Genomic DNA, 56,574 nt, shown 5'->3' with positions numbered 1-56,574 from the left:
CGGTGCTGATCCTGGTGTTCGGCTTCCTGTTTGCCACCGTCTCGTCGCGCCTGACCGGCGAGATCGGCTCGTCGTCGAACCCGATCTCGGGCATGGCCGTGGCGACCCTGCTGTTCACCTGCCTGATCTTCCTGGTGATGGGCTGGACCGGCGGCCAGTACTACGTGACCGCGCTGTCGGTCGGCGCCATCGTCTGCATCGCCGCCAGCAATGCCGGCACCACCTCGCAAGACCTCAAGACCGGCTACCTGGTCGGCTCCACGCCGCGCATGCAGCAGTATGCGATCCTGTGCGGCGCCTTCGCCTCGGCGCTGATCCTGGGACCGATCCTGCTCAAGCTGAACGAAGCCGGCACCGTCTACGTGCCGGCGGCGCAGGTGGCGCCCGGCCTCGCGGTCGACGCCTCCAAACTGACCGACACCGCGCAGCTGCAGGGCCCGCAGGCCAAGGACGACCCGAACACCTATAAGGTCTGGCACAAGACGGACACCGTGGGCGGCCCGGCCGGAAAGTACTTCGTCGACGCCGCGGGCAAGGTGGTGTACCTGGTCGACCCGGGCATCAACGGCCACCACAGCACGCGTCCGGACGGCACCGAGGTGAAGAAGTACGATGCGCCGAAGGCGGTCTTGATGTCCTACATCATCAAGGGCATCCTGGACCAGGAACTGCCGTGGACCCTCGTGCTGTTCGGCGTGATGATCGCGATCGTGCTGGAAATGGCGGGCATCGCCTCGCTGGCGTTCTCGGTCGGCGTCTACCTGCCGCTGGTGGCGACCCTGCCGATCGCGATCGGCGGCACCGTGCGCTGGCTGGCCGATCGCCGCAACAACAAGCTGCCGCACAACGCGCATCTCAATGAGGAAGAGCGCCAGGCCGCGGGCGACCGCAGCGCGGGCGTGCTGCTGGCCTCGGGCTATATCGCCGGCGGCGCGCTGGCGGGCATCATCATCGCCATCACGGCCGGCGTGTTCACCGACTTCGACGCCGCGATCGGCGCCTGGGCCCAGGCCTCGAACCCGTTCTTCGCCGGAGAGAGCGCGAACTGGCTCAGCATGATTCCGTATGGCGCCATCGTGCTGCTGCTGTGGTGGGTGGCGCGCGAGAAGGCGAAGAAGGCCTGAACCCGAAACGACAACGCCGGCTTCGCGCCGGCGTTGTGTTGGGTGGTCAGTCGATCAGACGTAGGCCAGGTCGTGTTGGCGGATCGCGCTGTCGATCCAGTCGTCGGCATGGCTGAAGCGGTAGCCGAGTTCTGTTGCGCGGCCGGTGTCGAGCGTCAGCGGCGTGAGCAGGTCGAACGGCGACGGACTGCCCGCGGCGACCTTGCGTGTGCGCGCCGCGACGCCCAGCGCCGCCGCCACGCGGCCATGCAGCTCGTAGGCCGAGAATGCGCCGTCGGACGCCGCGTTTACCGGCCCCGTGAAGTCCTGGGCGCCGGCCCAGACCAGGAAGTCGGCCGCCTCGCGCGCCTCCAGGAAGGAGGTGCGCGCCCTGGCGCTGGTGTACTGCAGCACGGCGCCCTGGCGCACCAGGTCGACATAATGGGCCAGGCGGCCGGTGAAATCGTCCGGTCCTCCCAGCACGTGGCCGAGGCGCGCGCTCACCACCGGCATGCTGCCGGCGCGGTACAGATAAGCCTCGGCCTGCACCTTGCCGGCGACATAGCTGCCCGTCGCGTGCGTCGGATCGTGCCATGGATAGGCGGTATCGATCCGCTGGGCGTCGACATGCAGCGATTCCTCGTCGAAGGCCTGCGACTGCGGTTCCAGCGCGCGGTAGACGTCGATGGTCGAGGTCATGACGTAGCGCCCGACGTTGCCGCCGAAGACGCGGCTCGAGATCGCCGCGTCGAGCGGCGAATAGCACATCTGGTCATAGACGATGTCGAACTTCACGCCGCCAAAGGCGGCGCGCATGGCGTGTTCGTTGCGGCGGTCGACCCGGACGCGCGTGATGCGCGCGCCGAAGGGATCCGGCGCGTAGCCGCGGGTGGCGATGGTGACGTGGTGGCCGGCCCGGACCAGGCGCTGCACCAGCAGCTTGCCGAAAAACCGGGTTCCACCGATCACGAGAATATTCTTGGGCATGGCGCTTCCTTGTGTGATCACCACTATTTTCCTAGCGGCAGTACAATTCATCAAACGAGAAAAAGACAGGTCAATGAATAAGAAAAACTTAGTCATGGAAGCCAAATGAAGGCCTTACGCAGTCTTTCCGGCCTGATCGACTTCGAATGCGCCGCGCGCTGGGGCAGTTTCAAGCTGGCCGCGCACGAGTTGCACAAGACGCCGGCCGCGGTCAGCCTCCAGGTCAAGCAGCTGGAGGAGAGCATCGGCTTCGCGCTGTTCGTGCGGCATCCGCGCCACATCGCGCTCACCGAAAAAGGGCAGGAACTGGCGATCGCCACCGCCCGCATGCTGGGCGAGCTGCGCGCCAAGGTCACCGCCTTGCAGAGCGGCGACGAAGAGGCGGTGCTGCGCATCGCCACCACCCATTCGTTCGCGATCAAGTGGCTGGTGCCGCGCATGCACCGTTTCACGAAACTGTATCCGGAGCTCGACATCCGGCTCGATTCGAACGACGCCCCGGTCGACCTGCAGGCCGACAGCACCGACGTCGCGATCCGCTACGGACCCGTGACCGACGGCGATCCGACGGTGCTGTTCCGCGAGCGGCTGGTGCCGGCCTACAGCCCGGAGCTGCTGGCGCCCGGCCAGGCGGCGCTGACCTTGGCCGACCTCACCGAGCATCGCCTGTTGATCGTGCACTCGCCCGAAGCCTGGCTGCAGCTGCTCAACGAGAACCGGGCGCTCAAGGGGGACTACGATTTCTCGCGCGCCTACAGCCACTGGGGCGTGCTGGTGCAGGCCGCGGTGGCCGGGCAGGGCGTGGCCCTGGTGCCGTACGGGATCGCGTTCCAGGACATCGCTTCCGGCGCGCTGCGCCTGATCCCCTGCCGCAGCGTGCCGTTCGCGAACGGCTACCGCTTTCTCGCCAATCCGCACAAGGAGCACATGCTCAAGGTGCGGCGTTTCCGCGAGTGGATGGTGGCCGAGATGGCGGCCATGAGTGCGCATCTCGACTATCGCTGATCCGAGGCACGCTAAAACTTTCCCGGGCGCAATATGAATTGTAGAGCCTTATTAGGGGATGGACGTTGCGGGGAGGAACATTGGGGAAGGTGATGGACTTTTGTCTCCCTCCAGGAAGACAAACCCGAGCTTTTGGTAAAAAGCCAGGGTGCGTGGATCCGGATCAGCGTCCAGGTACATGCCAAAACTCCCGACGAGCCTGGCTGCCTGTTTCGTCGCGACGAACGCTTCCCTCATGAGTTGCTTGCCATACCCTTTGCCGCTATAGGCCGAGTCGACACCGAACATTACGAGCCGTGTGCATGGAATATGGCGAGGCAAGGAGCCGAGTTGCAAGGACGAGAGTGCGGATACATTGATGGAGTGTTGTACTAACGTTAAAAAACCGACAAATTTTTCCTGGTTGGACTTGTCGGTCAACACGTAAGCAACACTCAGCCCTCTGCTAACCTGGCTCTTTAATGATCCATGTACGAACTTATTAATTGTCGCATTACCGCAATCGAACTTTTTCTGTTCGTGATAAGTTCTATTGGGATCGTACGTTGAAATTGCGATTGTCATTCACGCGCCAAGGCAGGCATGTTCATCAAATCACGCATTGCATCAGTCGGCGAGGCCGGCTGACGAAGTACGGTTGCCAATTTTGCCTGGCCTTGCAAGGTCAGCTCGATATTTGCATGTTCAGAAATGACTCTTCGAGCTTTTTCCATCGCCGGGCCCAGCACGAAGGATGTGAGATCAGTACCGTCCAGCGAAGCTGCAAAGGTCAGCAATTCCTTGGCGCTATCGGTGGTTTTGAGCTCCATGCGAGCACTTTTCAATTGAGCGAAAGCCATTTCACCCTCCTTGGTGTAAGCGAGTGTCTAGCATACGGCTAATAGCCGTACCATGTCAATGCGTTCTTCGGCTCGAAACTTGACCGCGCATGAACCCGCGTACTTTCAGGTATCCCGTGCTCGTACGTGGGAAGGGCGGTCAGCACGCTGTCCGCCCCTATCCCGATTGAAGCAGGACGTTCTTACTTCACGCCGTGCATCAGTTTCTGGATCACCGGCGCCAGCAGCAGCAGCAGCACGCCGCCGCCCAGCAGCGACCAGAAGCCGAAGCTGTAGCCGCCCAGTGCCGACGCGACCGACATGCCGGATTCGCCCGAGACGTGCGAGGCGAAGATGCCCGACAGGTTGTTGCCGATGCCGGTCGACAGGAACCAGCCGCCCATGCCGAGGCCCACCAGGCGGGTCGGGGCCAGCTTGGTCACCATCGACAGGCCGATCGGCGACAGGCACAGCTCACCGATCGACTGGATCACGTAGACCGCGAACAGGGTCCAGAACGGGATCTTGCCGTTGTCGTTGATCAGCTGCGACAGCGCGTACATCAGGAGGCCGAAGGCCAGCGCGTTGAACACCAGGCCGAGACCGAACTTGCGCGGAATCGACGGGTTCGCGTTGCGCTTGCCCAGCATCACCCAGATCGCGGCGATGATCGGCGCGAACACGATGATGGCGACCGAGTTCACCGACTGGAACCAGGCGACCGGGAAGATCCAGCCACCGAAGTCGCGGTCGACGATGTTATCGGCCAGGAAGGTGAACGAGCTGCCGGCCTGCTCGAAGAAGCACCAGAACAGGATGTTGAAGAAGAAGATGATCATCATGGCCCAGGTCTTGTCGCGCGCGACCTTGCCTTCGCGGATGCCTTCCATGACCAGCATCGCGGCCAGGCCGACGAACAGGACGGTCAGGAGGATCTGCAGGTTGTTGGCGCCGGCCTGCAGCAGCAGGTACATGACCGGGATGACGACCAGCGCGCCGACGACCGTGAAGATCAGGCGCTTCGGATTGGCCAGGTCGCCGATCGGCGCGCCGATGCCCTTCAGGGACTTGCGGCCGATGTAGAACCAGACCAGCGAGATCAGCATGCCGATGCCCGAGGCCAGGAACACGATCTTGTACGACGGCATGGCCTGGGTGCCGAACACCTTCTCGGCCAGGATCTGGGTCAGGATCGGCGCGAAGAAGGCGCCGACGTTGATGCCCATGTAGAAGATGGTGAAGCCCGAATCGCGGCGGGTGTCGTTCAGCGCATACAGCTGGCCGACCATGGTCGAGATGTTCGGCTTGAACAGGCCGTTGCCGACGATGATGGTCGCCAGGCCCAGCTTGAAGACGTCATGGTTCGGGATCGAAATCATGAACAGGCCGGCCGCCATGAAGATGGCGCCGACCAGGATCGAACGCTGGTAGCCGATGATGCGGTCGGCGACATAGCCGCCGAAGACGGCGCCGGCATACACCAGCGCGAGGTAGGAACCGTAGGTCAGGTTGGCGTCGGCCTGGCCGGCCGCGTCGCCGCCGTAGAACTGGGCGACGATGTAAAGGACGAGTGCCCAACGAATGCCGTAGAAAGCGAAGCGCTCCCAGAATTCGGTCATGAACAGCATCCACAGCGGTGCTGGATGGCCCATGATCTGCTTGAATTCTGGAAGAGGTCGGCTGGCGGGTGTAGTAGCTGCACCGCTCATGCGGTTCCTCCCGAAAATGTAATGACTGAGTAATAGTTATATGGAGCGATTCGAAGGTCGAACATTCCAATAGGCACGCATTCTAGTGCATATTCTTCATCACAAGAAAACTTTTTCCAGATGTGTTAATACGGTTCGAAGATGGTGCACCGCACTGGGCACGCCTCACGATTTTGGGGCGTGCAGCGAGCACGAATCGCGGCGGTTTGGCGTATATTGCTGTAAAGGCCGTAACGTTTCTAAGAAGAGAAGAGGAAAACCCGACCATGACCCACGACGTAGTCGATACACTCGTTTCACCCGAAAGCCTGCAACTGGTCGATACCCTGATTTCGCCGCAGGGACGGCTGGAAGTCCTGTCGAAGGCCGAAGTGGCCAAGCTGCTCGAGACCGGCAAGGCCGGCCTGTACGATGTCTTCCGCAAATGCGCGCTGGCGGTGCTCAATACCGGCAGCGACATCGACGACGGCAAGGAGCTGCTGGAGCGCTACGCCTCCTTCGACATCAGCATCCTGCAGCGCGAGCGCGGCATCAAGCTCGACATCCGCAACGCGCCGGGCAATGCCTTCGTCGACGGCAAGATGATCCGCGGCATCCACGAGCACCTGTTCTCGGTGCTGCGCGACATCGTGTTCGTCAATTTCGACGTCACCGACAATCCCAAATTCGACCTGACCCGCAGCGAGGGCATCACCGACGCCGTCTTCCACATCCTGCGCAACGCCAACGTGCTGCAGCCGCAGCGCAATCCCAACCTGGTGGTGTGCTGGGGCGGCCACTCGATCAGCCGCATCGAGTACAACTACACCAAGAAGGTCGGCTATGCGCTCGGCCTGCGCGAGATGGACATCTGCACCGGCTGCGGACCGGGCGCCATGAAAGGCCCGATGAAGGGCGCCACCATCGGCCACTCCAAGCAGCGCCTTGGCAGCGGGCGTTACCTGGGCATCTCGGAGCCGGGCATCATCGCGGCCGAGTCGCCGAACCCGATCGTCAACGACCTGGTGATCATGCCGGACATCGAGAAGCGCCTCGAGGCCTTCGTGCGCACCGGCCACGGCATCGTCGTGTTCCCGGGCGGGGCCGGCACCGCCGAAGAGATCCTGTACATCCTGGGCATCCTGCTCCATCCGGACAATGCCGAGATCCCATTCCCGCTGGTGTTCACGGGGCCGGCGTCCGCGCGCGATTACTTCACCCAGATCGATCAATTCATCGGCGTGACCCTGGGCGAACAGGCGCAGCGGCGCTACCAGATCATCATCGACGACCCGGATGCGGTGGCGCGCGCGATGCAGGCCGGCGTGCAAGAGGTGCGCGCCTTCCGCAAGGCGCATAGCGACGCCTATTACTACAATTGGCGGCTCAAGATCGACCACGAGTTCCAGAAACCGTTCAAGCCGACGCACGAGAACATGCGCAACCTCGACCTGCACCGCGGCATCCCGACGCACCTGCTGGCGGCCAATCTGCGCCGCGCCTTCTCGGGCGTGGTGGCGGGGAACGTGAAGGAAGAGGGGATTCGCGCGATCGAGCAGTACGGCAAGTACGAGATTCAAGGAGAGGCCGAGATCATGGGGCCGATGGATGCGCTGCTTGCGTCATTCGTCGAGCAGAGCCGCATGAAATTGCCGGGCAAGGCGTATACGCCTTGCTATACGATCGTGCAGTAACGGTGGCATATCCGTGGGGTGGACGGCTTGCCGTCCACGCGTTCAACCGGCGTCGATTGACCGAGCATCCTTCAAACGATGTTTGAACGCGTGGACGGGAGACCCGTCCACCCCACGACATCGCCACAAACAAAAAAGCCGCCTTTCGGCGGCTTTCATCCATCAGTCTTCCTTGCGCAAGTGCGGGAACAGCAGCACGTCGCGGATATTCGGCGAGTCGGTGATCAGCATCATCAGGCGGTCGATGCCGATGCCGCAGCCGCCGGCCGGCGGCATGCCGTATTCCAGCGCGCGGATGTAGTCGGCGTCGTAGAACATCGCCTCGTCGTCGCCCGCATCCTTGGCGGCCACCTGGGCCAGGAAGCGCGCGGCCTGGTCTTCCGGATCGTTCAGCTCCGAGAAGCCGTTGGCGATCTCGCGGCCCACCATGAACAGCTCGAAACGCTCGGTCACGCCTTCGCGGGTGTCCGAAGCGCGCGCCAGCGGCGAGACTTCGGCCGGATAGTCGACGATGAAGGTCGGCTCCCACAGCAGCGCTTCGGCGGTCTCTTCGAACAGCGCCAGCTGCAGCGCGCCCAGGCCGGCGGTGGCGAACGGCTTGACGCCGAATTTGGTCTTCAGTTCAGTCTTGATGAACTCGGCGTCGTTCAGCTGTTCCGGCGTATAGCCCGGCGCGTACTTGTCGATCGCCTCGACGATGGTCAGGCGCTGGAACGGCTTCGACAGGTCGAGCTCGCGGCCGCCGTAGCTCAGCACCGCGCTGCCCTGGGCATCGATCGCGGCCTGGCGGATCACCTGTTCGGTGAAGTCCATGATCCACTTGTAGTCGGTATAGGCCGCGTAGAATTCCATCATCGTGAATTCCGGGTTGTGACGGACCGACACGCCTTCGTTGCGGAAGTTGCGGTTGATCTCGAACACGCGGTCGAAGCCGCCCACGACCAGGCGCTTCAAGTACAGTTCCGGCGCGATGCGCAGGTACATTTCCATGTCCAGCGCATTGTGGTGGGTGATGAAGGGCTTGGCCGCGGCGCCGCCCGGGATCGGGTGCAGCATCGGGGTCTCGACTTCCATGAAGCCGTTCTTTTCCATGAAGCGGCGCATCGACGACATCGCGGCGGTGCGCGCCTTGAAGGTGCGGCGCGTCTCTTCGTTCATGATCAGGTCGACGTAGCGCTGGCGGTACTTGGTCTCCTGGTCGGCCAGGCCGTGGAATTTGTCCGGCAGCGGGCGGATCGCCTTGGTGATCAGGCGCAGCGCGGTCACCTTGACGGTCAGCTCGTCGGTCTTGGTCTTGAACAGCGTGCCTTCGACGCCCAGGATGTCGCCCAGGTCGTAGCTGCGCAGCGCTTCCATGGCTTCCTCGCCGGCGTTGTCGAGGGCGATGTACACCTGGATGCGGCCCGATGCCGCCGGGCCGGAACTATCCTGCAGGGTGGCGAAGGCGGCTTTCTTGCCCGCTTCGCGGCGCAGCATCATGCGGCCGGCCAGCACGACGGCGACCGGTTCGGCTTCCAGCTCTTCGCGGGTCTTGCCGCCATAGATTTCGACCAGGTCGGCCGCCTTGTGCTGCGGGACGAAATCGTTGGGGAAGGCGACGCCTTTCTCGCGGATCGCACCCAGCTTGGCGCGGCGCTCGGCCATGATCTTGTTTTCGTCGGCCGCCAGCAGTGGAGCCTGTTCTTGGTTTTCGGTGTTCATGTAATTTGATTCTAGTTTTGGTTGGTTCAGGCCAGCAGCGTCTCAACGTCCAGCTGCGTGAAATCGTTGACGACGGCGATCACGTTGTCGAACTCGGCGAAGGCCTGGGCCGGCAGGGTGGTGGTGAGCACCACCGCGCGCATGCCGGCGCGGCGCGCCGCTTCCACGCCCAGCGGCGCGTCCTCGAACACGATGCACCCGGCCGGCATCGTCTCGCAGCGGTCGGCCGCCTTCAGGAAGACGTCCGGATGCGGCTTGCCGCGCGGGACGTCGACCGTGCCGACGACCACCGCGTCGAAGCGGGGGCGCAAGTCCATCTCGTCGAGGATGAAGCGCGCGCTGCCCGGCGAAGCCGAGGTGGCCACCGCCAGTTTCCAGCCGCGGGCGCGGCCGGCCTCGATGAAGGCATCGAAGCCGGGGAGGGTCGCGCGGTGCGGGCCGTACAGCTCGCGGTACAGATCTTCCTTCTCGTGGTTCAGCGTCGCCAGCTCGTCGTCGGTGAGGTCTTCGCGGATGTAGTGGCGCAGGATTTCCTTGCCCTGGCGGCCGGCCGTGTCGCGAAAGAAGGCATCGGGCTCGATGACTTTCCCGCGCCGCGCGAAGAAGGTGATCCACGCCTTGGTGTGGAAGTCCATATTGTCGACGATGGTGCCATCCATGTCGAAGATCAGCGCGCGGGCGGGAGTGGTCATCGGGGCTCTACCTTATTAAACGTTCTGCTTGAGGGATGCGGAGATGAAATCGTCCAGATCGCCGTCGAGCACGTTCTTGGTATTGCCCGTCTCGAAGCCGGTACGCAGGTCCTTGATGCGCGACTGGTCGAGCACATAGGAGCGGATCTGGTGGCCCCAGCCGACGTCGGTCTTGGAGTCTTCCAGTTTCTGCTGCTCGCTCATGCGGTTACGCAGTTCGAGCTCGTACAGCTTCGCACGCAGCATGTCCCAGGCCTCGGCCTTGTTGCGGTGCTGCGAACGGTCATTCTGGCACTGGACCACGATACCCGATGGGGCGTGCGTCAGGCGCACCGCAGAATCGGTCTTGTTGATGTGCTGACCGCCGGCGCCCGATGCGCGGTAGGTGTCGATGCGCACGTCGGCCGGGTTGATCTCGATCTCGATCGAGTCATCCACTTCCGGATACACGAACAGCGAGGTAAACGAGGTATGGCGGCCGTTGGCCGAGTCGAACGGCGACTTGCGCACCAGGCGGTGCACGCCGGTCTCGGTGCGCAGGTGGCCATAGGCATACTCGCCGTCGACCTTGATGGTGGCGGTCTTGATGCCCGCGACCTCGCCCTCGGACTGTTCGAGGATCTCGGCCTTGAAGCCCTTGCGTTCGCAGTAGCGCAGGTATTGACGCAGCAGCATGGAGGCCCAGTCCTGGGCTTCGGTGCCGCCGGCGCCGGCCTGGATGTCGATGAAGCAGTTCGCATGGTCCATCGGATTGCTGAACATGCGGCGGAATTCCATCGCCTCGATGACTTTCTGCACTTCATCGAGGTCGCCCGACACCGCTTCGATGGTGTCGTCGTCGCCTTCTTCGCGCGCCATGTCGAACAGGTCGCGAGCGTCGGCCAGGTCGCCCTTGGCCTTTTCGAGGACGAGGACGACGCCTTCCAGCGCCTTCTTCTCTTTGCCCATTTCCTGGGCTTTCTTCGGGTCGTTCCAGATCGATGGGTCTTCCATCTCCTGGTTGACCTGTTCTAGTTTCTCCGACTTCTTATCGAAGTCAAAGATACCTCCGAAGTTCGGCCTCACGACCGGTCAGGTCGTTCAGCAGGGCGGAAATGGCGTTGATGCGTTCGGCTTCCATGGTCTCGGCAGTCTCATTGGTTGGTTGAATCGAACCGGGGATTATACCTGACGTGGCCGTATGGATTGCCATGGGAGTCGCCGCTGCCGTATCATCGGCCCCGTCTAGTTTCCCGGATTCCCCATGAACCGCATTTTGCGTTACCAGATTGGCATGGCCTTCGCGCCGCTGCTGCTCATCCTTCCCGTCCACGCCACCCAGGCTCCGAGCGGTGCGACCGCCGTGCTGGCCGTGCTCGAGACGTCCGACCTGCATTCGAACGTGGTCGGCTACGATTACTACAAGCTGGCGCCGGACGCCTCCATCGGCTTCGATCGCACCGCCACGCTGATCCGGCAGGCGCGCAAGGAATTCGCCAACACGCTGTTGCTCGACAATGGCGACACGATCCAGGGCACGGCTTTCGCCGACTACCAGGCGCTGGTCAAGCCGCCGGCCTGCGACCAGGTGCTGGGCATCTATAAAATCATGAACGCGCTCGGCTACGAGGGCGGTACCGTGGGTAACCATGAGTTCAACTATGGCCTGCCATTCCTGAACCAGGTCACGGGCAGCAGCTTCCAGGTCAAGGACGTCGCGCCGCAGGCCAAGCCCTGCGCCGGCCCGAACTTCCCGATCGTGCTGGCCAACATCCACAGCCTGCAGACCGACCAGCCGCTGTTCGCGCCCTACAAGATCATCGACAAGAAGATCGTCGCGACCGGCAAGGACGGCAAGCAGGTCGAGAGCACCGTCAAGGTGGGCATCATCGGCTTCACGCCGCCCGAGATCATGGCCTGGGACAAGCGCTGGCTCGAGGGCCGCGTCAAGCCGGTCGACGTCAAGGCCAGCGCCGAGCGCTACATCCCCGAGATGCGCAACAAGGGCGCGGAACTGGTGGTGGTGCTGGGCCATTCGGGCCTCGACGACGCGGCCTATTCGCCGAAGATGGAACACACCAACTGGCACCTGGCCAAGGTGCCGGGCGTCGACGTGGTGCTGATGGGCCACTCGCACCAGCTGTTCCCGAACAAGGACAGCAGCGTGCCCCAGTTCAACCTGCCAGGCGTGGACAAGGCGCGCGGCCTGGTGCACGGTGTGCCCGCCGTGATGCCGAGCCAGTGGGGCAAGCATCTGGGCGTGGTCCAGCTGCACCTGAAGTCGGACGGCAAGCACTGGACGGTCGAGAAGGACAAGACCGTGGTCGAGGCGCGTTCGACCCAGACCGCGCCGAAGACCTTCGTCGCGCCGGACCCTGAAGTGACGGCGCTGGTGCGCGCCGAGCACGAGGCGACCATCGCCTACGTCAAGACGCCGGTCGGCAGGTCGGCGTTTCGCATGACGACCTATTTCGCCGACGTCGGCGATCCATCGGCGCTGGAAGTGGTCAACCGCGCCCAGGCCGAGTATGTCCGCAAGTACGTCCAGGCCAACCTGCCGCAGTACGCGAAGCTGCCGGTGCTGTCGGTGACGGCGCCATTCAAGGCGGGCTTTCCGACCGTGGCCGATTACACCGACGTGCCGGCCGGCGACCTGGCCCTGAACAACGCGGCCGACCTGTACCTGTTCCCGAACTCGCTGTATGCGGTGAAGGTCGACGGCGCGGGCCTGAAAGCGTGGCTGGAAACGGCGGCGGGGCGTTTCAATACCATCGATCCTGCGCAGCGAGAGGCGCAGGAGCTGGTCAACAGCCGCTTCCCGAGCTTCAATTTCGACACCATCACCTCGCCCGACGTGAGCTACGAGATCGACGTGACGCGCGCGCCGGGTGAGCGCATCCGCAAACTGTCTTACCAGGGCAATCCGGTCGAGGCCAATCAGGAATTCCTGGTGGCGACCAATAACTACCGCGCCAGCGGCGGCGGCGATTTCCCGGGCCTGGATGGCAGCAATGTGGTGCTGGCTTCGCCCGACAATAACCGCGACATCCTGATCGACTACATCCGTAATGCCAGGGAACTGAGCCGCAAGGCGCAGGGCGCGGCGCGCAGCTGGCGCTTTGCCCAGGTGAAGACCGCCGGGCCGGTGGTGTTCCATTCGGCGCCGGAGCTGGTCGCGCTGGCGCGGGAGGCGGGAATCGACAACGTCAGCCAGTTGAAGGCCGACGATGGCAGCGGCAAGGGCACGGCCTTGTACGCGGTGGACCTGTCGAAGTAAGCGAAGCAACAACGTGAAGCAAAAACGCCGGCGACTGCCGGCGTTTTTTTTAATGCAGCTGCTTTTTCTCGGGCTGCACCAGCACGAACGGGCTCACCACCGACGCCCACAAGACCTCGTCGGCCTCCGACCAGCCCTGCGCCTGCGCATCGCTGACCTTGGCCACACTGCCTTCGTTCATCCAGCGCGTCACGCTGTCGCGGTCGTCGTGGGCGATGCGCAGGGCGACGTTGATCAGGTCCAGCGCTTCGCTGACCCAGATCACCGAGCCGCTGGCGAAGTGGCGCTGCAACTCGCTCCACTTGATGCGGCCGGTCTCGCGGTTGATCTTGTCGTGCAGTTCGGTGTCGTTCTCGGGTTTGGTTTTCATCGTGAATCTGTTCAAAGAATCTCGACCGCAGGATGCGGCGAACCCGCCCATGTTAACCGATAGGTCTGCGCCTTGCGCACATTGCCGACCAGCGCCGGCCGGAAGCAGGCCAGGCAGGTGCCGCCCGGGTGCCGCACGCTGGGGTAGATGACGCCCATCGATCCGCCGTCGAGGAGTTCGTTGGCCAGCGCCTGCGAAGCGACGTAGCTGCCCGGGTCGAGACAGTCCTCGTAGGCGGCGATGCCGCGCACGTCATGGAAGCTGGCGCTGAAATCGGCCAGCAGGCACTGGTAGGTGACGCTGTCGTCGAAGCGGTCGATCTCGGCGTATTCCACCGTCTTGTGGAAGATCACCTCGGCCAGCGACGTCTCGGCATCGAAGCCGCAATACCAGGCGCCACGGTCGCCGTCATTGAAGCGGCTGCCCTCGGGCCGCGCATAGGTAAAGGCGGCATTGATGATGCGGAAGTTCGGCACGCCGAACACCAGCTCGTCCATGCCGATGCCCGGCAACAGCCCGGACTCGCCGCGCAGGCGGTCGTTGGTGGCGTTATCGAGGTCGAACAGGTCGCGCAGCACGTCGTCGCCGTCGGCCAGCGGCGCCAGCACCGACTCTTCCATGTCGGCGAAGCGCGAGGGGATCAGGCGGCAGGTATCGTTCTGGCGGAGCAGGGTCAGGCGCGGCCGTAGATTGCCCATCGTTTACAGGCCGCCGCGGCGGGCGTCGAGCAGGCGGCGCACGCTCTGCATCGCGAGCAGGCCGCCGCCGAGCATGAAGGCGAGCGGCGTGCGGCCGGCGAAGATGGGGTTGGTGTTGGGCAGCTGGACCCATTCGTCGGCCAGCTTGTCGCTGTACAGGATGTGCAGGCTTTTATAGATGCCGAGCAGGTAAGAAATGCGGGTGATGCGGTCGACTTCGAGCACCCGGTCGGGGTTCTTCTTCCAGTCGTAGAACGCCGAGGACGACAGGCCGCCGAGCAGTTCGCGCGCATCGTCGTCGCGCAGGTTCCAGGCCGTCGCCAGCCGGAAGAAACCCTTCAGCGCCGACTGCGACAAGCGCTCGCGCTCGGCCCGCGAGTGGAGGTCGACCAGGGTTGCCGGCTCGAAGCGGCTCTTGGGGTAGGCGTAGGCTAGGCTCATGATTCCTCCGATCGTGGAGTGTTTATACTCCGTTTCAGGATAGCGTGCAAGGAGCGGTTGTCAAGCGGGCCGCCCCGTGACAGAATCGCTCAATTGCCAAATAGCAAAGTTTCGACCTCGCGGAATGCGCCTCAGCTCGCTATCATTGATCGTCGTCTGCCTGGTGGCCGCCATCGCCGCCGGCCGTGCGCGTGTTTCGCACGACGATTTGCGCAACCAGGTGATGGCGCACGAGCGCGCCTTCGCTGCCACCATGGCGGGGCGCGACTTCGAGGGCTTCGGCCGTTACCTGTCGCGCGAGGCGGTGTTCATGACGGGCAGCGACGCCAAGCGCGGCAAGGACGCGGTGCTGAAAGCCTGGCGCCGCTACTACGACGGCCAGCAGCCGCCGTTCTCGTGGGAACCCGAGCAGGTGGAAGTGGTCGAGTCGGGCACGCTGGCCTACAGCAGCGGTCCGATCCGCGATGCGGCCGGCCGCCGCATCGGCAGCTTCAACACGGTGTGGCGGCTGGAAGCGCCGGGGAGATGGGCGGTCGTGTTCGACCGCGGGTGCGACTGCAGGAAGTAGTCGTGAGGATAAGTTGGGGCGACGCGTGCGCCGCCCCGTTGACGCTTTAGTCTGCGCCCAGGCCCGTGGCGATGGCCGCATCGGCGCCGGCGCCGGCGCTGAGCATCCAGCCGGTCATCAGGAGATAGAACATCAGCAGCGTGAACAGCACCGACACGCGGCGCGCGTTGATGCCTTCGAACAGCGGTTTCTTGCCATAGGCGACGCCGACGAAATAGGCGCCGAACACGGTGGCCATGTAATGCACCGCGCCGAAGGTCTCGCCCAGCTCGCCCTTGCGTGGATGGTCGACCAGCAGGTGCGACAGGATCACCAGGATCAGGTACGGCACCGACGCGGCCAGCGGCGGCAGGTACAGGCCGAAGCGCTCGACGAAGGCGCGGATCGCCGGACGCTTGAGCGCCAGCAGCGGCAGGAACAGGTTGTGGATCAGGCCGGTGATGACGATGACCTTCAGCAGCACGGCCTTGTGCAGGCTTTCCTTGCCAAAGCCCAGGTTGTGCAGATTGGTCTCGGCCTGGCGGTTATTTTGCAGGAACCATTCCGGCGACTGGATCTGCAGGATGCGCTGGAACCAGCTGATTTCTTCCAGCGCGGCCAGGGCGACCAGGCCGGTCAGGCCGGCCAGCACCAGCACGCCGAGATTGAAGCCCTCGGTCTTCCAGCGGTCGATCGCGACATAGCCGAGCAGGCCGGAGGTCAGCGAAAATGCCAGGAACTGCATCCATTCGACGATGCCGTCTTCCACCAGCAGGCGCGACAGCTCATGCGGGTTGTTGGCCCAGATCAGGGCCAGCAGCAGGCAGAACGCGTTGATGATGCTGGCCGAGATGATCACCGGATGCTTGTACCATTTGTTATGTACCACTAAATTACTCCTTCAAAGACGAAAAATGTTCGGCCGCCAGCGGCCGCAGTCCTGGCGCCGGGACCGGATCGGGCTCGGGTTCCGCCAGGCGGTCGGAAGCGCGGCGTCCGGTGCGGCGCAGCGCGGCGGCCAGCAGGACGGCCACGGCCCAGGCCCACAGCAGCGGGTCGATCAGGGCATCCCACAGGTTGCCGGTCGGCAGGCGCAGCAGGGCGAAGAGGGCGAGCGCGCCGAGCAGGCTCGCCGCCGGCCCGCGCGCATGGCCACGCATGATGGCCACGACACAGACGATGGCGGCGGCGATGCCGAGCAGCGGCGCGGCGGCCTGGCCGAAGCCGGCATAATAAAAACCGCGCGCCAGGAAGCCGACGGCGTCGAGATACAGCAGGGCGCCGCTGACGACCAGCACGCCGGCCAGCGCCTGCGGCATCACCTGGCTGCGGCGGATGCCATGCCAGCGCTCGGCCAGGCGCAGCAGGCAGCAGCCGACCAGCAAGCCGCTCGGATACTGGAAGGCCAGGCCCAGCCACCAGGCCGGCGACAGTTCGCCCGGCAGGGCCATCGCCGCCAGCGCGAGCGCCAGCACCGCGGCCAGCGCCACGCGCGACATCGGCGCCGAGCGGCGCCACAGCGCGCACGCCAGGGTGGCGAGGACGATCGCCCAGCCGAGGCGGCCGTACAGCATTTGCAGCGAGAGATCCGGCAGGTTCATCAAATCAGTCCTCCGGCGTTGATGCGATAGCGGTGGTGGGCGATCGCCTGGCGCTGCCAGGTGTAGGTCACATGCAGTTCGTCGCCGACCTGCTGCAGGGTCGGATACGAGAATTCGTCGCCGGCCTTGCCCTTGGCGATGTCGGCCACCGTGCGCCAGGTGCGCATATCGTCGGAAATCGACAGGCGCAACCTGCTCCGCGCCGAGGCGTCGTCGGCGGCGTGGTTGTGCAGCATCAGGAACTGGCCGCTGGACAGGCGAATGGCCGCCATCGAGGTATTGTGGTTGGGCAGGTCGAGCGCCGGCAGGTCTTGCCAGCTGGCGCCGCCGTCGAGGCTGGCCGCGTGCTGCATGCGGCGCGCGTCGCTGTCGTCGCGCAGCAGGGCGCGCACCTCGGTCTTCGACACCGCCACGATCGCCGGTTGCAGGGTCGAGGTGCTTTGGCCGATGCGCGCCAGCGAGGTCGGGTTGCCCTGGGCGTCGAACGCCATCAGCATCGGATACTTGTTGCCGATCTCAAAATAGACGGGCAGCCACCAGCCGCCATCGCTGAGCGCCAGCGGCGAGGTGCGCACCAGCGCGCTGGTGTTGAACAGCGGCGAGGTCGGCAGCACGCGGCGCACGCGGAAGCTGGCGCCCTGGTCGTTCGACACGATGTGGGCGATGCGCGACGCCGCCCAGCCGCCCAGGCCGGTGGCGACGACGTACAGGTGGATCTTGCCGTCGCGGTCGGTCCAGGCGACCGGATTGCCGATGCGGCGCACCCCGAAACCGAGCGCGGCGCCGAGCGACTCGCGGCTGGCGACCATCCACGGCGCGCTCCAGGCGCCATTGGCCCAGGTCGAGGCATACACCTTGACGTCGGGACCGCTCTCGCGGCTGCCGGCCCACCAGAAGGCCAGCATGCGGTTGCCCGGCAGCGGCGTCATCGAGCTGGCGTGGGCCGACGGCATGCCCTGCGGCGCGGGAATATGGGTGCTCGACAGTTCGGTGAGCGTGACCGGGCCGCCGCGCATGGCGCCGGCCAGGCTCGGCTGGCCGGCGGCGTGGGCGCTGCGGCTCCAGCGCAGGCCCTCGGCGCCGATCATGAGCAGCACGAGCAGCACACAGCCGAGCAAGACGAGATTGCGGGGGCGCGGCTGAGGGATCTGGGGATTCTCCATTCGCTTCCAGTAGAGGGAACCCAGCTTTGCGTCCTGCACCGCGGGTTCGAGCATTGAACGTCCCGGGAGGCGAGGATGTCGCTGCGGGGTTGCTAGCGCTAAATGGCCAGCCAGCAAAAGGCGCTATCGTACCGGAAAGCCACGGAAAACACATCAGTCAGAGGCGATATCGGTCCGAAATCGATGCCTGGACAGGCGTCATGACACGCTGGATACCGCCAGGTAAGGGCAGATCATGGCAAGCTTGCCAAGTTATCGGCAATTTCTCGATAACAAGGCCACAACTCCGCCTGCAACTGCCCCTATACTTGCGTTTTCGACAGCCCGGACTCTGCTGCATGCGTACTTTACCCGTACACCTCATCCTGATCCTTGTCTTGCTTGGGGCTGGGTGTGCGAACCAACATCCTTATTTCGACTCCAGCAAGCCGCACCACCGGCCCGAAGGTTTCGCCAACAACTACCCGAACAACCCCGCCTACCAGCGCCCGACACTCGGCTTCTTCGAGGGCTGGGCGGCGCGCATCAGGAACTGGACCGAGGACGCATCCGTGCGCGCCCCGAGCGCGCCGATTCCGACGGTGGCGCCCGACCTGGCCTTCATCCACGCCAACCGCGGCACCCCGGCGCTGACCTGGATCGGCCATGCGACCTTCCTGTTCCAGACCGGGACGGGCGTGAACCTGCTGTTCGATCCGGTGTTCGACGAACGCGCCTCGCCGCTGTCCTTCGCCGGGCCGAAGCGTCACCAGCCGCCGGGCGTGGCGCTCGCCGACCTGCCGCGCATCGACGTGGTCCTGATCAGCCACTCGCACTACGACCACCTGTCGCGCGACTCGCTGCGCCGGCTGTACCGCCAGGCCGGCGGCCCGCCGCTGCTAGTGGCGCCGCTGGGCGTGGACCTGTGGCTGGAAAAGAACGTCACCGGCGGCGACCGCTCTCGCATCGTCAAGCTGGACTGGTGGGACAAGACCGTCTACCAGGGGCTCGAACTGCACCTGCTGCCGGTGCATCACTGGTCGGCGCGCTCGCTGTGGGACCGCAACGAGACCCTGTGGGGCGGCTTCGCGGTGACGCGCCCGGGGCATTCTTTCTTCTTCTCGGGCGACCTGGGGTACTCGAAAGACATCCAGGACATCGCGGCGCGCTTCGACGGCTTCGACCTGGCGGCGATCGGCATCGGCGCCTACCAGCCGGTCTGGTACCGCAATTCGCACGTGAGCCCGGACGAAGCGGTGCGCATCCACCGCGAGCTGCGCGTCAAACGCAGCGTCGGCATGCACTGGGGGACGTATCCGATGGGGCAGGAGAGGCTGGACCAGGCCGCGATCGACCTGGCCACCGCGCGCAAGGCGCAGGGCGTGGCCGATGACGAATTCTTCGTCATGAAGATCGGCGAGACCTACCGCGCGTCGGGCCCGCGCTGACACTCACGGTTGCGGCGCGCGCAGGGTCAGCTTGAGGATCTCGCCCGGTTGCCACAGCCGCATGCGCGGCCCCCAGCCGCCGGCCCCGCGGCTGATCACCAGCTGCATGTCGCCTTCGCGGTGCAGTCCGACCAGGTGCGGGAATTCGCGCTTGACCAGATAGCTGAACGGCCAGATCTGGCCGCCGTGGGTATGGCCGGACAGCATCAGGCTCACGCCTTCGCGCGCCGCGCGTTCGACCAGGCCGGGCGCCGGGATGTGCGCCAGCAGGATGGTGGCGCCCTGCGCGCGGCTCGGAATCGTGCGCTCCAGTCCGGCGTAAATATCACCGCCGCCGCGCATGGCGCGCCCGATGTCGTCCAGCCCCGCCAGGTGCAGGCCGGGCGCGATCTCGACCCGCTCGTCGCGCAGCCATTGCACGCCGCCGGCGGAGAATTCCTCGATCGTGCCGCCGGCGTCGCCGTAGTATTCGTGGTTGCCCGTCACCGCCCACACGCCCAGCGGCGCGCGCAGGCGTTTGAGCACCGGCGCCAACTGGTCGTCGTTGATCGGCTCGTCCTCGACCTGGTCGCCCAGCATCACGACCGCGGCCGGTTCCAGGGCATTGATCTGGTCGACCCGCTTGCCGAGCCAGGCGGCGCGGCGCTGGGCGCCGAGGTGGGTGTCGCTGATCGCGACCAGGGTCGTGCCGTCGAGCGCTTGCGGCAGTCCGGCCAGCGTCAATTCGTGCTCGACGATGCCGGGCGCGCGCACCGCCTGGAAGATGGCGAAGGCGCTGACCGACACGCCGGCGATGGCGCCGGCCGCCAGGATCCCTGGCGCCCACTGGCGCAGCCATAGCCCGAAGCCGGTCGCCAGGTCGGCCAGCAGCAGGTATTGCGTCATCACGAACAGGATGCCGAGCCAGGTCATGGCGAACTGACCCGGCCACCAGCGCCAGTCGAGGGCGGCGTCGCCCAGGCGCACGCCGAGCAGGTAGACGGCCCAGACCACCACGGCGCCGAGCCACCACCAGCGCGCCTTGACGCGCGTGCGTATCGGCGCCAGCGCATACAGGCGATGCGCCACGTAGAAATGCATCAGTGTGCCGATGCCGTTGAGGATGAGTGAAAACATGCGTACTTACACCGGTTCGGGCCGGCGAGCGTAGTCCAGAACCGGGCAATCATAGCGGGAATGCAATCTGCATGTCGCCAGGAATTATCCTTAGGTCAGTGTCGGGTTTATACTGCGTTGTTCCCGTTCATGAACCATCGCCCCAGTGACAGAACTGCTTAACGCGGTCGCGCGCAACCTGATCCTTCCTCCCGCCAGCCTGCTCCTCCTGATCGCGATCGGCCTGCTGCTGCGCCACCGCTGGCGCCGTGCCGGCGGCATCGTCGCCGGCGCGGCGCTGGCGTTGCTGGTCTTCTTGTCGAGCGGCGCCGGCGCGGGCTTCCTGGTCCGGCCGCTGGAAGCGATGGCGACCCCGCTGCGCGAGCCGGAAAAGGCCGGGGCGCAGGCGATCGTGGTGCTGGCGGCCGGCCGCCTGCGGGCGGCGCCGGAATACGGCGACCGCGACATCCCCGACCATATCGCGCTGGCGCGCCTGCGCTACGCGGCGCACCTGCACCGGCGCACCGGGCTGCCGATCCTGGTCAGCGGCGGCGCGCCAGGTCCAGGCGCCATGAGCCTCGCCGATGCGATGGCCGCCGCGTTGCGCGAGGACTTCGGGGTTCCGGTACGCTGGGTCGAGGGACGCTCGCGCAATACGGCCGAGAATGCGATGTTCAGCGCCGCGCTGCTGCGTCCCGAGAAGGTCGGACGCGTGCTGCTGGTGACCGATGCGATGCACATGGAGCGCGCCCGCACCGTATTCCAGCGCGGCGGGCTGCAGGTGACGGATGCGCCGACCATGTTCTTCGGCGAGCAGGCGCGCGGCGCGGGCGCCTGGGCGCCGAGTGCCGAAGGCATGCGGCGCGCGTGGTATGCCTCGTATGAGCTGATCGGGATTGCCTGGTACCGGCTGAAGTCGAGCTAGGCCGCTTCGGCATGCTCCACCAGCAACTGCACCTTGGTCACCCCATTGTATTCATTCGCATCGAGCCTGAACGCCACCCGCGCGCGCTCGGGCAGGCTGTCGGGATGCCCGAACCAGATCGCATCGTAACGGCGGCCGTTTTTCTCCAGCAGCAGTTTCAAATGGCGCTCCTTCAGGACGCGCTGGCTGATCACGCGGAACTCGTCGCAGAACACCGGCGGCGCGAAGCCCTGGCCCCAGACCTGGCCATCCATCAGTTCGATGAACTGGGTCGAGTAGAACTCATCTTCCAGCGGCCCGTCGGTCTCGACGATGCGCTCGAGCTGGGCCTCGGTCAGCCAGGCCTGGCCGACCGCCTCGAAGGCCTGGCAAAAATGCTCGAAGGCGTCGTGGCGGATCGACAGGCCGGCCGCCATTGAATGGCCGCCGAACTTGTCGATCAGGCCCGGCACGCGCTTGGACACCAGGTCGAGCGCATCGCGCAAGTGAAAGCCCGGGATCGAGCGGCCCGAGCCCTTGATCCAGCCGTCGCCGGCCGGGGCGAAGGTGATCGTCGGCCGATAGAATTTTTCCTTCAGGCGCGAGGCCACGATGCCGATCACGCCCTGGTGCCAGCCTTCGTCGAACACGGCGATGGTGCTGGCGCTGGTGGGCTCGAAGGTATCCAGGTGCAGCAGGGCGGTGTCCTGCATCTCGGCCTCGATCTCGCGCCGCTTGAGGTTGATCTCGTTGAGCTGCTGGGCGATGGCCCAGGCGCGGCCCTCGTCGTCGGTGGTCAGGCACTCGATGCCGAGCGCCATGTCTTCCAGCCGGCCGGCGGCGTTCAGGCGCGGGCCGACGGCAAAGCCCAGGTCGAACGGCGAGGCGCAGCGCGCTTCGCGGCCGGCCACGCGGAACAGGGCGGCCACGCCCGGATGCATGCGGCCGGCGCGCATGCGCTTGAGGCCTTGCGCGACCAGGATGCGGTTGTTGGCATCGAGCTTGACCACGTCGGCCACGGTGCCCAGCGCAACCAGGTCGAGCAGGCTGTCGAGTTTGGGCTGGGTCTGGGCGTCGAACACGCCGCGCCGGCGCAGCTCGGCGCGCAGGGCCAGCAGCACGTAGAACACCACGCCGACGCCGGCCAGGTTCTTGCTGGGGAAGCCGCATTCGGGCTGGTTCGGATTGACGATCACGCGCGCCGGGGGCAGCGTGTCGCCCGGCAGGTGGTGGTCGGTGACCACGACTTCGATGCCGAGCCGGTTGGCCTCGAGCACGCCCTCGATGCTGGCGATGCCGTTGTCGACCGTGACGATGATGTCGGGATTCTTTTCGCGCGCGGTGATCTCGACGATGCCGGGCGTGAGGCCATAGCCGTGCACGACGCGGTTGGGCACGAAGTAGTCGACCTCGGCGCCCATCGCGCGCAGGCCGCGCAGGGCGACCGCGCAGGCGGTGGCGCCGTCGCAATCGTAGTCGGCGACGATGGTCATGCGCTTGCCGGCCTGGATGGCGTCGGCCAGGAACACGGCGGCGGCGTCGATGTGCTTCAGGCCCGAGGGTGGGGACAGCGCCGCCAGCTCGCTCGAGAGTTCGCGCACGTGCTCCAGGCCGCGCGCGGCATAGATGCGCGCCAGCACCGGGTGGACGCCATCCTGGCGCAGCAGTTCCGAGATGCGGAACGGGCAGGGGCGGGTGGAGATACGGGTCTTCTGGGTCAAGTCAGTGAATCCAATGTCGGGCGGCGCCAGAATTTGCGCTGCGCCATCGCGGTCGTCGTGTGCTCGGCCAGGCCTTCGCGGCTGCTCAGGACCAGGCGCAGTTCGCGCACGCGGCCATCCTTGAGGGAAGCCAGCAGCGGCGCGAACAGTGTGTCTTCGAGGTGCTGCATGCCCTGCAGCCAGCCGTTCCAGTCGGCGGCCAGCGCCGCCTCGCCCAGGTTGCCGGCGACCAGCAGGCCATCCTGCGCCAGGATGCCGTCCAGGCGTTCGAGCGACGTCAGGCGCTGCTGGCCGAGGGCGGCCAGCCAACCGGGGACGGCATAGGTGGCCATCGTTGTCGAAGGCGGCTGCGCCTGCATGCTTGCACCCCACACCCAGAACGCGTTCACCACCGGCAGCCGGCGCGCCTCGCGCGCGGCGTTGACGGGGTGCGCGTGCCAGGCCATCTGCACCTCGTTCTGCAGGCGCCGGTAGGCTTGCGCCCCGACGCCCTTCGGCATGAAGTCGGTCAGGTCCATATTGGCGACCGTGTCCGGGCTGGCGGTCTCGAAACCGGTCCAGTCGTCGGCGCGCAGGAACCAGGTGTGGGCCTCGCCGTAGCGCAGTTCGTGGCCGATCTCTTCGCACAGGCCCCGGGCGGCCTCGAACAGCGCGCGGCCGTCCGCGTCGTCCAGGCTCACCTGGCGCGTGTCGGCCATCATCAGGTGGCTGCGCGCGATCTGGATGTGGGCCGGCGTGACGAGATGCCAGCGGCCGGCGCCGGGTTCGAGCCCGAAGCCGCGCATGGCGGCCACGGCGAACGGGGTATGGCCATCGTCGGCAAGGCCGAGCTCGCGCGCCAGCCAGGTTTCATGCGGCAGGGCGTGGGCAATGTCGGCCTTTGGGGCGCGCCGGTCGCTCGACGTGCGCGACAGCAGCGCGCTGAGTGCCGGCGCCTGCAGGGCGCGGACCAGGTCGGGAGCGAATTCGGGGAGCGGGAGGGAGAACGGCAGGACAAGCGTAATATGAGCCATCCCGCTATTTTAGGCCAAAATCGGCCGGCCGGCGGGTTTGATCTTGGCTTGCCGCACAGCGTTTGCACATGGTTTTTTGCTAATCCGCGCCACAAAAGTGGTTTGTCTGGCAAACTGCCGGGTTGGCGCAGCCAAAAGAACAAGAACCGACAGGATTGTATGAGCATCACCCATAAACTTCCGTATGAATGGCAGATCGGCCTGCGTTATACCCGCGCCGGCAAGCGCAGCGGCCGCAACAGTTTTATTTCGTTCATCTCGATGGCGTCGGTGGCCGGCATCGCCCTCGGCGTGGCCGCCCTGATCGTGGTGCTGTCGGTGATGAACGGCTTCCAGAAGGAAGTCACCAACCGCATGCTCTCGATGCTGGCGCACGTCGAGATCTTCGATGCGCGCGGCGCGCTGCCGGACTGGCGCGCGACAAGCGCTGATGCGCTGCGCCATCCCGAGGTGCGCGCCGCCGCGCCTTTCCTCGATGCGCAATCGATGCTGCTGGTCGATGGCGTCATGAAGCCGGCCCTGTTGCGCGGGGTCGAGCCGGCCGAGGAAGCCAAGGTATCCGACGTCGCCAAACAGATGAAGGAAGGCAGCTTCGATTCGCTGCGTCCCGGATCCTTCAACGTCGTGCTGGGCCGTGCGCTGGCCAAGTCGCTCGGCGTCGGCGTCGGCGACCGCGTGTCGCTGCTGGTGGCCAGCAGCGGCATCCTGGGTGGCGCCGCTTCGCCCGGCGAAAATCCCTTGCCGCGCTCGCGGGCGCTGACGGTGTCGGGCATTTTCGAGGCCGGCCACTTCGAATTCGATTCCACGCTGGCGCTGGTGAACATTGTCGACGCCGAGGCCGCGACCGGGGCCACGGCGCCGCTCGGCCTGCGCCTGCGCCTGGCCGACCTGCAGCAGGCGCCGCGCGTGGCCTACGAGCTGCAGCAGTCGATGGGGGGCGACCTGATCATGCGCGACTGGACCAAGGTAAACACCGTGTGGTTCGCCGCCGTGCAGTCGCAGAAAAACATGATGTTCATTATCCTGACCATGATCGTGGCGGTGGCCGCCTTCAACCTGGTCTCGACCCTGGTCATGACGGTCAAGGACAAGCAGGCCGACATCGCCATCCTGCGCACCCTGGGCGCCTCGCCGCGCGGCATCATGAAGATCTTCGTCGTGCAGGGCACGTTGGTGGGCATGCTGGGCGGCCTGCTCGGCGTCGGCCTGGGTGTGCTGGTGGCGCTGAACGTCGATGTCATCGTGCCGGCCATCGAGCGCGTGCTCGGCGTGCACTTCCTGTCGCAAGAGGTCTACCTGATCAGCGAGATGCCGTCCGAGCTGCTGTGGCGCGACGTCGGCTGGATCGGCGGCGTGGCCGTGCTGCTGTCCTTCCTGGCCACGATCTACCCGAGCTGGGCGGCGTCGCGCGTCAAGCCGGCCGAGGCGCTCAGGTATGAATAACACCGTAGCAGTCATCACCAATCCGATCATGGGAACACATGAGCATCATCCACAAACTGCCGTATGAGTGGCAGGTCGGCCTGCGCTACACGCGGGCCGGCAAGCGCAGCGGGCGCAGCAGCTTCATCTCCTTCATTTCACTGATCTCGGTGGCCGGCATCGCCCTCGGCGTCGCGGCCCTGATCATCGTGCTGTCGGTGATGAACGGCTTTCAGAAACAGGTCACCGACCGCATGCTGTCGGTGCTGGCCCATATCGAGGTATTCGACGCTTCCGGCAGTCTGCCCGACTGGCGCGCGTCCGCGCAGGAGGCGCTGCGCAATCCAAACGTGCTGGGCGCGGCGCCATTCGTCGAGACCCAGGGCCTCCTGGTGCGCGACGGCGTGATGCGTCCGTCGATCGTCCGCGGCGTGCTGCCGGGCGAAGAAGATAATGTCTCGACCGTGGCGCGCCAGGTGCGCGCCGGCAGCTTTGACGCCCTGAAGCCCGGCAGTTTCAACATCGTGCTGGGCTACGCGCTGGCGCGCGCGCTCGGCGTCGGCCTGGGCGACAAGGTCACGATGGTGCTGGCCCAGGGCCAGGTGACGCCGGCCGGCATGGTGCCGCGCACCCGCAGCTTCACCGTCGCCGGCATCTTCGAGGCCGGCCACTTCGATTTCGATGCGGCGCTGTCCTTCATCCACGTGGAAGATGCCCAGCGCCTGGAGCGCTTGCCGGCGCCGTCCGGCCTGCGCCTGCGCATCGCGAACATGCGCGAGGCGCCCGAAGTGGCCGAGCAGCTGAAGGGCCAGATGAGCGGCGCGAAGGAGGGTAACCTCACGGTGCGCGACTGGCCCAAGCTCAACGCCAACTGGTACGCTGCCGTACAGACCGAAAAAAAGATGATGTTCATTATCCTCACCCTGATCATCGCGGTGGCCGCCTTCAACCTGGTCTCGAGCCTGGTGATGACGGTGACCGAGAAGCAGGCCGATATCGCGATCCTGCGCACGCTGGGGTCGTCGCCGCAATCGATCATGAAGATCTTCATGGTGCAGGGCGGGGTGATCGGCGTGCTGGGGACGCTGGCCGGCGTCGGCATGGGGGTGGCGGTGAGCCTGAACATCGATGTCATCGTTCCGTTCATCGAACGTTTGCTGGGAGTGGAGTTCTTGTCCAAAGATATATATTTGATCAGTACCGTGCCGTCCGACCTGCATGGACCGGACGTCGCCGTCATCGGCGTCATCTCGGTGCTGCTGGCGTTTGCCGCCACCGTGTATCCGAGCTGGGCCGCATCGCGCGTGAAACCGGCGGAGGCGCTGCGTTATGAGTGATGCATTCAACGGCGCCCCGGTGCTGGCCTGCCGCGGCCTCGGTAAAACCTTCAAGCAGGGCGACGCCAATGTGCGCGTAATCGACGGCATCGATTTCGCCGTCCACCGCGGCGAGCGGGTCGCCATCGTCGGCGCCTCCGGTTCCGGTAAATCGACCCTGCTGCACCTGCTGGGCGGCCTGGATACGCCGAGCAGCGGCTCGGTGACCCTGCACGGCGAGGATTTCGCCAACCTGTCCGAGGCGCGCCGCGGCGAGCTGCGCAACACGGCGCTGGGCTTCGTCTACCAGTTCCATCACCTGCTGCCGGAGTTTACGGCGCTCGACAACGTCATGATGCCGCTCCTGATCCGGCGCGAGCCGCGCCCGGTCGCGATGGAGCGTGCGCAGGCGATCCTGGAACGCGTGGGCCTGGGCAAGCGCGTCGTGCACCGTCCGGGCGAACTGTCGGGCGGCGAGCGCCAGCGGGTGGCGCTGGCGCGCGCGCTGGTGACCCAGCCGGCATGCGTGCTGGCCGACGAACCGACCGGCAACCTCGATCACACCACGGCGCAGATCATTTTCGACCTGATGCTCGAACTGTCGCGCACCCTCGGCACCGCCTTCGTGATCGTCACCCACGACATGGAACTGGCGCGCCGCTGCGACCGCGTGCTGCGCATGACGGAACACGGCCTGCAGCCGGCGCAAGGCTGAACCATGTGGATCGATACCCACGTCCACCTGGATGCCCGGGAGTATGGCGGCGATGGGCTTGGCGTCGCACTGAAGGCGCGCGAGGCGGGTGTGTCGATGATCGTGATCGTGGCGGTCGAGCGGGGTAATTTCGACGCCGTGGCCAGCCTGGCGCACGGCAACCCGAACGCCTGCTATGCGCTCGGGATACACCCGATCTGCGTGCCGCAGGCGCAGGATGACGACCTGGCCTATATGCGCACGCGGGTCGAGCAGGCGATGAGCGACCCGCGCTTCGTGGGCATCGGCGAGATCGGGCTGGATTTCTTCATTCCCGAACTGAAGGAACCCGCCATGCGCGACAAGCAGGAGCGGTTCTTCCGCGAACAGTTGCGCATCGCGCGCGACTTCGGCCTGCCGGTCCTGACCCATGTGCGGCGCTCGCAAGACCAGGTGCTCAAGCACCTGCGCCAGATTCGCCCGCCAGGGGGGATCGCCCATGCATTCAACGGCAGTTTCCAGCAGGCGCAGAATTTCATTGAGCTGGGATTTCACCTGGGATTCGGCGGCAACATGACCTTCACGCGCGCGCTGCAGATCCGGCGCCTGGCGGCCGAGCTGCCCCTGGAATCGATCGTGCTGGAGACCGACTCGCCCGACATCGCGCCGAGCTGGATTCATCCGGGACGCAACAGTCCCGATCAACTCCCGGGCATCGGCGCCACCCTGGCCGAATTGCGCGGGATCGGGGTGGACGAGGTGCGCGAAGCCGCCTACCGCGCCTCGCTGGCGGCCATTCCCCGCCTGGCCGCGCTGTGTCCTTGACACGAAAGCCACGAGTATCGGTTTTCGACGTAGTTCACTCGTCAATTGTGAGCGCGAGCAAACCGTAATTGATACCGCCGTGCCAAGATTCTGTTTCGACGAGTTACGCTGACTTCAGCGATCACCGGACAGGAGACAGATTTGGACAGCGCGAGCGAATTCCTGCGCATGCTGCAGCACGAGAAATCGCTGACGACGGCGCACCGGCCGATCCGCCTGCGCCTGGGCCACGCCGACCACCTCGCCGATGAAGTCCTGCTGCCGCAGCGGGTGAGCGGCAGCGAATCGGTGTGCGGCAGCCTCGAATACGTCGTCACCTGCGTCGCCTCGACCCCGCGCCTGCCGCTCAAGGAACTGATCGCGCTGCCGGCCGAAATCCAGTTCGTCACCGACCGCGGCCAGTTGCGCGGTGCCTGCGGCATCGTGGCCGAAGCCCGCGCCGGCGACTACGACGGCGGCCTGGGCGTTTACCAGCTGGTGATCCGCGACGCGCTGGCGATCATGGAAAAGCGCGTCAACAGTCGCGTGTTCCGCTACCAGAACGAACTCGAGATCGTGCAGGTGCTGTTCGACGAATGGCGTCAATCGAACGGCGTGCTGGCCAGCGCCTTCGAATACGAACTCGATCCGCTGTTCGACATGCGTCAGTTTCCGCCGCGCGAACAGACGATGCAATACAACGAGTCCGACGCCGCCTTCGTGCGCCGCCTGCTGCGCCGGCGCGGCGTGGCCTGGACCTTCCGCCCCGGCCATGCGCGCACCCGGAACCTCGAGGTCGAGCGCGACACGTCGCCGGTGCACACGCTGGTGCTGTTCGCCGACTCCAACTCGCTGCCGCGCAACGGCGCCGGCACCGTGCGCTACCACCGCGGCGGCGCCAGCGAAGAACGCGACACCATCGTCTCCTGGAGCGCCGCGCGCCGCCTGCAGGCGGGCAGCACCACGCGCCACAGCTGGGACTACCGCAACCCGCTCGGCACCCAGTTCATGACCGCCACCGCGCGCAGCATGGCCGACCAGGGCCGCAGCGGCAACCAGCTTGCCGCCAGCCTCGACGACTACCAGGTCGAGATGCCGCATGCCGGCAACGACGTCGAAGACCACTGGCGCCTCGGCCAGGTGCGCATGAACCGGCACGAATTCGAGACCAAGTGCTTCCACGGCGAGGGCAGCGTGCGCGACCTGCGCGCCGGCGAATGGTTCACCCTGAGCGGCCATCCCGAGATCGACACCCACCCGGCGGCCGAGCGCGACTTCACCATCACCGCGCTGCACGTCGAGGCCGAGAACAACCTGCCGGCCGACGTCGCGGCGCGCGTGCGGCGCCTGATGGGCGCCTGGATGGACGACGCCGCCTTTCCAGACACGCCGCCATCGCTCGATGCGGTGCGGGTGCGGGTCAGCTTCGACGCGGTCCGGCGCGGCATCCCGCTGGTGCCCAGCTTCGACCCGCGGGTCGACCTGCCGCATCCGCAGCTGCAAAGCGCGATCGTCACCGGCCCGCCCGGCGAAGAGGTCCATTGCGATGCGCTGGGCCGGGTCAAGATCCGCTTTCCCGGCATGCGCACCAGCGACCATCGCCATGCGCACGGCGCCGGCGCGTCCGACACGCCTGCCGATTCGGCCTGGGTGCGGGTGGCTTCCAACTGGGCCGGCGCCGGGCCGGGCAGCCAGCAGCAGGCCGGCACGCTCGGCCTGCCGCGCGTGGGCACCGAGGTGCTGGTGGCCTTCATGGGCGGTGACCCGGATCGGCCGGTGATCCTGTCGCAGCTGTACAACCAGCGTGCGCAGCCGCCGGCGCTCAGCAGGGCAGGGGAGTTGCCGGGCAACCGGTATCTGTCGGGGATGCGCAGCCGCGAGATCGGTGGTGCGCGCGGCGGCCAGCTGCTGTTCGACGACACGCCGGGCCAGATCGCGGTGCAGCTGGCCAGCGAACATGCGGCTTCCGAGCTCAATCTCGGCTGGCTGTCCGAGCCGCGCGCGAACGGCCAGGCCGGCGCGCGCGGCGAAGGCGCGGAACTGCGCAGCGACAAGGCGGTCGCGCTGCGCGGCGGCGAAGGCATCCTGCTCAGCGCGGGCGGCAAGCAGACTGATGCCGGCGCCCAGCTGGAGCGCGCCAGCCTGGTCGGGATCGCGGAGGCGATGCACGGCGTGCTGGACACGCTCGGGCGGCTGGCGGGCGACCATGGCGAGAGTGAAGAAGCCAAGCCGCGCCTGGATGCGCTGGCCGAACGGTTGCGCCATTGGCATGACGGCTCGAATGTCGCGCCGGGTTCGGGAACGGGGGGCGAGCCGCTGGTGGCTGTGCATGCCCCGGCCGGCGTGGTGCTGGCCAGCGACGACAGCATCGCTCTCGGCGCCCAGACCAAGGTCGACATCGTCTCGACCGGCGACGCCGAAATGGCGACCGGCCGCAGCCTCTTCTTGCGCGCCTCGCGCGCGCTCAGCATGTTCGCCTATGAGCTGGGCATGAAGCTGATCGCCGCCCGTGGCGACATCGTGGTGGAGACCCACCGCGGCGACATCGAGATCAAGTCCTCTAACCGTATCCGCCTGATCGCCGCCACCGGCATCGAGCTCGAAGCGCCGTCGGTGAAAGTGGTATCGCAGGGCACCCAGACCGACTGGGACGGCGGCACCATCACGCACCAGAGCAGCGGCAAGCATGTGGTCAGGGCGGCCTCGGTAGAGCACCTGTCACCGGGCGGAGGTACGCCCGCCGGCTTGCGCCTGCCGGCGACCGAACTGGAGACGGACGAGCGGGTGGTCGTGATCGACCGCCAGACCAATCTGCCGGCCCGCGGCAAGCGCTACGTCGCGCGCCACGAAGACGGCACGCGCATCCAGGGCGTCACTGACGACGAGGGACGCACCAGCATCCTGAGCAGCTACGCGATGGGCGACATCGAAATCCGCGTGTTGCCCGACGACGAACCAGACGATCCCGGTGCGGGCCGGGCATGAAGGAGCCGACCCGTCCAATTCCCCAGCCAACTATCGATCGCGATGGAAGCCTGGTAGCGCATACGGTCGCGACGCCGACGGCCTTCAAGGTGAGGGCCCGGGTCACTATTGGGTCGCGCAAGGTGATTCCGGTGATTCTCGTGCCTGGAATCATGGGGTCCAATCTGCGGGCCAGGGCCGACATGAAACCCAGGGCGGATGACATCCTGAGGCCGGGTGAATCGGCCTGGCGCCCGCCAAGCGGCAATATCGACGGCTATCTCGAATCGTTGAAATGGTCTGTGCGCAGTCCTTCCGAACGGCAGCGGATCCTGGACGCAAGCACTCTCGAAGTAGACCCAGGCGGCGAGTTGGCATTCGCACCGAATGTGTTCGATCCAGGGGTTTTGCGTGAGCGTGGCTGGGGCGAAGTGCACGCCGGATCCTATGGTGCGCTCCTCATCGATCTGCAGCGCCATCTGGACAAGACCTTCCAGGTATCGCCTCGTGGTACGCGCGAGATACGTCACTTCTGGCGCAGGGTCATGCAGACCGAGGCGTCGTCGTGGGGTGTACGCCATATTGAGAAAGTGACAGAAGCTGAGCTCGAGAAATTTGCCGCCTACCAATACCCGGTGTACGCGTTCGGCTACAACTGGCTCAATTCATGTGAAGACTCGGCGCGCCGGCTGCGCACTCGCATCGACGCGATCAAGGCATTCTGGGCCGAACGCAAGCACCAGTGCGAAAAAGTGATCCTGATAACCCATTCGATGGGAGGCCTGGTCGCGCGTGCCTGCGCGCGGCTGAGCCCCCCCGGGGATGGGAGCGCGCCGGATATTGCCGGGATCATCCACGCGACGATGCCGGCACTGGGCGCGCCAGTCGCCTACCGGCGCATTGCATGCGGCACCGAAGGCGGGCGTTTCGCGAACGGCTTTGGCGATAATCGCAAGGCGTCCGCCATCGCTGACATCATCGGCGAAAGCAGTGCCGAAACGACGCCGGTCATGGCCGTTTCCCCCGGCGCCCTGCAACTGTTGCCGAACCATCTGTATCCCCGGCCCTGGATTGTCATCAAGTCGATGCGGTCGGTAAATCGCCGTGATGAGGTGCGCGATCTGCTATCGCTACCGGATGGTAATCCTTACGATTTCTATCGTGATATGAAATCCTGGTATCGCATGATCGATCCGACACTTGCCGATCCAGCCAAGCGCCATGACAACATGGACGAATCGGTTGTCGATCGCATTAGCAAGGCAATTGGTGCCGCCGAGCGATTACATACGACATAGCTGATGACTGGGGGCGCAGGCAGTTCGTCTTCGAAACCTTACTACCATCCGCATACCTATGTATTCTACGGTGCGGACAAGGAACTGAAAGCCTTTGGACAAATCCGATGGGTGGCCCGCGAACCGTCGATCAATCCTACCGCGTTATCCCCGTCGCTGATTCGCGCCGCGACACTTGTGTCGGCGACGCGCAACGGCGACCGCGAGGTACGTGTGGGGCGGGATCTACAACTGCGCTTCTTCGTCTGGCCGGAAGACGCCCATGGCGACGAGACCGTGCCGGTCCAATCCGGCGCTGGATCTTCTCCGCATGTACGGCAGACGTTCGCGCCGGCCGGATTCCGGCATCAGCAAAGCCTCGAGCCCGAGGCGATGCGCCTCCTGGTACGCCATCTTATCGTCAAGATCGTTCAGGAAATCAAATGAAGCGGCTCGGCGGCAGACGAGTGCGATGGGTGTGTGGGCTGACAGCGTTCGTGCTGGCGCTCACGTCGCTCATCGCCAGTTCGGTACAGGCGGACTACGACAAGCAGAAGGTGGCGAAAATGACCGAGAAAATGAAGACACGCTGCGTGGGCCGTTTCCTGATCGATTTGCCGGCAGATGCACAGGTCACCATGCGGTACGGCGCATTAGGGGGTTTTGATATCTCCACTTCCAACGCCGAATCCGAGGAGGAGTTTGCCGAGCGCTTGCGCAAGGAAGAACACGAGATAGCGGGCGCCGTCAACGAGGACGGTCAACCCAGCCTGGAGGCGAGCAAGGAGATCACGGTTGGCGCGGGGCGTGGAAAAACCTTCGTGTATAACCGGGAACGCACGAAAATACTGGGAGACGAAGGTTTTTTTTTCAGCGAGAATGTCCAATTTCTCAGCATGCTCCGATTTCCCGGGGTGAGCGTCACCGGCGAGATCGAGTGGGTCGCACCCCGGTATATCGATCGCTTGACCAGGATACTCAGCCGTATCCGGCCACTTGCTGACGAGGAAATACCGAGCGAGAGCGGCTTTTGCCTTGGACATGTCATTCTCCAGGACCCCTACGAACACGACAATGTCGAGACTGTCGTGATGTTCGCCGGAATCCCTGGTCATCCGGACGTCAACATCGCCCTGTCGTCGATGTCGGGAACCAGCCCGGCGCCTGGCCTGCTGGCACGCCACGAAAGAGCGGTATCCCGTTTCCCGATGTTCATGCGGCTCGCGTTTTCGCATCTACGTGAGCACGAGCGCACGATCAATGGACTGCTGGGCGAAGAGTTGGTGTTGCGCGCGCGCGAGCCGAATTTCACGACCGGCTATTCATTTCAATGGGAGATGGCCGGCAACCAGGACGATGTCCACGCGCCGCGCCTGAAGCTCGAACTGGAGTCGGGCGTCAACCCGGTTTCTGGCGGCAAGCCGGTACAGTCGACGCTGACCGAAGAGGCCATGTTCGAATTATGGGAAAGCATCGTCACCAGTATCCGGCCCAGACCGGCTGCCCCGGCGGCCAATACAAAGCCTGACCGTCCCGCGGTAGCGCTGGGAACGAGCGCCCTGGCAGGGGAGACCTGCCCCCAGACCGGATGGTGGCACTGTGGCGACGGAGGGAATGGCATTTCCGTTCTGGGCGGGCAGCGTCAGTTCCTGAAGCAGGGCCAGACCATGCCGCAGGCCCTGTTGCTCCCTGAGCAAACCATGTGGCAGCGCTTGCGGGGCGTGCAGCCCAGCTACGAGAGTGCGAACGCGACTTTATGGGCACTGGTGGACAAGCGCAACAGCGAGCGCAAGACGCAGCTGCCCGGGCTGGAGCAGGCACTGGGCGTTTCCGAGCGTGGCAATATGCCCGCAGGGGCGGCGCCTTTCAATCATGTCGACATGGCAATCGGGAGTGTGGCGAAGACTGGATGGCAGTGCCCGGCGAGCGGCTGGTGGCGCTGTGAAGACAGCCAGGCGCTGGACGGCACCCGCTGGTTCGCGGCTGGCGCCCTGCTGCCAGCTGCGACATTCCAGGCGCTGCCGCGCCGGAATGGCGTCGCCCACACCGAGTTGATCCGTCGACGCAGCGCCTGGCAACTCGTACGCGCGGCGGATTCTGCCTCGGCCAGCTAGATCGTTGCGGCCACCAGGTTTTCCCGTCCTGTCGACAGCGACGAGGATCGAGACACTCAGCCATGCGCTTGGCCATCCTCGCGTTTGCAGCCGGCGCCGCCTGGATGCAGCTGCAGGCGGCGCTGCCCTCGGCGCCGAACCTGCTCGTGTGCGCACTTGCCGCGGTGCTGGCGTGCCGATGGCGAGACCGCGCGCCGACGGTCATCTGCGCGGGCGCACTTCTTGGGTTTGCCTGGGCAGGTTTGACCGCCCACCTGGCCCTGCACAATGCCTTGCCACATAGGGACGAAGGCCGCGACATCACCGTCATCGGCGCCATCGCCAGCCTCCCGCACCGCTTCGACGGCGGCGTGCGCTTCCATTTCGACGTCGCCCACACCGAGACGCGCGGCGCCACCGTCCCGCCCAGGATCGTGCTGTCCTGGTACGGCGCCGCCGCCGCCGATCCCGCCCTCATCCACCCCGGGGAACGCTGGCGCCTGGTGGTGCGCCTGCAGCGCCCCCACGGCAACGCCAACCCCCACGGCTTCGACTACGAAGCCTGGCTGCTGGAGCAGGGCGTGCGCGCCACCGGCTACGTCCGTCCCGCAGGCAGCCGGAACGAACGTCTGGACGACTGGACACCTGGCGCCGGCTACGCGATCGAACGCGCGCGCGGTTACCTGCGCACGCGCATCCTGGCGATCCTCGACGGCGAGCCTTACGCGGGCGTCATCGTGGCCCTGGTCATCGGCGACCAGCGCGGCATCGACCAGGACGACTGGGACGTCTTCAACCGCACCGGCATCAGCCATCTGGTGTCGATATAGTGTCTATGAATACATAAATCTCACAGCTACGAAAGTGGTGTTAAAATTACCTTTTTAATTTAAAATTATATAATTATAAGTTGATTCTTGTTCTGTTATAACTATTTGTGATTTAATATGTAACTTTCAAAAAATAGAAGTTGTCGGAGTTTGGGATTCTAATGAAAATATTATGTATTAATTTTAAAGGCGGTGTCGGTAAGTCTACGACAGCGGTCCACATTACTGGGGTAATGTCTGGCATCGGTAACACTCTTTTGGTTGATGGTGATCGGCAGGTCAATAGCTACAGTTTCTTTTTGAGAGGTGATCTACCGCAGACTGACAAGGTTGTCGAAATAAGTAACTCTTTATCTGTAATAACATTAAACTCTTTGAGTCCGACTAGTCGACACGCTCTCAGTCAACGTATTTCAAAGATAGGTAAACTAAAATTTGAGCATTTAGTGTTTGACACAACGCCAGACGCTTTCAGTGCTGCACAGATTATCTCTGAGATTGAGCCAGACATAATATTGGTCCCTGTTAAATATGGTGATGAGGGAGGGCTAATTCAGCTAAGGCATGTATTCAATTCTATTCAGGCTCTGATCGCGACAGGTTTAAATCCGGTCGTGAAAATTGTACCTATCGGAATTGATGAAGGTAGCATTATTCCTTTTCTCCCTGCTGTCACTTTTTCCTTCTCGTTTACAGACCTAATACCAGCTGATCCATTGGTGTTTGGAATGGCGATGTTTCGCGATTTCGAGTACATTTGGACGTATGCGGGATATGAATATCTTTATGATGTTTACTATAATATGATATTTGGAAAGTAATATGATCAAAGACAATGCCGAAGGGCGTAGGCTGCCGCAGAATCCGGGTCAGCCAAACAAAGAGGGTCCTGTGTCTTCTGCTGAGGAAAGCGACTATTATGTTCGAACTGCTGTTCAGGCAGCGACACTCAAATATGCTGGACGCGGTAAAGGTAAAGAGATATTGCTGAGCGAAGGTCTTTACCGCGATTTTCTTAAATTGCAGGCCATCTTCGGTAAAGACTTTGGTTTGAACGAAGTAATCTGTGCTGCTTATTACTTTGTAAAAGAAAATCAGTTACCACTTCACGTTGATCACAGTGAGTCGGGGGCAAAAAAAATTACTTTCAAACCATCTGAAGAAGCGCTCTATGCGATAGCGAAAAGCAAAATTCCCGACGCTTTTGACAATCTGATTAGGATAGGATTGTTTGAGCTTTGTTGCAGACTTAAGTGACCTACTATGGATAGATATTACTCGACTCAGTTCATAGCGGGAGTGGTTTTTTCAACAACTATCCGTAAGCAACAAATAGGTCAACGTCTAGCCGAACATTTGTCATTCATACCAGGGCCTGCTGGGCCAGATGGGTCAGTTGATGGAGCTATAACTGACATTGACGGGGTTTTGCTCGGTCACTTTCAAAGTAAGTTATCATCAACGCTAATTGATCTAAACGAAGGTAAAAATCTTCATTCTGATTTGGTGCGGCTTCAGCCGAAGGTTTGTGTATATGTTGCTGGAGTTGGATATCAAGATAGTTTCCGCAGGCTGATAATTGGGCAGAAAGACATTGCCCATATAGACATACATCTGCTTACCCTAAATGATGTTTTCCTTGCCACTCATAGTTACCAGCAGGCGTTGGCGGCTATACCCGTGCACTCTGGCGGAGCTATAGATTTTTCGGTTTTCAAAATATGATTTCCTTCTCGGTGGTCTAACGCCAGCAGGTAAGCATGTAATCTTGAGAGCTCTTGTTCATTATTCGAGACTGAATCTCAGTGTTCTAAAACAACACATTAAGTTGTATAATTTATATTCCAGGATTAAAAGAGTTAATTGTGCCAGTTGCATATAGCTACATTCGATTTTCGACTACCGAGCAGAGAAAGGGAGATTCGTTACGTCGACAAGTTGAGCTGTCTGAGCAGTATGCGAGAGAGCAGGGTCTTGTCTTGGACGACTCGCTTCATATGCACGATCTAGGCTTATCTGCGTTTAACCGGTCAAACATTGAACGCGGTGCTCTAGGAGGCTTCTTAGATGCTATCGAGCAAGGTCGAATAGAAAAAGGATCTTATTTGCTTGTTGAGTCTCTTGATCGACTTTCCCGAGATAAAGTCCTTGCGGCGCTTGAACTTTTCATATCGATTCTGCGCCGTGGTATTACGATTGTTACGCTTGCCGATCGAATGGTGTATAGCACCGAGTCCGTTGGTAATAATTTTGGGAATTTGATTATTTCTATCACTATCATGGCTCGAGCCCATGAAGAGTCGATAATGAAAAGTCACCGCGTATCAGCAGCGTGGGCGGGCAAACGAGCTAAGATTAATGAGAAAAAGCTGACGGCACAGTGTCCACGTTGGCTTCGTTTGAGTCAGGATAAATCACATTTCGAGATTATTCCTGAGCGTGCTGAGCTAGTGCGAGAAATCCTCTCGTGGCATAAAATGGGGATGGGGCAAGCGCAAATCGCTAAGCGGCTTAACGAACGCGGTGAGCCTCAGTTTTCGAATCACGGCAGCGGATGGCACTCATCCTACATTCAAAAAATAACTAATAACACTGCGCTTTATGGCGAATTTCAGCCCCATCTGTGGAATAGGGGTGCGCTTGAGCAGCATGGTGAGCCGGTCGCTGATTATTATCCGGCCTTAATTACGAAGGATGAGTTCAATCTGTTGAAGCACCTTCGATCCGAAAGGAAGCAACCTGGGGCCAGGGCACGAAAGGGAAAAGATGTGCCTAATCTCTTCAGCGGACTTGTCAAGTGCGGCTACTGTGGGAGCACGATGGTTCTTGCTGGTGGCGCGGCACAACGTGTTCGGTCTGAGGATGGCACGAAAGTTACTCGACCTGGTAAAAAAGTTTTAGTTTGTGATGGTGCACGTCGTGGACTTGGGTGTTATGCCGTTCAATGGGAGTACGAAGCATTTGAAAAAAGCTTTCTATCTTTCTGTAAATCTGTTGATCTGAATAATTTAATAGCAGAGCCAAGACATCACAATGATCAGCATAAACAAGGTCTTACATTAACGCAGCAGATGCATGCCCTGTCGGCTGCTATCGAAACCTGTGACGATCGCTTGGAAAAATTGCTTGCTGTGTTGGAACTCGGTGACGCGCCCGCGGCAGTAGTTGCGCGCATTCGGAAAATCGAGTCGGAGCGAGAGGAACTGGAGACTACAAGGAAGAAAGTTCAGGAACAGATCAGTTCACTGTCTAACAGGGTTCGAAACCAAGCTGATCAAGCGGAGTCGATACAATACGCAATTAATTTTCTTGAGTCATTAGAAGGTGATGAGCGTTTCAAGCTCAGGAGTCTACTTGCAGAACGTATCCGCCATGTTATCGCCAGGATTGACGTGTATCCTGCGGGGCAGCTTATGTCGTCCGAGAAGAAGAAGCAACTGCGGGAAGAGCTTTTGGCTAGCGGGTTCGAAGTTGATCGTGTGAACGCCTACGTTGACACGCACTATCGCACAGAACCTTTGCGTACTGGTCGAGGTGCGAGAGGACGCTATGCATCACGCAAAGATATTAGAAGAAATTTCATCATTAGGGCTAAGAGTGGTGCGCTAAGAGTTGCCTTCCCGAACTATGACGATCCCTTTAAGGTCGTAGTAGAGTTGGGGGATGCCTAAGCTATGCACCTGCGACGATCTCACTAAGGGTCGCCCCGAGACAGAAAGCAACTTTTCTCAGCACAAGCACAGAAGGGTTCGCGATACCCCTTTCGATCTGCGAGACATAGGTCCTGTCGATCTCCGCCTCCAGAGCAAGGCCTTCTTGAGTCTTGCCGGACGCTCTACGAATCCTTTTTACGTTTTTCCCTATCGCTGCAAGTGTCGGATCGTGAGCCTTCGTCATGGGTACAGCTTGCCGTCGACGAGACCCACAATCCACGGAATATAGTCTACAAAAGCATGTTAATATTTCATTTCTGCAAACTTTTGGAGGACTTATGGAACACTTTGTTACGCGTTGGAAGGCTTTACCTGCAACAGTACGACGTAACGTAGTCATCCTTGGCGCGGTAGGTTGCTTAGCTGCGTTGTATGGCCTGTCGAATGACGACAGCGATCTTACGAATTTGCCCGGTTCGAACGATGTTCACTATGTCCGTGCAGGAGGTGCGCTGTGCCAGAACCTGGGATATGCGGTGATGCATGCTCGTGCGAAAGACATCAATGGCTACGTGCTTGTCGATGGCTGCCAACGGGTTGGTGGCAGCATCGAAGTAGAGATGTTGGATCGTGAAATAACCGACGGCGGCGAAGTGTTTAAGGTCGGGAATAGTGGCGGCACTGCTTGGGTCGTCGCTGACGATCTTCGCTAATCTTCAGGCGGATGCAGTTTAATATGAGTGAAAATTTTTCAAATGTGAACAAGCGCCAGTTGATGGGCAGCGCGACTGTGATCGGATTACTGGCCGTAGCAATTTTTTTGTCTCGCCATCTGGGAGATCCGAAATCGGAGCTTCCCATGCAGCTTTCTTGCGGTACTCAGAGCAGCCCCGCGTTTTGGGATGGCGGAACCATAATTTTCGACTTCGAGAACGGTATGATGACTACAAGTGCAGGAAGAAAAAAGGTTTACAAAGCTGATCGCGTGTGGCGGGAGGATGGAGATCAGTTTATGTCGATAGCGGGTTTTCTGGACGTTGGCAATGGCACCTTAAATAAAACGACTGATATACTTCGAGTGAGCCCTACCGAACGAAATGGGGGCGAAATTATTCGGGTTAAGGTTTCTAGCGAAGCCAATCCCGATACAGAGCCGATGCAACTAGTATGTTTAAGTGAAAATTGATTATCTGCGTCACTAAGATGAGGCCCAGAGACCTCCGTCTAACCACCATATAAGAATATATATCCGAGTGTTTAAAGGTCTCTGAGCATCACCCTATGTATGAAAGAAGAGGGCCCGCATTTAATGCGGGCCCTCTTTTATTTGAAACCTACAATATTGCCAGCTTAGGCAGTCTTTGCTGGCTTCAGCTTGATTAGTTTGTCGATCAAATCTAGAGCCGCATGGTCGCCAGCTTCGACGAGCAAAGCAATCCGCCGCATGACGAGCTTAGCCTTTATCCCATTGGCACGAGATAGTTCACGCAAAACGTTGCCTGGAATGGCTGCATTCGTGGCCAGCTTCGCCTTTACGGTTTCCGAATGAGTTTTGATCGTTTTTTCACACTCAGCCAGTGCTTTATCGACCTCCACAATCGCAAGGCGACCGATCGGCGTTGGCTTATGTGGCTGCTGGTCGAGGGTGGTGGCAGTGTCAACGATTTGTTGGATGGCGTCAGTCATAAATTCCCCAATCTGTATGTATGAAGGTTTGTTGATATGGCAAATTTATACCGATCGCCAGAGAAGTACACAGTGAAATTGTAACGACAATGTTACGGCCGTGGGCGCGGATGCCCGCGCTCGTACCATAATCCGCTTTCGGCGTTCGCAATCAGTTTTTGAAGGGTCAATATCCGTCGTCCTTCTTCATCAGGAGGCGTAACTGTGTAGTTTTTCTCCAGCTCGTCAATCAGCAGGAGGGCAATGTGATAGTCAATGCGGAGGTGGCGCTGTAACAAAACAGCTGAGACGTACCCCTCACTCAAGACTACTTCGCGCGCTCGCTGATATAAACGTGCGACCTGAGCGTTGTAATCTCCAATGTCTGGATCATTCTTGATCGAGTCAAGAACCAGCGCTGCAATCTGCCGTAAGGCGTGGCTTCGATTAGTGCCAGCTTTGGATGCGAAACTATCGAGTCGATCAAGCAATGTGCCTGGCATGCGTAAGGTGACAGTGCGCATATCCGGTTCGTGATGCCTCGATTCTGATGAGACCGATTCGTGGGAGGACGGAGACGACGGGTCGGTGGAGTCATCAGGAGAATCCGGCGGGGGAAGGTCAAAGGTATAACTGGACATAGCGTTTCTCTTCGATATTGTGGATGATGTATTTATAAGTAATCAAAAAGAATACGAGGTCGTGCGCTAAGCGGATGACTGTGTTTAGATCGTCTGTATAAGAAGGATGGTTACCGGACGATCGACAGTGGACGATATCACAAGGCAGCAGAAGGTAAGCACAATGTTGTACACAAGTTTGGTAGACGACGATCGCTAGCTGCGTCCAGCGGCGAGCCTGACAAGGTTCACATCGAGTTTTCTTCTTCGTTAAGGTGTGGCATCATGCGGACCCGCTAACCGTTGTGAGTTTGACTGCTCGCGCCCTTTTGTTGGCATAGGCCCCTTTTATTTGTTATTTTTTGAGGAAGGTATATGACTACACTCGCTCTGAGCTCCTACAAACCGAACGTGGATGACCCTCGAGTTCAACAACGACTGCAAACAGTGCTGCAATGGTGTAAACCAATGATCGGGCAAAAGCGTGCAAAGTCCATCAGCAGTACGACTCTTCGCATGACATTCGGCAACACTAGCCAGCCATTTGGGCGCTGGCTTCGTTCAAATTTGCTAATACAGGTTGGCGGGTACGAGGTCGGAAAATCGTCCTACTCGTACTACTTGAACGAAGCGGGCTACAAAAAGCTGTGCACCTTTGTCGGCGTTAGCCCCCAAACTTCGGTTGAGATTGCGGTCGAGCTCTTTGGGTCGATTATTTCCGGTGAGGTCGCTCCCGAGTACAGGGACAGTGGTACTCGACGTTATCACCCGATTCAGAATCTCCGAAGAGAAGACAGAAAGGAAGCATTTTCGGGAGGGGGATGGTTTGACTATGATATCGACGCATGTGCAGCGACGTTGGTTTACCAATATGCGGCAAGGCACTTTAAGAGAACGTATCCTGGTGCTGCATTCCCGTTTCCTGCCGTCGAACGACTTATTAGCAAGAAGATCGAAACTCGACACTTGGTAATGATATTATGCGGGATCAGTTTGGAAAAAGCTAAGGAGCTTCTTCAGTCAATTTTTTTTATGGCGCCTCTGACCCCGCATTCACGCTGCTCCATCTACCGTCTGCTGGGTGAGGATCGAATAAGTTTTGAGAAACTTAAGCAGGATTCATTCGTCAAAGCGTTAGTTGCGGATTTGAGGAAGATGTGGCGCTATGCGATTCTTGCAGACCAGCACGAGCGAGCAACGCTCCTAATTTCGGAGGGACGCTATGCCCCTCAGTCTCGTGCCACTTCCGCGCATCGCCATGCCATTTACCTTCGCCTTGAGCGCACTGTCATGGATGCCATTCATGAATGGTTTGGATCAGAGTACTTTCCTGGCATACTTATGCATGATGGCTTTTTAAGCAGGCTAGACGTACCAACTTGTGGGTTAGAATTATTTGTAGAGCAAGCAACTGGCTACCAGATCAAGCTTAAGAAAGAGCGGTTGGGTAAGCTGCTGTGAAGCGATGGGCGGCTTTCCGGGCGCCCGGAAAGCCGCCCAATCTTTAATCACCGATGGATAAATGGCTATGCAAAGAAAAATCGAAAAACTTCGAATCTATAATCAGGATAGTAGAGAGCATTACTTGGCTGTAGTTTTCGATTATTCAAAATTTATCGCTAAAGTTTCAGCGTTTTATGGGATGCCCGATAAAGATTGGACATCAATTGCAGAATGGGTGGTGAGATATGAAGCACCTAACGAATATGATTCAGGTAATGTTCAGATCGGCGATGGCCGCATCGAAATAAATCGAGAATCGTTGCGTGGTTTGGGTATCGGCTCGCTCTTGATGATTCCACTCATTAGATGGATAAAAAGCCGACCGTCTGTGCCCGTTGATAACATACTCTTGAAGGGGCAAGATGCGGCGACGTTAGCTGAACGGAATCGACGTAACAGGTTCTACGAGAGATTAGGGTTTACGTTCGAATATCACGACGGCGGGACTTGGGGAGAGTCCCATGCTATGCAGAGCTCAGATTTAATTGAACCCAAATTTAATCTTTCTACTTACGCTCTTGCGGAACACTGGTCTTTGGAATCCGTCGAGGGACATGGTGAAGTTTTTTAAGTTATTGTCGCTTACGCTTTCGACGCAGCCTTCTTTTTCTCCCGATGGCGGCGAACCTTCTCAGCCGTTTTCGCTCGCAGGGCTACCGCAAGCTCAGCCTTGGCGGCCAATGCCTCCGATGACCCATGCATATCAAGCCATTCGTTGTAATGAGCTCGCTGACATTCTGGCATCTTTTTTGCAATACTCTGGGCTTCATCTGAAAGGCCGAACGACTCAAAGTTTGCGATAAGTTCGATTAGTCGTTTTTCTAGAGGTGACTGATCATTAGAAAATTGCAGAGCAGCAAGAGCTGCCTTCTTGGTAGTTTTTTTGTTGAAGTTTGGCAATTGAGAACTCCACGGAGTTAACTTATAGCGCAGGAGGTTTTGCTCAGCTATTACCTTGAAATACTTCGGATCGATTAGAACAATCGCTTGCCTGCCTTGAAAGCGAAAGCCTTGATTGCGACCGATCGCTTGGTTACCTAAATCGGCAAGCTGAGTTGCGATCATCAAGTCATAATTGGGGTTCTCAACATCAGCGAAATGAGCGCCGATAGTGGAGTTGATGCTAGGGTGAGGCCAGGAAAGCTTGATGATAGTCGTGGCCGTAGCGAGGTCATTTCGCCCCTTGTTGTTGGAGAGGTTTAGTTCGCAGCCAAGGCCATCAGCGATCAAGCTAACATTTTGGTCGGGAAATTCTTGTTTTAGTTTTTCTGAGATTGGCAACAGGACGGCATGATTACGCTTCCGTGTAATTGTTGTCGATATTGCAGTAACGATGCAGTCAGCTGTGTGGAAGAGATCGACGTGGTCGGCTGCTTTCAAGCCGCTTCGGTTAAGTGTCCGTAGTGCGTAGTAACCAGTCAGCCATTCCGTTGTGGTAATGACGATCTTAGGGCGCGAGGACCTGGAGTGCAGACCGTACCCCATAGTCAGTTCGAGTGGCCGCTCCAGATAGGTGGAACCCTTGAATTCGATTAACTTGTGTTTGGGAGTTGCGCGAATTTCATCATTGCGTTGCTGCTGGCCGGCGGCCAACGTTTTGGCCAAGTGCGGGTAATGGTCCACCCAGCTGGCAGCTACTTCTCTTTTTCTTCGTCGCGTTGTGCGCTTGACATTCGCAAGCATCAGTCTTTCGGCGATCTTTTCCGAAACCCTTCGCATCCAGTCTACGTCAGAACGGTCCGGGTCATCGTAAACAATCACAATCTTCCGATGTGGGAAGTGCACGGCCTCGCGGGCTTCGCCAGTAAGGTTCGCGGAATCATCGTGGTAGATCGGCTCCACTTCCTCGGGGTCCTTGTATTTGGTCTTTTCAATCAGTCCAAGCTTTGCCCACCATTGGGTGTGCTCACTGGTGGTGGCGGCCTGTAAAGCAGCGAAAGTGACTAGAAAGACGTCCGCATCGACAGCAGCAATCGCATCCTCTGGTTCAAATAACTGGTAGTGCTCGTTGAAGAACTCATCTGCGTTATAGGGCAAGTTGTGCTTGTCGAAGAACTCTCGCAGAGCGGCTGTTGTTTCGGGTGCCGAAACCTCAGACGGAGCGTACGGATTCGCCGCTTGAGTTTCGACAAATTTAAATCTATTTGCGGACAGTCCAAGTAGCTCCAGATGAGCACGGAAATTCTGACGTTTTGATACGGTTCGATGTGTTTTTAGGCCGTGGAGGTCTCGAAAGCCAAATTCCTTTTCGTCTAGCTGCCCGTGGGACTTTGCGGCAAATACAACTTTGAACCCGCGTTCGATCAGGTCAAGCACGAGGTGGCTCTTTCCATACCCCTCCGGCATCAGAACGACAAGGCCATCTGGTGCAGGTTCGCCTTCGTGCACGCGTGTTTTATGCCATCTATCGATCTTCCTCGCCAGCTCATCCAAGTTCGCTTTGCGATCAGCTTTACTTACGGCTTTGAAATTCAAGTTGAAAAAGCTGGCAGCCGCGGCGTTATACCCGTCAGGAGGAAGTCGGGCTGGTGCTTCGTCATCGTCAATGAGGGAGGGATCAGGTGGTCTCATTCGGCAGTATAAGAGCGGCGGTTACATGTGGGATACAGAATATACAGAGGGAAGGGGGAGTAGAGCAATATGTTGTACACAAGTGCTGGAGCGATTCCCGCTCCAGCAAAATACTATCTAAGTGCCCAGTTGGATGTTTTCACATAACCTGCGCAGGCGGACGGGATTGTCCTCTACATAGCGAGCAGTCATAGCAACAGATGCATGCCCCATCAAAGTAGAGACTGCTTTGATATCCGCTCCATGTTCGATGAGTGAGGTCGCAAACGTACGTCGTCCCGAATGGCTCGACGCCTGATCAAGCCCGGCAGAAATGTACATGCGTTTGAACAGCATCTGCATCGTGTTAGGAGTGAATGGCCCTCCTTTCCTCGACTTAAACAAGGGGGCTTCAGGGTGTAGCGCAGCCATGCCGTTGCCAGTCCGTTCTCGTAGGTATGACGTCAGCGCCTTGCGAAGTTCTTTGTTCGTAAGATAGACAAGGCGCTGCTTGCGCCCTTTCGTCGTGCTACGACTGAGTAATACCTCATCTTTGATCGTACCGTTCGGAGCCACTACATCCTGGACTTTCAGGAGGCTCATTTCTTTGGCACGAAGGCCTAGCGCAGCGGAAAAGTAGAGAAGTGCGACATTGCGGTTTCCCTGCTCATGCGTTCTTGCAACTGCAACAACCTGGCGGAATTCCTGTTCCGAGAGGACCGGAGCCTTTTTCTCAACCGTCATAAACATTTCCAATGTGTTAAAAGTATTGCTACTATAAATTGCAACACATTGTAAGTACATACATTCCTGAATATACCCTAAGTTATTGATTTCGTTATGTATGTTTTAGAATTGTAATTTGTAAACATTTGCAACAACAGTTGTGATAACGTATTGTTGAGATGATACGTAAGGAGCGGTTAATGAGGATCGATTCGGTAAGGATTAAAGGGTATAGGAACTTCTTGGATACGGAGATCAAGTTTGGACCAAGGTCGCTGATCATAGGTCCGAATGATGTCGGAAAAACCAACCTAATTTTTGCTCTGCGTCTGCTGCTTGACCGATCGTTTTCCGAGCAAGACATTGAACCGTCTGAGTCTGACTTTCACATCAATACAGCTGGCGTCAGCGCCGAAACTGCTGAGATAACTGTTACTTTTGCTGAGGTTTCACAAGACGCAGTATTATCGATCTTGGCGGGAAACGTTGGAGACGATGGACGGACCGTATTTCAGTATCAGGCCGAGAAGGCGAGTTTGGGGTTTAAGATTTTTGTGGGGCGAGATGTGACGAGCCTGCTAGAAGTGCCAACCAGATTCTACTTAAGGCATCTTTGTATGAAAGTTGTCGATTCACGGAGAGACTTAGGTAAGTTTATTCAGTCCGAAAAACGAAATCTACTGAAGTTGGCTCAAGATCTCCGTACTCCGCAACAAATCGAGAAAGATAATGAGATACTGAATGAAGTTAGCGGGACTCTGACCAAAGTTAACAATCTTGTAAGTCAGCTGAATTACGTTTCAGCGGCAACAAATGATGTAAATGCTGAACTTAAATCTTTGGCTTATCATCATGCAAACTACGGCGTTCAATTGAACAGTGTTGCTATGGAGGTCTCTCAATTTGTTGAAAAGCTTGAATTGGCAGGCACAACTAATGGTTCGAAGGTAATACTCGGCGGCGATGGTCGAAATAATCAAATTTTGCTGGCGCTTTGGAAGGCCAAGAGTATGCGGGAGTTTGATTCTGAGAATGAGGTTGTGATATATTGCGTGGAAGAGCCTGAGGCTCACTTACATCCACACCAGCAGCGGCGACTTGCCGATTATTTGTCCAAGCAACTGATAGGCCAAACAATCGTTACCACGCATTCTCCTCAGATTTTGTCTGGTTATTCACCAGAATCAATTATTAAGCTTAAGTCAAGTAAAGGCGTCACGTGGGCAGCGTCAGGAGGCTGTTCAAACTGTATCAATACTGCTTGGGATAATATGGGATATAGAATGAGTATCCTTCCAGCAGAGGCTTTCTTTGCAACTGTTGTATTGTTAGTGGAAGGGCCATCTGAGTTACTGTTTTACCGTCAGCTGGCTTCCAGAATTGATATTGACCTTGACTTCTATAATATATCGATCTTATCGGTCGATGGAGTCCAGTTCGAAGTGTATGCACAGATTCTGCGGTCAATGGAAATTCCCTTCGTACTTCGCACTGATAACGACATATCCAAGATCAGCACTGGCCCAGCGAGCGCGAAGCTGGAGCAAAGGCAATTAGCGGGCTTTAATCGATGTCTGGCATTAGTCGGTAACCCCGCCATGCCACATAGGCCGGCAATTTATACCCAATCTGAAAGTGTTAATGACGGAACGTGGGCGAGCGTCTCTAAGTTTGTGAACCCATTTGGGGTCTTTATCTCAATGTATGATTTGGAGACGGACTTGGGGATCGAGTTGCCTGACGAGTACAGGAAGTTTAAAGGCCCCGAGGTTACGGATACGGTCGCTTATCTTCAAGATCAGAAAGCGGTGCGAATGCGGGCGTTTTTGAAGGAGCATGGGAATTCATTGTCCTGCTTAGCTGGTGGCGAACTGGCGAAACCTCTGAAGATGTGTGTTGTTCTTGCCGCGGATGAATAGGCGATATGAAACAATTTGAGCCAACCCACGAGCAACGCCTGGCCATTCAGCATCAAGGCAATGCGGTTATCACGGCTTGTGCTGGAAGTGGAAAAACATCAATAATATCACTAAAGATCGCGAAGATAATTCAAAAGCTGCCAGATCATCGAGGCGTTATCGCAATTTCATATACAAATAAGTCAAGTGATGAGTTGCGGCGCAGATGTGTGCGGCTCGCAGTCCAGGTGAAACGGTCATATTTCGGCACAATTGACAAGTTTTGCATCTCTGAGATCCTCATTCCGTTTTTTCCGCACTTGGCTGTAGGCGCTCCAACTAAAATCTCCATTCGCAGCATTAAGTCACTCGATGCAGCTCAGCAAGCCGAATTCTCTGAACAGGCCCGACACTTAACTACATCAGAGATTAATACGATTTTGCCTTTAGCGCTGAGGTATTTAGGTCGTGGGATAATAATACTGGAAACTGTAGGCATTATGGCTGTGCATGTGCTTCGACATTCTGCCGCCTGCCAAGCGTACCTGAAAGCCCGCTTTACTCACGTCTTTGTGGATGAGTACCAGGACTCTGGTGAGCCACAGCACGTAATGTTCTTAGGGCTTAAAGAGCTTGGGCTTGTCGCGGTCGCAGTTGGTGACGCGAACCAGTCGATATTTGGATACGACAAACGTGACCCAAGATTCCTAAGATCTTTGTGCGACCGGGACAGTGGTTTCACAGAATTCAAGATTACGCAAAACCATAGGTGTCATCCATCTATCGCAAATTATGCGAATCGTGTACTAGCTCCATCATGCGATCTAATTCCTACTGATGAAGTAAAAGTATTTCGCTGTAAAATTGATGGTGCACAGGCGGAGATCGCCAAGTGGATCGATAGTCATATCGAAGAGCTTAAGAAGGCGTATGGGATACTGCATAACTCAGAAATTGCGATCCTTACAAGGGGCGGCGGCACCGCTGAATTAATAAGGCGGGAACTTAAGGTTCCAAGTCGATTATTTTCTGATTCAAACTTGAGTAATTCTAATTATCGTCACTCATCGATTTTCGCTGGATTGCTGGCTCTAAGAAGTGATGGTGGTGCCCCGATCCAATCTTTCGTGGAGTCGTTACTACTTGATAAGATGAGTCGCACAGAAGTATCGATTGTTCGACGGGCGATAAAGCAGTGTAGGCAAGTCGAGCAGTCGCGCCTAAAAGAACAGTTGCTCTGGACTGCTGAATTGATCCTGGCAGAAGCAACTCCGCATGGTTCACTCGAAGAGCTGGAAAGCGTCTTGTGTGACCCGAATCAGCTGAGCCTATTTGATCCGGTTCGTGATGAGCAGATTCAACTTATGACATTGCACAAATCGAAAGGATTGGAATTTTCGTTTGTTTACCATCTGGATCTTTATGATTGGATCATTCCCCAACGGGTATTTGAAAAGGGGAACTATGATGTGGTTTTCGTCGACGAGGAACAGTGTCTAAATCTGCATTATGTAGGCATTACAAGAGCAAAAAAGGGGTGCGCATTGGTACATTCAACACGTCGAATCAATTTTAGCGGGGATTCCAAAGCTGGTAACCCATCGCAGTTTTTCGATCGACCTGGGCTGAGTGGGCTATACAAGTAACATGATGGCTCCTGTCGTCAGGCGTCCGTACGGGGCTGGTGTACAGTTTAACGACACGACTCTTGCCGCCTAGACAGAAATTTTCAATCCATGTAAGCTACGAAGTCAGCTTACTTGGAGGGAGAAGCATGGCAAGGGAAAAACTAACTAGTGTCAGTAAAGCGTATCAGCAGCGTTCTATTTCGGCGAGACTTGAAGCCTTTTTCTTAGACAGCGTTGGCCTGGTCGTTAGTAATGAGCATCTAAAGCAGGTTGCACGGGATCCTATCACGGGTAACGAGCCAGAGAACTGGCACCAGCGAGTATCCGAGCTGCGTACCGACCGAGGGTACACCATACTTACTCAGCGAGACGATCCGAGTCTTAAGAACGGCGAGTATTGCCTAGAGTCAACAGATCGGCGGGAGACGGCAAAGGTCCGGCGTGCTATTAACAAAAAGATCAAGGCTGCTTTGCTTGAACTATCGCCGGCTTGCGTTTACCCAGGTTGTAACCTCCGTGAAGGAGAGCGTGATCCGGTCGGCGGGGGAACAGTGAAATTGCAAGTGGATCACAAAACTGCTCACAATCACGACGATGGCGGATTAAACGTACTCGGCAATTATCAACTGCTGTGTGGTCGCCACAATGTGACAAAAAAGAATCTTTGGGACGACCAGACCGGAAAGCTGAATATTAAGGCAATTCTACAGTTTATTCCCCATTCGGATAAAGTTGTGGCAAAGGAGTGGTTATCGAACTATTTTTCAGAAAACTCGAGTGAGAGGGTTTGATTTTATTGATTCGTTTATCCTACTGCTATTACGGAGAACGAATAGCTGGGATCCTGCTCTTGGATAAACTTTAGCCTACGTTCGGTAATTTCTGCTGTTGTTAAAAATCCTTCCTTGGTTGCAGCATGGTCCGCGGAAATTACATGACTATGCTCGACCAGGATTGTCTTGCGTTGTGATCCGTCGCGTTTCTTAAGCTGGTATGAAGCATGCGCGGTAGTTCCAGTCCCAGCAAAAAAATCGAGAACGATTGCGTTGTCTTTTGAGCAGCAATCAATAAGATCCCGAATAAGCTCTAACGGTTTAGGTGTTTCGAAGACCCTTTCGCCATAGATTTCTTTCGCTTCATTCGTCGCCCGCTCAGTGAGATAGCCTAGTTTGTCAAGAATACTTCTGATCTTCACTCGTTTGTTATCTCTGTTGTAGTTCTTAACATAGATTACTCCTTTCTTCGAGGCGAATAGCTTCCACGATTCTTCCGCTGCTTTCTCTTTCCCCCAAAGCCAACGCCGCTCGGCGCCATGTGAGTCGACTGGAAATACTTCTGGCCAGCTTTCGTCTAAGCGCTCTGTGAATACTTTTCCGGAGGCAGTGTAGTAGAGTGGATAGTACATTGATGGCCGATCCTCACGTCGACTCGCATCCCCTTTCTTGCGGAACAGACCATCAACTCGAAATTCACCATATTCATCACTTTTGTCATAAGCTCCTTCCTCGCCTTCAGGGAGTCCGTGTAATTCAGCAGCGGACGTTTTGCCGTAGAGTAGGACATACTCATGATTGACAGAGACGCCGGGCTTCCCGCCCTTGCCGTTATTGCTCCTTCGGACAACTAGTGTAGCGATATAACATTCGGAGGAAAATACTCGATCGGCTAGGATCTTCAATTGTGCGTATTCGTAGTCGTCAATGCTAATTGCGATAACCCCAGTGCGGCTCAATAGATGGCGTGCGAGCACAAGGCGAGGAAGCATGAAACTCATCCATTCGCTGTGTTTTCCCCAGATTGGGTGCGCAGGACTAATCCTCTTATCCTGATAAATAAATTTCCCGCCTGTATTATACGGTGGGTCGATGTAGCAGAAATCAACCCGATCTTCGAAGCCCAGAGAAAGATTGCTAAGTGCTTTTAGGTTATCGCCCTTTATCAACAGACAGTCGCCACGAAGATCGTCTGGCGATATGGATTTTTCAGTCTCCACTCGGTAGTCAATGTCGACGAGTGCGAGATCATTAGCGAGTTGTTCAATGAGATGTGATAAGTCTTGCTTCATATATTTTTTCGTTGGTGCTTGAATTTGAGATTGTACAGGCCACAGCTAATACAAGACTAATATGAATTTTTATCGCAAATTTTTAGCTACCGATTGTACATATGTTTGTGGACACTTCGGTTGGACATCCAGCGGGTCGCAAGGCTTCTCGTTTTATGTATTCATAGACTCTTAATCTCGATTTCCGGCCTGCACATCACGATGGTGGCGGGCCTCGCGGCCTGGATCGTCGCCAGCCTGTGGCGCCGCTCGTTCTGGACCGACGCCCAGCTGCCGCTGCGCCTTCCGGCCCAGAAGGCCGCCGCCTTGGCGGGAGCGGCGGTGGCGCTGATCTACGTGCTGCTGGCCGGCTTCGGCGTGCCGGCCCAGCGCACCTTCTACATGCTGGCCGTGGTGGCCGCCGCGCTCTGGTGCGGACGCATCGCATCCAGTTCCCACGTCCTGTGCCTGGCGCTCGGCATCGTGGTGCTGCTCGACCCTTGGGCCATGCTGTGGCCCGGTTTCTGGCTGTCCTTTGGCGCCGTCGCCGCCATCCTGTACGCCTGCAGCGGGCGGCTAGGCGAACGCACGCGTGGCTGGCGCGCGGGGTTGCTGGTGGCCGCGCGCACCCAATGGGCCGTGACCATCGGCCTGGCGCCGCTCACGCTGCTGCTGTTCGGCCAGATTTCGCTGGTCAGTCCAGTGGCGAACGCGGTGGCGATCCCCGTCATCAGCCTGTTCGTGACGCCGCTGGCGCTGGTCGGCAGCATCCTGCCGTCGCCGCTGGCCAGCCTGGTCCTGGGCATGGCCCACCTGGCGATCGAATGGCTGGCCTGGCCCCTGCAGCGGCTGGCGGCGCCTGAGCTGGCGGTATGGAACGCGCCGGCGCCGCCGCCCTGGATCCTCGCGCTGGCGCTCATCGGCACCGCATGGATGCTGGCGCCGCGCGGCTGGCCGCAGCGCTGGGCCGGTTTCGCGGCCTGGACCCCGCTGTTGACGCAGCTGCCGACGGCGCCGCCACCCGGCGCGTTCAGCGTCACCGCCTTCGACGTCGGCCAGGGCATGGCGCTGCTGGTCGAAACCCGGCGCCACCGCCTGCTGTACGACACCGGCCCGCAGTACGCGCCCGGCGCCAGCGGCGCCAGCGGCGCCACCCGCGTCATCCTGCCCTACCTGCGCGGACGCGGCATCGGGCGTCTGGACACCCTGGTGGTGTCGCACAGCGACCTCGATCACGTCGGCGGCGCCGACGCCGTGCTGGAAACGCTGGAAGTAGGGGAGGTTAGATCGTCGCTGCCGCCGGCGCACCCTTTGCTGCGCATGGCGGCGCGCCGGCAGCGCTGCCTGGCCGGCCAGGGCTGGGAGTGGGACGGCGTGCGCTTCGAGATGCTTGCGCCCGACGCCGCCAGCTACGCCAATCCGCGCCTGAAAGCCAACGCGCGCAGCTGCGTGCTGCGGGTGAGCGCCGATGGCAAGGCGATCCTGCTGGCCGGCGACATCGAGGCGGCGCAAGAGGCGGCGCTGCTGCGCATGGGCGCGCAGCGCTTGCGGGCCGACGTGCTGCTGGCGCCGCACCACGGCAGCGGCACCTCGTCGACCGCCGCCTTCCTGCAGGCGGTGGCGCCGTCGCTGGGCATCTTCCAGGTTGGCCATCGCAATCGCTACAGGCATCCCAAAAAAGCGGTCTACGAGCGCTACGCCGAGCACGGGATACGGCGCCTGCGCACCGACGAGCGCGGCGCCGTCACGCTGCGCTTCGGTCCCGAACTGCAGGTCGAGACCCATCGCGAGACGCACGCGCGCTATTGGCACGGGCGGTGATGTCTCTCCCGCTTCAGGCCTGCGGCAGCGTGATCGTCACCCGCAGCCCGCCATTCTCGCGGTTGCGCGCCACGATCTCCCCGCCATGGGCCTGCACCACGCGCTGGGCGATCGCCAGGCCCAGGCCGTGGCCGTCGACGCCGGTGCGCGAGGCGCCGGCGCGGAAGAAGGGCTGGAACACCGCCGCCAGGTCCGCCGGCGGGATGCCCGGTCCCCGATCGAGCACGTCGATGCGCGCCAGGCCGTCGCCGGCGCTCAGCGCGACGGTCACGATGCCGCCGTCGGCGCCGTGCTTGGCGGCGTTGCGCACCACGTTCTCCAGGGCGCTCCACAGCAGGTCCGGGTCGCCGGTCACGCCGACGCTGCCCTCGGCCTCGATCAGGATGCGGGTGGCGCTGGACTGGCCCTCGCGCCCCTCGTGCTGCGCGGCCTCGAAACGGGCGTCGGCCACGATGCCGTCAGCCAGTTCGGTCAGGTCGACCGGCTCGCGCCGCAGCGCGTCGGGAAGGGCTTCCAGGCGCGACAGCGTCAACAGCTCGCCGACCAGCTTGTCCATGCGGTTGCTTTCGCGCTCGATGCGTTCGAGCGTGGTCGCGAACTTGTCCGGCTGCTGGTGCGCCAGCCCGACCGCGGCCTGCATGCGCGCCAGCGGCGAGCGCAGCTCGTGCGAGACGTCGTGCAGCAGGCGGCGCTGGCCATCCATCAGGGCGCGCAGGCGTCCGCTCATGCGGTCGAAGTCGCGTCCCAGGTCGGAGAGTTCGTCGCCGCCCTTGGTGGCGGGGCCGAAGCGCGGCGCCAGGTCGCCGGCGGCGGCGGCCTCGAAGGCGCTGCGCAGGGCGCGGATCGGACGCGAAAAATACCAGGCCAGCAGGGCCGCGAACAGCAGGCTCGCCACGACCGCCGCCCCGATCACGACGGTCTGGCCGAGGCGCCGGCGCGCGCCGGGGTCGAGCGCCGGCGTCAGCGGGTCTGGCGGGCCGCCGCGCGCTCCGTCCGGCCGTCCCGGCTGGCGCGGGACGAAGGCGAGGTACTGCTCGCCGCCGGGCCCGACCAGATGCCGCGCGCCGCGCCAGGCGCCGCGCTGTTCACCGTTGCCGAGCTGGCGCTCGGCTTCCTTCAGCAGCTCGGCCGGCACCGCGCGCCCGAGCAGGTCGCGGCGCGCCGCATCGAGCACATACAGCTGCGGGCGCCGCAGGTCGGCCAGCAGGCCGCGCAGCGCGGCTTCGCCGCCGTGGCGCAGGGTGGCGGACGCCGCGTCGAGGGCGACTGCGGCCGGCGGGCCGGAATCGAGGCTCGAGCTGGCCTTCTGGCGCGCCTGGTCGCGCAGCCAGAAGGCGCCGCCGATGGCGATCGTGGCGGTCAGCTGCGCCAGCAGAATACAAAGGAAGAACTTCCAGAACAGCCGCCCCATGCTACTCCTTGATCAATTGGTAGCCCTGGCGGTAGATGGTCTGCAGGCAGGAGCGGCCGTCGGCCAGCGGTCCCAGCTTGTGGCGCAGGCTGCTCAGGTGGACGTCGATATTGCGGTCGAAGCGCGCCAGCGGCCGCCCCAGGCCCTGCTCGGACAGCTCGTTCTTGCTCACCGGCTTTCCGGCATTCCTCGCCAGCACTTCCAGCAGGTTGAATTCGGTGCTGGTCAGGTCCAGCGGCTGGCCATCCCAGGTGGCGCGCCGCCCCTCGGGATGCATGGTCAGCTTGCCGACCGTGAGCGTCGCGCCCGGGCTGCTCTCGGGCTGCGCGTGGGTGCGGCGCAGGATGGCGCGCACCCGCGCCGTCAGTTCGCGCGGCGTGCAGGGCTTGGCCACGTAATCGTCGGCGCCGAGTTCGAGGCCGAGGATGCGGTCGGCGTCGTCGCCGCGCGCGGTCAGCATCAAGACCGGGATGCGGCTGGCGGCGCGGATCTGGCGCAGGGCGTCGATGCCGCTGGCGCCGGGCATCATGACGTCGAGGATGGCGATGGCGTGGCGGCCGCTGAGCGCTTCGCGCGCGCCATCGTCGCCGTTGTGGACGCAGGTGACCCTGAAACCTTCCTGTTCGAGGTATTCGGCGAACATGCCGACGAGTTCGACGTCGTCGTCGATAAGCAATACATGGTTCATGGCGACAGGATAGCGCAGTCGCGCGCCGCGGTCTTTTCCGCAGGACGCGGCTTTACCCGGATTTACCTCTCTTAGGCGCGTTTTACACTTGCCCGCCACACAATGGCTGCTCCAAGACACCGGAGGATCCGTGATGACCCTGCACACCAGATTGACCACGCTGCGCGCCGCCGCGCTGCTTTCCACCTGCCTGCTGGCCGCCCCCGCCGTCCTGGCGCAAGCGATGCCGCCCGCTGAAGACCACGACGCCGGCCCGGGCGTCGTGCAAGCGGACGGCCGCGCCGACGGCCCATTCGACCCAGCGGGTCCGTTCCCGCCATTCGGACCAGGCCCGCACGCCGGTCCGCCCTTCCTGCGCGGTCTCGACCTGAGCGAGGCGCAGCAGGATCGCGTGTTCGCCATCCTGCACGCGCAGGCGCCAAAGCGGCGCGAGCTGGAGAAGGCCGAGCGCAAGGCCGGCCAGGCGCTGGGCGAACTGGCGCGTGCGCCCCAACTCGACGAGGCGCGCGCCTCCGCCAGCGCCCAGGCCCTGGGCCAGGCGATCGCCGACCAGGAATTGCTGCGTTTGCGGACCGACGCCCAGATCAAGGCGGTGCTCACGCCCGAGCAGCGCGCACGGCTCGACCGGCCGCGCGGCGAAGGCGGAAAGGGCAGGGCCGACACGAAGGGCGCGCGCGCCAAGCAGCGCGAGGCCGCCAAATGAGCGTCCCGGCCACCATCCTTGGGTCGGACCAGCATCACGACCAGCACGACGATCACCATCTCGGACTCGGCGCCGACCTGGCGCGCCTGCTGGCGCGGCCGGCCACGCGCCGCCAGTCGCTGCGCTGGCTGGGGTTCGGCGTGAGCACGGCGGCCATGCCGCTGGCCGGCTGCGGCGGCGGCAGCGTCGACGATGGCTACGGCATCTCGACCTCGACCACCACGACCGGCAGCGGCACGAGCGGCGGCACGGGGGGAGGCAATGCAGCCTGTTCCGTCATTCCCGAGGAGACCGGCGGCCCCTATCCGGGCGACGGCACCAACCGCAACGCCAACGGCGT

53 protein-coding genes and 1 pseudogene (2 of these 54 running past the window's edge) are annotated in these 56,574 nt (G+C 60.7%); 30 read left to right on the top strand and 24 right to left on the bottom strand.

Translation table 11 applies throughout. The features are described from left to right. Positions 1–1,124 carry the final stretch of an OPT family oligopeptide transporter gene (locus ABIB42_RS05540; protein ID WP_429248033.1) on the top strand. Its footprint begins 1,147 nt before the window's first position, so only the last 1,124 of its 2,271 coding nucleotides appear in the window; the start codon falls outside the window, past its left edge; it ends in the stop codon at positions 1,122–1,124. A 54-nt stretch (positions 1,125–1,178) separates the two neighbouring features. Here ABIB42_RS05540 and ABIB42_RS05535 read toward each other — a convergent pair whose 3' ends face one another. Beyond that, positions 1,179–2,090 carry an NAD-dependent epimerase/dehydratase family protein gene (locus tag ABIB42_RS05535; RefSeq protein ID WP_429248032.1) on the bottom strand — a complete coding sequence of 304 codons (912 nt, stop codon included), beginning with the start codon at positions 2,088–2,090 and terminating at the stop codon, positions 1,179–1,181. A 105-nt stretch (positions 2,091–2,195) separates the two neighbouring features. Between ABIB42_RS05535 and ABIB42_RS05530 the strand changes: the two genes are divergently transcribed. Next, positions 2,196–3,095: a LysR substrate-binding domain-containing protein gene (locus tag ABIB42_RS05530; protein ID WP_219863869.1), complete on the top strand. Its 900-nt coding sequence runs from the start codon at positions 2,196–2,198 to the stop codon at positions 3,093–3,095. A 51-nt stretch (positions 3,096–3,146) separates the two neighbouring features. On the opposite strand, the gene ABIB42_RS05525 is transcribed toward ABIB42_RS05530, so the two are convergent. The 3 genes from ABIB42_RS05525 to ABIB42_RS05515 all read right to left on the bottom strand — a co-directional run bounded on the left by ABIB42_RS05525 (position 3,147) and on the right by ABIB42_RS05515 (position 5,622). Beyond that, positions 3,147–3,659, bottom strand: coding sequence for a GNAT family N-acetyltransferase (locus ABIB42_RS05525; protein WP_429248031.1), 513 nt, complete (start codon positions 3,657–3,659; stop codon positions 3,147–3,149). Then, positions 3,656–3,934, bottom strand: coding sequence for a DUF1778 domain-containing protein (locus ABIB42_RS05520; protein WP_429248030.1), 279 nt, complete (start codon positions 3,932–3,934; stop codon positions 3,656–3,658). Before ABIB42_RS05520 ends, ABIB42_RS05525 begins: the two co-directional genes overlap by 4 nt. A 182-nt stretch (positions 3,935–4,116) precedes the next feature. Further along, positions 4,117–5,622, bottom strand: a complete 1,506-nt coding sequence (locus tag ABIB42_RS05515) for a peptide MFS transporter (RefSeq protein ID WP_005670232.1) — start codon at positions 5,620–5,622, stop codon at positions 4,117–4,119. Positions 5,623–5,888: 266 nt separating this feature from the next. On the opposite strand from ABIB42_RS05515, the gene ppnN reads away from it, so the two are divergent. Further along, positions 5,889–7,295, top strand: a complete 1,407-nt coding sequence (gene ppnN, locus ABIB42_RS05510; protein WP_005670233.1) for a nucleotide 5'-monophosphate nucleosidase PpnN — start codon at positions 5,889–5,891, stop codon at positions 7,293–7,295. A 162-nt stretch (positions 7,296–7,457) separates the two neighbouring features. Here ppnN and lysS read toward each other — a convergent pair whose 3' ends face one another. The 3 genes from lysS to prfB all read right to left on the bottom strand — a co-directional run bounded on the left by lysS (position 7,458) and on the right by prfB (position 10,808). Continuing rightward, a complete protein-coding gene (lysS, locus tag ABIB42_RS05505; protein ID WP_005670234.1) occupies positions 7,458–8,996 on the bottom strand; it encodes a lysine--tRNA ligase in 1,539 nt (512 codons plus the stop codon). A gap of 26 nt (positions 8,997–9,022) precedes the next feature. Next, on the bottom strand, positions 9,023–9,688 hold the full coding sequence (locus ABIB42_RS05500; RefSeq protein ID WP_005670235.1) for an HAD family hydrolase: 666 nt from the start codon (positions 9,686–9,688) through the stop codon (positions 9,023–9,025). A gap of 15 nt (positions 9,689–9,703) precedes the next feature. Beyond that, a protein-coding gene (gene prfB / locus ABIB42_RS05495; RefSeq protein WP_143054595.1) for a peptide chain release factor 2 occupies positions 9,704–10,808 on the bottom strand; the annotation gives its coding sequence in 2 pieces (ribosomal slippage) (positions 9,704–10,726 and positions 10,728–10,808; 1,104 coding nt in all). A 153-nt stretch (positions 10,809–10,961) separates the two neighbouring features. Between prfB and ABIB42_RS05490 the strand changes: the two genes are divergently transcribed. Beyond that, positions 10,962–12,944, top strand: a complete 1,983-nt coding sequence (locus ABIB42_RS05490) for a bifunctional 2',3'-cyclic-nucleotide 2'-phosphodiesterase/3'-nucleotidase (RefSeq protein ID WP_429248054.1) — start codon at positions 10,962–10,964, stop codon at positions 12,942–12,944. Between the two features lie 49 nt (positions 12,945–12,993). On the opposite strand, the gene ABIB42_RS05485 is transcribed toward ABIB42_RS05490, so the two are convergent. The 3 genes from ABIB42_RS05485 to ABIB42_RS05475 are packed head-to-tail and all read right to left on the bottom strand — an operon-like array spanning position 12,994 to position 14,453. Next, the gene (locus ABIB42_RS05485; protein WP_429248029.1) at positions 12,994–13,314 is read right to left on the bottom strand and encodes a DUF2288 domain-containing protein; all 321 of its coding nucleotides are present in this window, start codon (positions 13,312–13,314) and stop codon (positions 12,994–12,996) included. Positions 13,315–13,325: 11 nt separating this feature from the next. After that, complete coding sequence (locus tag ABIB42_RS05480) at positions 13,326–14,012, bottom strand: RES domain-containing protein (protein WP_273034059.1); 687 nt, start codon at positions 14,010–14,012, stop codon at positions 13,326–13,328. A gap of 3 nt (positions 14,013–14,015) precedes the next feature. Next, the gene (locus ABIB42_RS05475) at positions 14,016–14,453 is read right to left on the bottom strand and encodes an antitoxin Xre-like helix-turn-helix domain-containing protein (protein ID WP_429248028.1); all 438 of its coding nucleotides are present in this window, start codon (positions 14,451–14,453) and stop codon (positions 14,016–14,018) included. Between the two features lie 124 nt (positions 14,454–14,577). Here ABIB42_RS05475 and ABIB42_RS05470 point away from each other — a divergent pair, with 124 nt between their 5' ends. After that, the gene (locus ABIB42_RS05470) at positions 14,578–15,021 is read left to right on the top strand and encodes a YybH family protein (RefSeq protein ID WP_429248027.1); all 444 of its coding nucleotides are present in this window, start codon (positions 14,578–14,580) and stop codon (positions 15,019–15,021) included. Between the two features lie 46 nt (positions 15,022–15,067). On the opposite strand, the gene ABIB42_RS05465 is transcribed toward ABIB42_RS05470, so the two are convergent. The 3 genes from ABIB42_RS05465 to ABIB42_RS05455 are packed head-to-tail and all read right to left on the bottom strand — an operon-like array spanning position 15,068 to position 17,764. After that, complete coding sequence (locus ABIB42_RS05465) at positions 15,068–15,889, bottom strand: hypothetical protein (protein WP_005670244.1); 822 nt, start codon at positions 15,887–15,889, stop codon at positions 15,068–15,070. Between the two features lie 4 nt (positions 15,890–15,893). Continuing rightward, positions 15,894–16,601: a hypothetical protein gene (locus ABIB42_RS05460; protein ID WP_005670245.1), complete on the bottom strand. Its 708-nt coding sequence runs from the start codon at positions 16,599–16,601 to the stop codon at positions 15,894–15,896. Continuing rightward, a complete protein-coding gene (locus tag ABIB42_RS05455; RefSeq protein ID WP_040777752.1) occupies positions 16,601–17,764 on the bottom strand; it encodes a sialidase family protein in 1,164 nt (387 codons plus the stop codon). The genes ABIB42_RS05460 and ABIB42_RS05455 overlap by 1 nt, the downstream gene beginning before the upstream one ends. A 338-nt stretch (positions 17,765–18,102) precedes the next feature. Here ABIB42_RS05455 and ABIB42_RS05450 point away from each other — a divergent pair, with 338 nt between their 5' ends. Continuing rightward, positions 18,103–19,191 carry an MBL fold metallo-hydrolase gene (locus ABIB42_RS05450; RefSeq protein WP_429248026.1) on the top strand — a complete coding sequence of 363 codons (1,089 nt, stop codon included), beginning with the start codon at positions 18,103–18,105 and terminating at the stop codon, positions 19,189–19,191. A gap of 3 nt (positions 19,192–19,194) precedes the next feature. On the opposite strand, the gene ABIB42_RS05445 is transcribed toward ABIB42_RS05450, so the two are convergent. Then, entirely contained in the window at positions 19,195–20,307 is a 1,113-nt protein-coding gene (locus ABIB42_RS05445; RefSeq protein ID WP_005670253.1) for a metallophosphoesterase, read from the bottom strand. A gap of 145 nt (positions 20,308–20,452) precedes the next feature. Between ABIB42_RS05445 and ABIB42_RS05440 the strand changes: the two genes are divergently transcribed. Continuing rightward, on the top strand, positions 20,453–21,211 hold the full coding sequence (locus ABIB42_RS05440; protein WP_005670255.1) for a YdcF family protein: 759 nt from the start codon (positions 20,453–20,455) through the stop codon (positions 21,209–21,211). Here the strand turns inward: ABIB42_RS05440 and recJ are convergent. Both recJ and ABIB42_RS05430 read right to left on the bottom strand, forming a co-directional pair. Continuing rightward, entirely contained in the window at positions 21,208–22,911 is a 1,704-nt protein-coding gene (recJ, locus tag ABIB42_RS05435; RefSeq protein ID WP_005670258.1) for a single-stranded-DNA-specific exonuclease RecJ, read from the bottom strand. The genes ABIB42_RS05440 and recJ overlap by 4 nt on opposite strands. Next, positions 22,908–23,924 (bottom strand): hypothetical protein, encoded by a 1,017-nt coding sequence (locus tag ABIB42_RS05430; protein WP_429248025.1) that lies wholly within the window; start codon positions 23,922–23,924, stop codon positions 22,908–22,910. The genes recJ and ABIB42_RS05430 overlap by 4 nt, the downstream gene beginning before the upstream one ends. 159 nt (positions 23,925–24,083) lie before the next feature. Here ABIB42_RS05430 and ABIB42_RS05425 point away from each other — a divergent pair, with 159 nt between their 5' ends. From ABIB42_RS05425 to ABIB42_RS05365, 13 genes are all read left to right on the top strand, one after another. Continuing rightward, positions 24,084–25,367, top strand: a complete 1,284-nt coding sequence (locus ABIB42_RS05425; protein ID WP_429248024.1) for a lipoprotein-releasing ABC transporter permease subunit — start codon at positions 24,084–24,086, stop codon at positions 25,365–25,367. A 38-nt stretch (positions 25,368–25,405) separates the two neighbouring features. After that, positions 25,406–26,683, top strand: a complete 1,278-nt coding sequence (locus ABIB42_RS05420) for a lipoprotein-releasing ABC transporter permease subunit (protein ID WP_005670263.1) — start codon at positions 25,406–25,408, stop codon at positions 26,681–26,683. Further along, on the top strand, positions 26,676–27,377 hold the full coding sequence (gene lolD / locus ABIB42_RS05415) for a lipoprotein-releasing ABC transporter ATP-binding protein LolD (RefSeq protein ID WP_005670265.1): 702 nt from the start codon (positions 26,676–26,678) through the stop codon (positions 27,375–27,377). The genes ABIB42_RS05420 and lolD overlap by 8 nt, the downstream gene beginning before the upstream one ends. Before the next feature lie 3 nt (positions 27,378–27,380). Then, positions 27,381–28,181 (top strand): TatD family hydrolase, encoded by an 801-nt coding sequence (locus tag ABIB42_RS05410; protein ID WP_005670267.1) that lies wholly within the window; start codon positions 27,381–27,383, stop codon positions 28,179–28,181. Between the two features lie 141 nt (positions 28,182–28,322). After that, the gene (locus tag ABIB42_RS05405; RefSeq protein WP_005670269.1) at positions 28,323–31,145 is read left to right on the top strand and encodes a type VI secretion system Vgr family protein; all 2,823 of its coding nucleotides are present in this window, start codon (positions 28,323–28,325) and stop codon (positions 31,143–31,145) included. After that, on the top strand, positions 31,142–32,422 hold the full coding sequence (locus ABIB42_RS05400; protein WP_429248023.1) for an esterase/lipase family protein: 1,281 nt from the start codon (positions 31,142–31,144) through the stop codon (positions 32,420–32,422). Before ABIB42_RS05405 ends, ABIB42_RS05400 begins: the two co-directional genes overlap by 4 nt. A 3-nt stretch (positions 32,423–32,425) precedes the next feature. Then, positions 32,426–32,848, top strand: coding sequence for a hypothetical protein (locus ABIB42_RS05395; RefSeq protein WP_429248022.1), 423 nt, complete (start codon positions 32,426–32,428; stop codon positions 32,846–32,848). Then, positions 32,845–34,515 (top strand): T6SS immunity protein Tli4 family protein, encoded by a 1,671-nt coding sequence (locus ABIB42_RS05390; RefSeq protein ID WP_005670272.1) that lies wholly within the window; start codon positions 32,845–32,847, stop codon positions 34,513–34,515. The genes ABIB42_RS05395 and ABIB42_RS05390 overlap by 4 nt, the downstream gene beginning before the upstream one ends. 62 nt (positions 34,516–34,577) lie before the next feature. Then, positions 34,578–35,324: a ComEC/Rec2 family competence protein gene (locus tag ABIB42_RS05385; RefSeq protein WP_429248021.1), complete on the top strand. Its 747-nt coding sequence runs from the start codon at positions 34,578–34,580 to the stop codon at positions 35,322–35,324. A 161-nt stretch (positions 35,325–35,485) separates the two neighbouring features. Further along, complete coding sequence (locus tag ABIB42_RS05380) at positions 35,486–36,145, top strand: ParA family protein (RefSeq protein ID WP_429248020.1); 660 nt, start codon at positions 35,486–35,488, stop codon at positions 36,143–36,145. Position 36,146: 1 nt separating this feature from the next. Further along, positions 36,147–36,581 (top strand): hypothetical protein, encoded by a 435-nt coding sequence (locus ABIB42_RS05375; RefSeq protein ID WP_429248019.1) that lies wholly within the window; start codon positions 36,147–36,149, stop codon positions 36,579–36,581. 6 nt (positions 36,582–36,587) lie between these two features. After that, on the top strand, positions 36,588–37,049 hold the full coding sequence (locus ABIB42_RS05370; RefSeq protein ID WP_429248018.1) for a hypothetical protein: 462 nt from the start codon (positions 36,588–36,590) through the stop codon (positions 37,047–37,049). A gap of 140 nt (positions 37,050–37,189) precedes the next feature. Further along, on the top strand, positions 37,190–38,995 hold the full coding sequence (locus ABIB42_RS05365; RefSeq protein WP_429248017.1) for a recombinase family protein: 1,806 nt from the start codon (positions 37,190–37,192) through the stop codon (positions 38,993–38,995). Position 38,996: 1 nt separating this feature from the next. Here the strand turns inward: ABIB42_RS05365 and ABIB42_RS05360 are convergent, their stop codons facing one another. Beyond that, complete coding sequence (locus ABIB42_RS05360) at positions 38,997–39,221, bottom strand: helix-turn-helix domain-containing protein (RefSeq protein ID WP_429248016.1); 225 nt, start codon at positions 39,219–39,221, stop codon at positions 38,997–38,999. A 94-nt stretch (positions 39,222–39,315) separates the two neighbouring features. Here ABIB42_RS05360 and ABIB42_RS05355 point away from each other — a divergent pair, with 94 nt between their 5' ends. Together ABIB42_RS05355 and ABIB42_RS05350 are read left to right on the top strand one after the other, a co-directional pair. Continuing rightward, the gene (locus tag ABIB42_RS05355; protein ID WP_429248015.1) at positions 39,316–39,690 is read left to right on the top strand and encodes a hypothetical protein; all 375 of its coding nucleotides are present in this window, start codon (positions 39,316–39,318) and stop codon (positions 39,688–39,690) included. Between the two features lie 23 nt (positions 39,691–39,713). After that, positions 39,714–40,163: a hypothetical protein gene (locus ABIB42_RS05350; protein WP_429248014.1), complete on the top strand. Its 450-nt coding sequence runs from the start codon at positions 39,714–39,716 to the stop codon at positions 40,161–40,163. Between the two features lie 164 nt (positions 40,164–40,327). Here ABIB42_RS05350 and ABIB42_RS05345 read toward each other — a convergent pair whose 3' ends face one another. Both ABIB42_RS05345 and ABIB42_RS05340 read right to left on the bottom strand, forming a co-directional pair. After that, positions 40,328–40,663 (bottom strand): hypothetical protein, encoded by a 336-nt coding sequence (locus ABIB42_RS05345; protein WP_429248013.1) that lies wholly within the window; start codon positions 40,661–40,663, stop codon positions 40,328–40,330. Between the two features lie 92 nt (positions 40,664–40,755). After that, positions 40,756–41,166, bottom strand: a complete 411-nt coding sequence (locus tag ABIB42_RS05340; protein ID WP_429248012.1) for a DNA translocase FtsK — start codon at positions 41,164–41,166, stop codon at positions 40,756–40,758. 471 nt (positions 41,167–41,637) lie between these two features. On the opposite strand from ABIB42_RS05340, the gene ABIB42_RS05335 reads away from it, so the two are divergent. Both ABIB42_RS05335 and ABIB42_RS05330 read left to right on the top strand, forming a co-directional pair. Then, on the top strand, positions 41,638–42,723 hold the full coding sequence (locus ABIB42_RS05335) for a hypothetical protein (RefSeq protein ID WP_429248011.1): 1,086 nt from the start codon (positions 41,638–41,640) through the stop codon (positions 42,721–42,723). A 67-nt stretch (positions 42,724–42,790) separates the two neighbouring features. After that, entirely contained in the window at positions 42,791–43,336 is a 546-nt protein-coding gene (locus ABIB42_RS05330; RefSeq protein ID WP_429248010.1) for a hypothetical protein, read from the top strand. Positions 43,337–43,347: 11 nt separating this feature from the next. Here the strand turns inward: ABIB42_RS05330 and ABIB42_RS05325 are convergent, their stop codons facing one another. Beyond that, complete coding sequence (locus ABIB42_RS05325; protein ID WP_429248009.1) at positions 43,348–45,240, bottom strand: hypothetical protein; 1,893 nt, start codon at positions 45,238–45,240, stop codon at positions 43,348–43,350. A gap of 213 nt (positions 45,241–45,453) precedes the next feature. Continuing rightward, positions 45,454–46,059, bottom strand: a complete 606-nt coding sequence (locus tag ABIB42_RS05320; RefSeq protein ID WP_429248008.1) for a tyrosine-type recombinase/integrase — start codon at positions 46,057–46,059, stop codon at positions 45,454–45,456. Positions 46,060–46,220: 161 nt separating this feature from the next. On the opposite strand from ABIB42_RS05320, the gene ABIB42_RS05315 reads away from it, so the two are divergent. From ABIB42_RS05315 to ABIB42_RS05305, 3 genes are all read left to right on the top strand, one after another. Beyond that, entirely contained in the window at positions 46,221–47,960 is a 1,740-nt protein-coding gene (locus ABIB42_RS05315; RefSeq protein WP_429248007.1) for an ATP-dependent nuclease, read from the top strand. Positions 47,961–47,965: 5 nt separating this feature from the next. Further along, complete coding sequence (locus ABIB42_RS05310) at positions 47,966–49,585, top strand: UvrD-helicase domain-containing protein (protein WP_429248006.1); 1,620 nt, start codon at positions 47,966–47,968, stop codon at positions 49,583–49,585. A gap of 128 nt (positions 49,586–49,713) precedes the next feature. Further along, complete coding sequence (locus ABIB42_RS05305) at positions 49,714–50,358, top strand: HNH endonuclease signature motif containing protein (RefSeq protein WP_429248005.1); 645 nt, start codon at positions 49,714–49,716, stop codon at positions 50,356–50,358. 14 nt (positions 50,359–50,372) lie between these two features. Here ABIB42_RS05305 and ABIB42_RS05300 read toward each other — a convergent pair whose 3' ends face one another. Then, a complete protein-coding gene (locus ABIB42_RS05300) occupies positions 50,373–51,632 on the bottom strand; it encodes a site-specific DNA-methyltransferase (RefSeq protein ID WP_429248004.1) in 1,260 nt (419 codons plus the stop codon). Between the two features lie 171 nt (positions 51,633–51,803). Between ABIB42_RS05300 and ABIB42_RS05295 the strand changes: the two are divergent. Then, positions 51,804–53,432, top strand: a pseudogene (locus ABIB42_RS05295) (DNA internalization-related competence protein ComEC/Rec2); the annotation flags it as partial. Between the two features lie 13 nt (positions 53,433–53,445). On the opposite strand, the gene ABIB42_RS05290 reads toward ABIB42_RS05295, so the two are convergent. Continuing rightward, positions 53,446–54,843 carry a sensor histidine kinase gene (locus ABIB42_RS05290; protein WP_005670275.1) on the bottom strand — a complete coding sequence of 466 codons (1,398 nt, stop codon included), beginning with the start codon at positions 54,841–54,843 and terminating at the stop codon, positions 53,446–53,448. 1 nt (position 54,844) lies between these two features. Continuing rightward, on the bottom strand, positions 54,845–55,531 hold the full coding sequence (locus ABIB42_RS05285; RefSeq protein WP_005670278.1) for a response regulator transcription factor: 687 nt from the start codon (positions 55,529–55,531) through the stop codon (positions 54,845–54,847). Between the two features lie 133 nt (positions 55,532–55,664). On the opposite strand from ABIB42_RS05285, the gene ABIB42_RS05280 reads away from it, so the two are divergent. Together ABIB42_RS05280 and ABIB42_RS05275 are read left to right on the top strand one after the other, a co-directional pair. Continuing rightward, on the top strand, positions 55,665–56,234 hold the full coding sequence (locus ABIB42_RS05280; RefSeq protein WP_005670280.1) for a Spy/CpxP family protein refolding chaperone: 570 nt from the start codon (positions 55,665–55,667) through the stop codon (positions 56,232–56,234). Next, positions 56,231–56,574: the beginning of a hypothetical protein gene (locus tag ABIB42_RS05275; protein WP_005670282.1), read on the top strand. It continues 574 nt past the right edge of the window; 344 of the gene's 918 nt are visible here — the first part of the coding sequence; its start codon is at positions 56,231–56,233; its stop codon lies off the right edge, out of view. The genes ABIB42_RS05280 and ABIB42_RS05275 overlap by 4 nt, the downstream gene beginning before the upstream one ends.

It is taken from the genome of Massilia sp. UYP32 (assembly GCF_050434365.1).
GTDB lineage: Bacteria > Pseudomonadota > Gammaproteobacteria > Burkholderiales > Burkholderiaceae_D > Telluria > Telluria timonae.
This window is presented reverse-complemented; position numbering and strand designations above follow the sequence as displayed.

Coding starts and splice junctions, on each gene's coding strand:
- ABIB42_RS05535 (WP_429248032.1), bottom strand. CDS start 2,090: ATGCCCAAGAATATTCTCGTGATCGGTGGAACCCGGTTTTTCGGCAAG.
- ABIB42_RS05530 (WP_219863869.1), top strand. CDS start 2,196: ATGAAGGCCTTACGCAGTCTTTCCGGCCTGATCGACTTCGAATGCGCC.
- ABIB42_RS05525 (WP_429248031.1), bottom strand. CDS start 3,659: ATGACAATCGCAATTTCAACGTACGATCCCAATAGAACTTATCACGAA.
- ABIB42_RS05520 (WP_429248030.1), bottom strand. CDS start 3,934: ATGGCTTTCGCTCAATTGAAAAGTGCTCGCATGGAGCTCAAAACCACC.
- ABIB42_RS05515 (WP_005670232.1), bottom strand. CDS start 5,622: ATGAGCGGTGCAGCTACTACACCCGCCAGCCGACCTCTTCCAGAATTC.
- ppnN (WP_005670233.1), top strand. CDS start 5,889: ATGACCCACGACGTAGTCGATACACTCGTTTCACCCGAAAGCCTGCAA.
- lysS (WP_005670234.1), bottom strand. CDS start 8,996: ATGAACACCGAAAACCAAGAACAGGCTCCACTGCTGGCGGCCGACGAA.
- ABIB42_RS05500 (WP_005670235.1), bottom strand. CDS start 9,688: ATGACCACTCCCGCCCGCGCGCTGATCTTCGACATGGATGGCACCATC.
- ABIB42_RS05490 (WP_429248054.1), top strand. CDS start 10,962: ATGGCCTTCGCGCCGCTGCTGCTCATCCTTCCCGTCCACGCCACCCAG.
- ABIB42_RS05485 (WP_429248029.1), bottom strand. CDS start 13,314: ATGAAAACCAAACCCGAGAACGACACCGAACTGCACGACAAGATCAAC.
- ABIB42_RS05480 (WP_273034059.1), bottom strand. CDS start 14,012: ATGGGCAATCTACGGCCGCGCCTGACCCTGCTCCGCCAGAACGATACC.
- ABIB42_RS05475 (WP_429248028.1), bottom strand. CDS start 14,453: ATGAGCCTAGCCTACGCCTACCCCAAGAGCCGCTTCGAGCCGGCAACC.
- ABIB42_RS05470 (WP_429248027.1), top strand. CDS start 14,578: ATGCGCCTCAGCTCGCTATCATTGATCGTCGTCTGCCTGGTGGCCGCC.
- ABIB42_RS05460 (WP_005670245.1), bottom strand. CDS start 16,601: ATGAACCTGCCGGATCTCTCGCTGCAAATGCTGTACGGCCGCCTCGGC.
- ABIB42_RS05455 (WP_040777752.1), bottom strand. CDS start 17,764: ATGGAGAATCCCCAGATCCCTCAGCCGCGCCCCCGCAATCTCGTCTTG.
- ABIB42_RS05450 (WP_429248026.1), top strand. CDS start 18,103: ATGCGTACTTTACCCGTACACCTCATCCTGATCCTTGTCTTGCTTGGG.
- ABIB42_RS05445 (WP_005670253.1), bottom strand. CDS start 20,307: ATGTTTTCACTCATCCTCAACGGCATCGGCACACTGATGCATTTCTAC.
- ABIB42_RS05430 (WP_429248025.1), bottom strand. CDS start 23,924: ATGGCTCATATTACGCTTGTCCTGCCGTTCTCCCTCCCGCTCCCCGAA.
- ABIB42_RS05425 (WP_429248024.1), top strand. CDS start 24,084: ATGAGCATCACCCATAAACTTCCGTATGAATGGCAGATCGGCCTGCGT.
- ABIB42_RS05420 (WP_005670263.1), top strand. CDS start 25,406: ATGAGCATCATCCACAAACTGCCGTATGAGTGGCAGGTCGGCCTGCGC.
- lolD (WP_005670265.1), top strand. CDS start 26,676: ATGAGTGATGCATTCAACGGCGCCCCGGTGCTGGCCTGCCGCGGCCTC.
- ABIB42_RS05410 (WP_005670267.1), top strand. CDS start 27,381: ATGTGGATCGATACCCACGTCCACCTGGATGCCCGGGAGTATGGCGGC.
- ABIB42_RS05400 (WP_429248023.1), top strand. CDS start 31,142: ATGAAGGAGCCGACCCGTCCAATTCCCCAGCCAACTATCGATCGCGAT.
- ABIB42_RS05395 (WP_429248022.1), top strand. CDS start 32,426: ATGACTGGGGGCGCAGGCAGTTCGTCTTCGAAACCTTACTACCATCCG.
- ABIB42_RS05390 (WP_005670272.1), top strand. CDS start 32,845: ATGAAGCGGCTCGGCGGCAGACGAGTGCGATGGGTGTGTGGGCTGACA.
- ABIB42_RS05385 (WP_429248021.1), top strand. CDS start 34,578: ATGCGCTTGGCCATCCTCGCGTTTGCAGCCGGCGCCGCCTGGATGCAG.
- ABIB42_RS05380 (WP_429248020.1), top strand. CDS start 35,486: ATGAAAATATTATGTATTAATTTTAAAGGCGGTGTCGGTAAGTCTACG.
- ABIB42_RS05375 (WP_429248019.1), top strand. CDS start 36,147: ATGATCAAAGACAATGCCGAAGGGCGTAGGCTGCCGCAGAATCCGGGT.
- ABIB42_RS05370 (WP_429248018.1), top strand. CDS start 36,588: ATGGATAGATATTACTCGACTCAGTTCATAGCGGGAGTGGTTTTTTCA.
- ABIB42_RS05360 (WP_429248016.1), bottom strand. CDS start 39,221: ATGACGAAGGCTCACGATCCGACACTTGCAGCGATAGGGAAAAACGTA.
- ABIB42_RS05355 (WP_429248015.1), top strand. CDS start 39,316: ATGGAACACTTTGTTACGCGTTGGAAGGCTTTACCTGCAACAGTACGA.
- ABIB42_RS05350 (WP_429248014.1), top strand. CDS start 39,714: ATGAGTGAAAATTTTTCAAATGTGAACAAGCGCCAGTTGATGGGCAGC.
- ABIB42_RS05345 (WP_429248013.1), bottom strand. CDS start 40,663: ATGACTGACGCCATCCAACAAATCGTTGACACTGCCACCACCCTCGAC.
- ABIB42_RS05340 (WP_429248012.1), bottom strand. CDS start 41,166: ATGCGCACTGTCACCTTACGCATGCCAGGCACATTGCTTGATCGACTC.
- ABIB42_RS05335 (WP_429248011.1), top strand. CDS start 41,638: ATGACTACACTCGCTCTGAGCTCCTACAAACCGAACGTGGATGACCCT.
- ABIB42_RS05330 (WP_429248010.1), top strand. CDS start 42,791: ATGCAAAGAAAAATCGAAAAACTTCGAATCTATAATCAGGATAGTAGA.
- ABIB42_RS05320 (WP_429248008.1), bottom strand. CDS start 46,059: ATGACGGTTGAGAAAAAGGCTCCGGTCCTCTCGGAACAGGAATTCCGC.
- ABIB42_RS05315 (WP_429248007.1), top strand. CDS start 46,221: ATGATACGTAAGGAGCGGTTAATGAGGATCGATTCGGTAAGGATTAAA.
- ABIB42_RS05310 (WP_429248006.1), top strand. CDS start 47,966: ATGAAACAATTTGAGCCAACCCACGAGCAACGCCTGGCCATTCAGCAT.
- ABIB42_RS05305 (WP_429248005.1), top strand. CDS start 49,714: ATGGCAAGGGAAAAACTAACTAGTGTCAGTAAAGCGTATCAGCAGCGT.
- ABIB42_RS05300 (WP_429248004.1), bottom strand. CDS start 51,632: ATGAAGCAAGACTTATCACATCTCATTGAACAACTCGCTAATGATCTC.
- ABIB42_RS05290 (WP_005670275.1), bottom strand. CDS start 54,843: ATGGGGCGGCTGTTCTGGAAGTTCTTCCTTTGTATTCTGCTGGCGCAG.
- ABIB42_RS05285 (WP_005670278.1), bottom strand. CDS start 55,531: ATGAACCATGTATTGCTTATCGACGACGACGTCGAACTCGTCGGCATG.
- ABIB42_RS05280 (WP_005670280.1), top strand. CDS start 55,665: ATGACCCTGCACACCAGATTGACCACGCTGCGCGCCGCCGCGCTGCTT.